Annotated in this window: 57 protein-coding genes and 3 tRNA genes (2 of these 60 running past the window's edge); 27 read left to right on the forward strand and 33 right to left on the reverse strand. The window is 59.7% G+C overall.

The genetic code is table 11. The features are described from left to right. From speB to N5D22_RS12990, 3 genes are all read left to right on the forward strand, one after another. Positions 1-731, forward strand: partial view of an agmatinase gene (speB, locus tag N5D22_RS12980; RefSeq protein WP_279655364.1) — the 3' portion only. Its footprint begins 223 nt before the window's first position; the window shows 731 of its 954 coding nt (coding positions 224-954); its start codon lies off the left edge, out of view; it ends in the stop codon at positions 729-731. A 70-nt stretch (positions 732-801) separates the two neighbouring features. Further along, positions 802-1,734, forward strand: coding sequence for an N-acetyl-gamma-glutamyl-phosphate reductase (argC, locus tag N5D22_RS12985; RefSeq protein WP_279655365.1), 933 nt, complete (start codon positions 802-804; stop codon positions 1,732-1,734). Continuing rightward, on the forward strand, positions 1,731-2,576 hold the full coding sequence (locus N5D22_RS12990) for an aminoglycoside phosphotransferase family protein (RefSeq protein ID WP_279655366.1): 846 nt from the start codon (positions 1,731-1,733) through the stop codon (positions 2,574-2,576). Before argC ends, N5D22_RS12990 begins: the two co-directional genes overlap by 4 nt. A 6-nt stretch (positions 2,577-2,582) precedes the next feature. Here N5D22_RS12990 and N5D22_RS12995 read toward each other — a convergent pair whose 3' ends face one another. Then, positions 2,583-3,686: a COX15/CtaA family protein gene (locus tag N5D22_RS12995; RefSeq protein WP_279655522.1), complete on the reverse strand. Its 1,104-nt coding sequence runs from the start codon at positions 3,684-3,686 to the stop codon at positions 2,583-2,585. A gap of 142 nt (positions 3,687-3,828) precedes the next feature. Between N5D22_RS12995 and N5D22_RS13000 the strand changes: the two genes are divergently transcribed. Then, positions 3,829-4,041: a DUF2842 domain-containing protein gene (locus N5D22_RS13000; RefSeq protein WP_279655367.1), complete on the forward strand. Its 213-nt coding sequence runs from the start codon at positions 3,829-3,831 to the stop codon at positions 4,039-4,041. A 98-nt stretch (positions 4,042-4,139) separates the two neighbouring features. After that, positions 4,140-5,372, forward strand: coding sequence for a polysaccharide biosynthesis GNAT family N-acetyltransferase UppA (uppA, locus tag N5D22_RS13005; protein ID WP_279655368.1), 1,233 nt, complete (start codon positions 4,140-4,142; stop codon positions 5,370-5,372). Positions 5,373-5,388: 16 nt separating this feature from the next. Here uppA and uppB read toward each other — a convergent pair whose 3' ends face one another. Beyond that, positions 5,389-7,653: a polysaccharide biosynthesis protein UppB gene (gene uppB, locus N5D22_RS13010; RefSeq protein ID WP_279655369.1), complete on the reverse strand. Its 2,265-nt coding sequence runs from the start codon at positions 7,651-7,653 to the stop codon at positions 5,389-5,391. A gap of 210 nt (positions 7,654-7,863) precedes the next feature. Between uppB and uppC the strand changes: the two genes are divergently transcribed. The 6 genes from uppC to N5D22_RS13040 all read left to right on the forward strand — a co-directional run bounded on the left by uppC (position 7,864) and on the right by N5D22_RS13040 (position 13,554). After that, entirely contained in the window at positions 7,864-8,436 is a 573-nt protein-coding gene (gene uppC, locus N5D22_RS13015) for a polysaccharide export protein UppC (protein ID WP_279655370.1), read from the forward strand. Positions 8,437-8,452: 16 nt separating this feature from the next. Next, the gene (uppD, locus tag N5D22_RS13020; RefSeq protein WP_279655371.1) at positions 8,453-9,595 is read left to right on the forward strand and encodes a polysaccharide biosynthesis type 4 glycosyltransferase UppD; all 1,143 of its coding nucleotides are present in this window, start codon (positions 8,453-8,455) and stop codon (positions 9,593-9,595) included. A 119-nt stretch (positions 9,596-9,714) separates the two neighbouring features. Continuing rightward, positions 9,715-11,268 (forward strand): polysaccharide biosynthesis glycosyltransferase UppE, encoded by a 1,554-nt coding sequence (uppE, locus tag N5D22_RS13025; protein ID WP_279655372.1) that lies wholly within the window; start codon positions 9,715-9,717, stop codon positions 11,266-11,268. Further along, positions 11,265-12,506 carry a polysaccharide biosynthesis O-antigen ligase family protein UppF gene (gene uppF, locus N5D22_RS13030; RefSeq protein ID WP_279655373.1) on the forward strand — a complete coding sequence of 414 codons (1,242 nt, stop codon included), beginning with the start codon at positions 11,265-11,267 and terminating at the stop codon, positions 12,504-12,506. The genes uppE and uppF overlap by 4 nt, the downstream gene beginning before the upstream one ends. A gap of 78 nt (positions 12,507-12,584) precedes the next feature. Continuing rightward, positions 12,585-12,734, forward strand: coding sequence for a hypothetical protein (locus N5D22_RS13035; RefSeq protein ID WP_279655374.1), 150 nt, complete (start codon positions 12,585-12,587; stop codon positions 12,732-12,734). A gap of 172 nt (positions 12,735-12,906) precedes the next feature. Then, entirely contained in the window at positions 12,907-13,554 is a 648-nt protein-coding gene (locus N5D22_RS13040) for a hypothetical protein (protein ID WP_279655375.1), read from the forward strand. 71 nt (positions 13,555-13,625) lie between these two features. On the opposite strand, the gene N5D22_RS13045 is transcribed toward N5D22_RS13040, so the two are convergent. After that, positions 13,626-14,162 carry a DUF1269 domain-containing protein gene (locus tag N5D22_RS13045; protein WP_279655376.1) on the reverse strand — a complete coding sequence of 179 codons (537 nt, stop codon included), beginning with the start codon at positions 14,160-14,162 and terminating at the stop codon, positions 13,626-13,628. 230 nt (positions 14,163-14,392) lie between these two features. On the opposite strand from N5D22_RS13045, the gene N5D22_RS13050 reads away from it, so the two are divergent. The 3 genes from N5D22_RS13050 to N5D22_RS13060 all read left to right on the forward strand — a co-directional run bounded on the left by N5D22_RS13050 (position 14,393) and on the right by N5D22_RS13060 (position 15,299). Further along, positions 14,393-14,469 (forward strand) — tRNA-Pro (locus tag N5D22_RS13050). Positions 14,470-14,607: 138 nt separating this feature from the next. Continuing rightward, complete coding sequence (locus N5D22_RS13055; protein ID WP_279655377.1) at positions 14,608-14,868, forward strand: hypothetical protein; 261 nt, start codon at positions 14,608-14,610, stop codon at positions 14,866-14,868. A 227-nt stretch (positions 14,869-15,095) separates the two neighbouring features. Further along, complete coding sequence (locus tag N5D22_RS13060; protein WP_279655378.1) at positions 15,096-15,299, forward strand: hypothetical protein; 204 nt, start codon at positions 15,096-15,098, stop codon at positions 15,297-15,299. A gap of 199 nt (positions 15,300-15,498) precedes the next feature. On the opposite strand, the gene N5D22_RS13065 is transcribed toward N5D22_RS13060, so the two are convergent. Together N5D22_RS13065 and N5D22_RS13070 are read right to left on the reverse strand one after the other, a co-directional pair. Further along, positions 15,499-16,053, reverse strand: coding sequence for a dual specificity protein phosphatase family protein (locus N5D22_RS13065; protein WP_279655379.1), 555 nt, complete (start codon positions 16,051-16,053; stop codon positions 15,499-15,501). A gap of 138 nt (positions 16,054-16,191) precedes the next feature. Continuing rightward, a complete protein-coding gene (locus N5D22_RS13070; protein ID WP_077982480.1) occupies positions 16,192-16,779 on the reverse strand; it encodes a YqaA family protein in 588 nt (195 codons plus the stop codon). Between the two features lie 513 nt (positions 16,780-17,292). Here N5D22_RS13070 and N5D22_RS13075 point away from each other — a divergent pair. Further along, on the forward strand, positions 17,293-17,937 hold the full coding sequence (locus N5D22_RS13075; RefSeq protein WP_279655381.1) for an exopolysaccharide biosynthesis protein: 645 nt from the start codon (positions 17,293-17,295) through the stop codon (positions 17,935-17,937). 5 nt (positions 17,938-17,942) lie between these two features. Here N5D22_RS13075 and N5D22_RS13080 read toward each other — a convergent pair whose 3' ends face one another. Further along, the gene (locus tag N5D22_RS13080) at positions 17,943-18,218 is read right to left on the reverse strand and encodes a hypothetical protein (protein WP_279655523.1); all 276 of its coding nucleotides are present in this window, start codon (positions 18,216-18,218) and stop codon (positions 17,943-17,945) included. A 176-nt stretch (positions 18,219-18,394) separates the two neighbouring features. On the opposite strand from N5D22_RS13080, the gene N5D22_RS13085 reads away from it, so the two are divergent. Continuing rightward, positions 18,395-18,469 (forward strand) — tRNA-Asn (locus N5D22_RS13085). Positions 18,470-18,569: 100 nt separating this feature from the next. Here the strand turns inward: N5D22_RS13085 and N5D22_RS13090 are convergent. Then, complete coding sequence (locus tag N5D22_RS13090; protein WP_279655382.1) at positions 18,570-18,974, reverse strand: DUF2934 domain-containing protein; 405 nt, start codon at positions 18,972-18,974, stop codon at positions 18,570-18,572. Positions 18,975-19,144: 170 nt separating this feature from the next. On the opposite strand from N5D22_RS13090, the gene N5D22_RS13095 reads away from it, so the two are divergent. Then, the gene (locus N5D22_RS13095; RefSeq protein ID WP_279655383.1) at positions 19,145-19,384 is read left to right on the forward strand and encodes a hypothetical protein; all 240 of its coding nucleotides are present in this window, start codon (positions 19,145-19,147) and stop codon (positions 19,382-19,384) included. 58 nt (positions 19,385-19,442) lie between these two features. Here N5D22_RS13095 and N5D22_RS13100 read toward each other — a convergent pair whose 3' ends face one another. The 3 genes from N5D22_RS13100 to N5D22_RS13110 all read right to left on the reverse strand — a co-directional run bounded on the left by N5D22_RS13100 (position 19,443) and on the right by N5D22_RS13110 (position 20,974). Next, positions 19,443-19,886: a TIGR02594 family protein gene (locus N5D22_RS13100; protein ID WP_003521571.1), complete on the reverse strand. Its 444-nt coding sequence runs from the start codon at positions 19,884-19,886 to the stop codon at positions 19,443-19,445. Positions 19,887-19,999: 113 nt separating this feature from the next. Beyond that, positions 20,000-20,557, reverse strand: coding sequence for a methylated-DNA--[protein]-cysteine S-methyltransferase (locus N5D22_RS13105; RefSeq protein WP_279655384.1), 558 nt, complete (start codon positions 20,555-20,557; stop codon positions 20,000-20,002). A 135-nt stretch (positions 20,558-20,692) separates the two neighbouring features. After that, a complete protein-coding gene (locus N5D22_RS13110; RefSeq protein ID WP_279655385.1) occupies positions 20,693-20,974 on the reverse strand; it encodes a DUF982 domain-containing protein in 282 nt (93 codons plus the stop codon). A 188-nt stretch (positions 20,975-21,162) separates the two neighbouring features. On the opposite strand from N5D22_RS13110, the gene N5D22_RS13115 reads away from it, so the two are divergent. The 4 genes from N5D22_RS13115 to sseA all read left to right on the forward strand — a co-directional run bounded on the left by N5D22_RS13115 (position 21,163) and on the right by sseA (position 25,950). Beyond that, on the forward strand, positions 21,163-22,602 hold the full coding sequence (locus tag N5D22_RS13115; RefSeq protein WP_279655386.1) for a deoxyribodipyrimidine photo-lyase: 1,440 nt from the start codon (positions 21,163-21,165) through the stop codon (positions 22,600-22,602). 122 nt (positions 22,603-22,724) lie between these two features. After that, positions 22,725-23,762, forward strand: coding sequence for a cysteine synthase A (locus N5D22_RS13120; protein ID WP_279655387.1), 1,038 nt, complete (start codon positions 22,725-22,727; stop codon positions 23,760-23,762). Positions 23,763-23,774: 12 nt separating this feature from the next. Further along, entirely contained in the window at positions 23,775-24,512 is a 738-nt protein-coding gene (locus N5D22_RS13125) for an alanyl-tRNA editing protein (RefSeq protein WP_279655388.1), read from the forward strand. A 16-nt stretch (positions 24,513-24,528) separates the two neighbouring features. Next, on the forward strand, positions 24,529-25,950 hold the full coding sequence (gene sseA, locus N5D22_RS13130; RefSeq protein WP_279655389.1) for a 3-mercaptopyruvate sulfurtransferase: 1,422 nt from the start codon (positions 24,529-24,531) through the stop codon (positions 25,948-25,950). A gap of 132 nt (positions 25,951-26,082) precedes the next feature. Here sseA and N5D22_RS13135 read toward each other — a convergent pair whose 3' ends face one another. Continuing rightward, positions 26,083-26,970: a DUF4344 domain-containing metallopeptidase gene (locus N5D22_RS13135; RefSeq protein WP_279655390.1), complete on the reverse strand. Its 888-nt coding sequence runs from the start codon at positions 26,968-26,970 to the stop codon at positions 26,083-26,085. A 354-nt stretch (positions 26,971-27,324) separates the two neighbouring features. Between N5D22_RS13135 and N5D22_RS13140 the strand changes: the two genes are divergently transcribed. Both N5D22_RS13140 and N5D22_RS13145 read left to right on the forward strand, forming a co-directional pair. Next, entirely contained in the window at positions 27,325-27,660 is a 336-nt protein-coding gene (locus N5D22_RS13140) for a PilZ domain-containing protein (protein WP_065116183.1), read from the forward strand. A gap of 209 nt (positions 27,661-27,869) precedes the next feature. Beyond that, positions 27,870-29,858, forward strand: a complete 1,989-nt coding sequence (locus N5D22_RS13145) for a bifunctional 2',3'-cyclic-nucleotide 2'-phosphodiesterase/3'-nucleotidase (RefSeq protein WP_279655391.1) — start codon at positions 27,870-27,872, stop codon at positions 29,856-29,858. 172 nt (positions 29,859-30,030) lie between these two features. Here the strand turns inward: N5D22_RS13145 and N5D22_RS13150 are convergent, their stop codons facing one another. Then, positions 30,031-30,573, reverse strand: coding sequence for a DUF2087 domain-containing protein (locus tag N5D22_RS13150; protein ID WP_279655392.1), 543 nt, complete (start codon positions 30,571-30,573; stop codon positions 30,031-30,033). 292 nt (positions 30,574-30,865) lie between these two features. Beyond that, positions 30,866-31,834, reverse strand: a complete 969-nt coding sequence (locus tag N5D22_RS13155; protein WP_279655393.1) for a LysR family transcriptional regulator — start codon at positions 31,832-31,834, stop codon at positions 30,866-30,868. Positions 31,835-31,983: 149 nt separating this feature from the next. On the opposite strand from N5D22_RS13155, the gene N5D22_RS13160 reads away from it, so the two are divergent. Then, positions 31,984-32,601 carry an FMN-dependent NADH-azoreductase gene (locus N5D22_RS13160; RefSeq protein ID WP_279655394.1) on the forward strand — a complete coding sequence of 206 codons (618 nt, stop codon included), beginning with the start codon at positions 31,984-31,986 and terminating at the stop codon, positions 32,599-32,601. 40 nt (positions 32,602-32,641) lie between these two features. Here N5D22_RS13160 and N5D22_RS13165 read toward each other — a convergent pair whose 3' ends face one another. From N5D22_RS13165 to ilvA, 3 genes are all read right to left on the reverse strand, one after another. Continuing rightward, positions 32,642-33,907, reverse strand: a complete 1,266-nt coding sequence (locus N5D22_RS13165; RefSeq protein WP_279655395.1) for a GGDEF domain-containing protein — start codon at positions 33,905-33,907, stop codon at positions 32,642-32,644. A 117-nt stretch (positions 33,908-34,024) separates the two neighbouring features. Further along, entirely contained in the window at positions 34,025-34,336 is a 312-nt protein-coding gene (locus N5D22_RS13170; RefSeq protein WP_279655396.1) for an HlyU family transcriptional regulator, read from the reverse strand. Positions 34,337-34,410: 74 nt separating this feature from the next. Continuing rightward, positions 34,411-35,685, reverse strand: a complete 1,275-nt coding sequence (gene ilvA / locus N5D22_RS13175; protein ID WP_279655397.1) for a threonine ammonia-lyase — start codon at positions 35,683-35,685, stop codon at positions 34,411-34,413. Between the two features lie 80 nt (positions 35,686-35,765). Here ilvA and N5D22_RS13180 point away from each other — a divergent pair, with 80 nt between their 5' ends. Then, a complete protein-coding gene (locus N5D22_RS13180; RefSeq protein ID WP_279655398.1) occupies positions 35,766-37,223 on the forward strand; it encodes a TrkH family potassium uptake protein in 1,458 nt (485 codons plus the stop codon). Positions 37,224-37,319: 96 nt separating this feature from the next. Then, on the forward strand, positions 37,320-37,574 hold the full coding sequence (locus N5D22_RS13185) for a heavy-metal-associated domain-containing protein (protein WP_279655399.1): 255 nt from the start codon (positions 37,320-37,322) through the stop codon (positions 37,572-37,574). 309 nt (positions 37,575-37,883) lie between these two features. On the opposite strand, the gene N5D22_RS13190 is transcribed toward N5D22_RS13185, so the two are convergent. The 16 genes from N5D22_RS13190 to N5D22_RS13265 form a co-directional block, all read right to left on the reverse strand. Beyond that, positions 37,884-39,377, reverse strand: a complete 1,494-nt coding sequence (locus N5D22_RS13190) for an ABC transporter substrate-binding protein (protein WP_279655400.1) — start codon at positions 39,375-39,377, stop codon at positions 37,884-37,886. Between the two features lie 229 nt (positions 39,378-39,606). Beyond that, a complete protein-coding gene (locus N5D22_RS13195) occupies positions 39,607-40,617 on the reverse strand; it encodes an ABC transporter ATP-binding protein (protein WP_279655401.1) in 1,011 nt (336 codons plus the stop codon). 12 nt (positions 40,618-40,629) lie between these two features. Further along, positions 40,630-41,682: an ABC transporter ATP-binding protein gene (locus N5D22_RS13200; RefSeq protein ID WP_279655402.1), complete on the reverse strand. Its 1,053-nt coding sequence runs from the start codon at positions 41,680-41,682 to the stop codon at positions 40,630-40,632. 138 nt (positions 41,683-41,820) lie between these two features. Continuing rightward, a complete protein-coding gene (locus N5D22_RS13205) occupies positions 41,821-42,726 on the reverse strand; it encodes an ABC transporter permease (RefSeq protein ID WP_279655403.1) in 906 nt (301 codons plus the stop codon). Next, positions 42,716-43,660 (reverse strand): ABC transporter permease, encoded by a 945-nt coding sequence (locus N5D22_RS13210; RefSeq protein ID WP_279655404.1) that lies wholly within the window; start codon positions 43,658-43,660, stop codon positions 42,716-42,718. Before N5D22_RS13210 ends, N5D22_RS13205 begins: the two co-directional genes overlap by 11 nt. Positions 43,661-43,732: 72 nt before the next feature. Further along, on the reverse strand, positions 43,733-44,221 hold the full coding sequence (gene cueR, locus N5D22_RS13215; RefSeq protein ID WP_279655405.1) for a Cu(I)-responsive transcriptional regulator: 489 nt from the start codon (positions 44,219-44,221) through the stop codon (positions 43,733-43,735). Between the two features lie 11 nt (positions 44,222-44,232). Further along, positions 44,233-45,243, reverse strand: coding sequence for a 2Fe-2S iron-sulfur cluster-binding protein (locus N5D22_RS13220; RefSeq protein ID WP_279655524.1), 1,011 nt, complete (start codon positions 45,241-45,243; stop codon positions 44,233-44,235). A gap of 12 nt (positions 45,244-45,255) precedes the next feature. Further along, on the reverse strand, positions 45,256-47,760 hold the full coding sequence (locus tag N5D22_RS13225) for a heavy metal translocating P-type ATPase (protein WP_279655406.1): 2,505 nt from the start codon (positions 47,758-47,760) through the stop codon (positions 45,256-45,258). A gap of 242 nt (positions 47,761-48,002) precedes the next feature. Next, positions 48,003-48,088 (reverse strand) — tRNA-Leu (locus tag N5D22_RS13230). A gap of 133 nt (positions 48,089-48,221) precedes the next feature. Further along, on the reverse strand, positions 48,222-48,941 hold the full coding sequence (locus tag N5D22_RS13235) for a nuclease (protein WP_279655407.1): 720 nt from the start codon (positions 48,939-48,941) through the stop codon (positions 48,222-48,224). Positions 48,942-49,104: 163 nt separating this feature from the next. Continuing rightward, positions 49,105-49,638: a MerR family transcriptional regulator gene (locus tag N5D22_RS13240; RefSeq protein ID WP_279655408.1), complete on the reverse strand. Its 534-nt coding sequence runs from the start codon at positions 49,636-49,638 to the stop codon at positions 49,105-49,107. A gap of 274 nt (positions 49,639-49,912) precedes the next feature. Then, positions 49,913-50,251, reverse strand: coding sequence for an integration host factor subunit alpha (locus N5D22_RS13245; protein WP_003502236.1), 339 nt, complete (start codon positions 50,249-50,251; stop codon positions 49,913-49,915). 244 nt (positions 50,252-50,495) lie between these two features. Continuing rightward, the gene (locus tag N5D22_RS13250; RefSeq protein ID WP_003520812.1) at positions 50,496-51,467 is read right to left on the reverse strand and encodes a beta-ketoacyl-ACP synthase III; all 972 of its coding nucleotides are present in this window, start codon (positions 51,465-51,467) and stop codon (positions 50,496-50,498) included. A gap of 4 nt (positions 51,468-51,471) precedes the next feature. After that, on the reverse strand, positions 51,472-52,533 hold the full coding sequence (gene plsX / locus N5D22_RS13255; RefSeq protein ID WP_279655409.1) for a phosphate acyltransferase PlsX: 1,062 nt from the start codon (positions 52,531-52,533) through the stop codon (positions 51,472-51,474). A 100-nt stretch (positions 52,534-52,633) separates the two neighbouring features. Further along, positions 52,634-53,197 carry a DUF177 domain-containing protein gene (locus N5D22_RS13260; RefSeq protein WP_279655410.1) on the reverse strand — a complete coding sequence of 188 codons (564 nt, stop codon included), beginning with the start codon at positions 53,195-53,197 and terminating at the stop codon, positions 52,634-52,636. 8 nt (positions 53,198-53,205) lie between these two features. Beyond that, entirely contained in the window at positions 53,206-53,745 is a 540-nt protein-coding gene (locus N5D22_RS13265) for a ubiquinol-cytochrome C chaperone family protein (protein ID WP_279655411.1), read from the reverse strand. A 271-nt stretch (positions 53,746-54,016) separates the two neighbouring features. Here N5D22_RS13265 and N5D22_RS13270 point away from each other — a divergent pair, with 271 nt between their 5' ends. Further along, positions 54,017-54,547, forward strand: a complete 531-nt coding sequence (locus N5D22_RS13270) for an outer membrane protein assembly factor BamE (RefSeq protein WP_279655412.1) — start codon at positions 54,017-54,019, stop codon at positions 54,545-54,547. A 76-nt stretch (positions 54,548-54,623) separates the two neighbouring features. Here N5D22_RS13270 and N5D22_RS13275 read toward each other — a convergent pair whose 3' ends face one another. Beyond that, on the reverse strand, positions 54,624-55,968 hold the 3' portion of the coding sequence (locus tag N5D22_RS13275; protein WP_279655413.1) for a sodium-translocating pyrophosphatase. The gene runs 794 nt beyond the window's last position; the window shows 1,345 of its 2,139 coding nt (coding positions 795-2,139); its start codon lies beyond the right edge, outside the window — the gene reads right to left on this strand; its stop codon occupies positions 54,624-54,626.

Below are 55,968 nucleotides of genomic sequence, written 5' to 3' on the forward strand. Positions count from 1 at the left end.
TCGACAATGACCCGCAATATCCCTTCGCGCGCGATCTTTTCGCCCATATGCCGACCATCGACTATGGTGACTGTCTGCTCGACTATGGCAACCACTGGAAAACGCCTGATACGATTGAAAAGGAAGCGCGCCGGATCATTTCCAAGACGGATTACCTGCTGACGCTCGGCGGCGACCACTTCATTACCTGGCCGCTCCTGAAGGCGCATGTGGCCAAACATGGACCGCTGGCGCTGGTGCAGTTCGATGCGCATCAGGACACCTGGTTCGACGACGGCAAGCGCATCGACCACGGCTCCTTCGTGGCGCGCGCCGTGCGCGATGGCCTGATTGATCCTGATCGGTCGATCCAGATCGGCATCCGCACCCATGCGCCTGACGATTTCGGCATTCGCATTCTCCACGGTTACGAGGTGGAGGAAATGCGGGCGAGCGATATCGCCTCGCTGATCGTCAAGCATACGGCCGGCATGCCCGCTTATCTGACCTTCGATATCGATTGCCTCGACCCAGCCTTCGCGCCGGGAACCGGAACGCCGGTGGCCGGCGGGCCGACCAGCGCTAAAATTCTCTCCGTTCTGCGCGGGCTTGGCCAGCTCGATATTCGCGGCTCGGACGTGGTGGAAGTCGCGCCCGCATACGACCATGCTGACATTACCGCCATTGCCGGAGCCACCGTTGCAATGTATATGCTTGGCCTGCGCGCCGAACGGCTGGCCAAGGCCGGCTGATAAAGAAAACGGCGCTTGCCAAACTGATTCCGATTACCCTCGCAACCCTTTGAAAAGTCAGGACAAGGACATGACAGCGAAGATCTTCATCGATGGCGAACACGGCACCACGGGTCTGCAGATCCGCACGCGCCTTGCCGGTCGCCGCGATATTGAGCTGCTGTCCATACCCGAGGCCGAGCGCCGCAATGCGGCGATGCGCGAGGATATGCTCAACAATGCCGACATTTCGATCCTCTGCCTGCCTGATGATGCTTCCCGGGAAGCCGTCTCGATGGTGGCCGGTAATAACAATGTCCGCATCATCGATACCTCGACCGCCTATCGTGTCCACCAGGACTGGGCCTATGGCTTTGCCGAAATGGATAAGGAACAGGGCGAGAAGGTTCGTTCCGCCCGTCTCGTCGCCAATCCGGGCTGCTACCCGACCGGCGCAATCGCGCTTCTGCGCCCGCTGCGCGCCGCAGGCCTGCTGCCGGACGGTTATCCGGTCAGCGTCAATGCGGTTTCCGGTTATACCGGCGGTGGCAAGCAGATGATCGCCCAGATGGAAGACCAGAGCCGCGATGACGCGATCAGCGCCAATAATTTCCTCTATGGCCTGACGCTCAAGCACAAGCACGTGCCGGAAATGACCATTCATGGCCAGCTCGACCGCGCACCGCTGTTTTCGCCCTCCGTCGGTCGTTTCCCGCAGGGCATGATCGTGCAGGTGCCGCTGTTTGCCGCCGACCTGAAGGAAGGCGCGACCGTCGAAACGATCCATGCGGCGCTGAGCGCCCACTATGCGGGACAGGACATCGTCAATGTGGTGCCGCTTGCAGAAAGCAAGGGGCTCGCACGCATTGACGCCGAGGAACTGGCAGGCAAGGACACGATGAAACTGTTCGTCTTCGGTACGCCTGGCGGCGAGCACATCAACCTCGTCGCGCTGCTCGACAATCTCGGCAAGGGCGCCTCCGGTGCTGCCGTGCAGAACATGGAGCTGATGCTCTCCGCATGAACCGCACCACGCCCTCTTTTCCGGCCTCGTGGAATATCGAGGCCGCGAAGCGTATTGCCGATACGCCGGCCGGGGTGGTTTACGAGCTTACGCGCGGCGACGGTTCCCTTGCCGTCGCCAAGCTTCTGAAAAAGAAAGTATTGAAGGACAGCCTTCGCGGCGCGGATTTCATCGAATGGCGCGCCGGCATCGGCTGCGTGGAACTGCTCGACCGCACCGACGATATTCTGCTGATGGAACATGCCGGCACGGAGACCCTGCGCGACGTGCTGTTTCGCGACGGCAACGACGACGCCACGACGGAAATCGCCGCCGACGTCCTGCTCAGATATCACCAGCCATCGCAGCAGACGCCGCCGTCAAGCCTGCTGACGCTGCCGCTCTATTTCGAGAGCCTGTTCCGCAAGGCCGAACAGCACCGTATCGACGGCGTGGACAGCCCCTATATCGACGCGGCCACGCTGGCGCAGGAACTGATCGACCGGCAGCGGGATGTGAAGCCACTGCACGGCGATCTGCATCACGAGAACATCATGCGCAGTGACCGCGGCTGGATCATCATCGACCCGGCCGGCCTGATCGGCGATGCGGCGCTCGATGTCGCCAACATGTTCTCCAATCCGCTCGACCGTTTCGACCTTACCCGCAGCGAGGCGCGCATCGCCTCCATGGCGGCGATTTTTGCGAAGGCGCTGCAACGGGACGAGCGGCTCCTGCTGCAATATGCCTTTGCTTATGGCTGCCTTTCCGCCGCGTGGCATGAAGAGGACGGCAATGCGGAGGAACGCGACAACGAACTCGCCGTCGCGGCCACCGTCAGAACGGTGCTCGGGCAGTCCTAAGCCGCTTCAATCCCTGACTTCGACCGCAACGGGCGTCGGATATTTACCGATGAAACCGCGCCAGTGGGCGACGGCAAGGCCAAGCACGATCAACGCCATGCCCTGATGGGCGAGCGCGACGTGAATATCCACATGCATCAAAAGCGTGGTGATGCCGAGCGCCGCCTGAATGGAGACAAGCACGAAGAACAGCACCGCGCGGCGGGCGTGTGGCGTGCCGGGCAAGGCACGCGCCATAGACACCATATGCCACAGGGTGGCGGCAAACAGCGTGTAGGCGCCGAGGCGGTGGACGAATTGCACCGTCTTGGGGTTCTCGAAGAGGTTGATCCACCAGGGCTGTTGCAGGAACAGATCGCCCGGCACCAGCGAGCCGTCCATCAGCGGCCATGTATTATAGGAAAGGCCGGCATTAAGCCCCGCCACCAATGCGCCGAGATAGATCTGGAAGAGACAGAGCACCGTCAGCAGCGCGGCAAAACCCCTGCCCGTCTTTTCGTCGGCGGCCTCGGGGGAATGATGCGACAGCCCGCGCAAAATCCACATGCAGCCCGCAAAGATGAGGCAGGCGACGGTCAGATGCGTGGCAAGGCGATATTGCGAGACATCGGTGCGGTTGACGAGGCCTGACGATACCATCCACCAGCCGATAAAGCCCTGAAAGCCGCCGAGCGCCAGAAGGCCGATGAGCGGCAGCCGCAGGCGCTTTTCGATGCGGCCCGTCAACCAGAAGAAGGCAAGCGGCAGAGCGAAGATGAGACCGATGGCGCGGGCAAGCAGGCGATGCGCCCATTCCCACCAGAAAATCGTCTTGAACTCATCGAGCGACATGCCCTTGTTGATTTCCTGATATTGGGGAATACGCTTGTAGAGTTGGAACTCCTCTTCCCATTCGGCAACGGAAAGCGGCGGAATGGCGCCGTGGATCGGCTTCCATTCGGTAATCGACAGGCCGGATTCGGTGAGCCGCGTGGCGCCGCCGACGAGGACCAGACAGAAGAGCGTGAAAAGCACGACACGCAGCCAGATGCGCAGCAGGCGGCGGTCCTTCTCCTGTTTCTGCAGGGCAGCCTCCACCACCATTTCCGCAGAACCATTTGCCATCGTCATGCCGCTCGAACGCATCTTTCAGGTCTCCCTCATACAGTCATGTTGATTAGCCCCAACCGGCACCACAAAACAAGGCCTCAGGGTTTGCGGCATGCGGTCGCGGCGGTATAGTCCCAGCACACATTCAATCACGGAAGATTTCATGCAGCCTCGCTTCAGATCGTTCATCGGCACCATCGTCATCATCTGCCTCGTCGTCGTTTACGCCGTGGTGGCGACGGCCATTGCATCGGCGGCGCTGGCGCAATCGCCCTGGTGGGTGCATCTCGCCTATTTCGTGCTGACCGGAATTTTGTGGGTTTTGCCGGCGATGCTGATCATCAAATGGATGGCCGGACCTAAAAAACAGGGATAAGCGCCGATCATTTGCGCAACACCCTGAGGTCGCAATTTTATAAACCGATTGTTTGCCGCTCAGCGATATAGTCCGACCGAAACAACCGGAGAGAGTGGATGGCGGCTGAGGGGCCGGTCTTTATCAGCGACAAACAAGCGCCGACCGCCGTGCAAAACGAGCGGCGGGCTGCTGATCGTCTGGTGATAGATCTCGTCGATGACGCCTCGACCATCCGCTCCGACTGGGAACGGATGGAGAGCGACCCGCTCAATTCGCTGCATCAGACTTTCGGCTGGTGTTCCATCTGGGCGCAAACACAGCAAAGCACTCTCCTGACGCTGCGCGGCCGGCAGGGCGGAAAGACGATCTTCCTGCTTCCGCTCGAAATCGTGAAGGAAGGCGGCATCCGCAAGGCGCGGTTTCCCGGCAGCCGGTTCAACAATATCAATACCGGGCTTTTCGAGCCGGGCTTTGCCGAACGGGCGGGACAGGAAATCGCGGCAGCGATCGCCCGCGAGGCGCGCAAGCTGCTGCATGGCCGGGCCGATATTCTGGCCCTGCAGAACATACCGCTCAGCTGGCGCGGCAGGACCAATCCACTCTCGCATCTGGCTTCCGTCGAAAACCAGAACCCGGCTTTCCAGCTCCCGCTCTTTGAAAGTTTTGAGGCCACGCTTCGGCAGGTCAACGCCAAGAGACGCCGGAAGAAATTCCGCATCCAGAGCCGGAGAGCCGACGAAATGGGCGGTTACAGCCATGTGATCGCCCGGACGCCCCAGGAAAAATGCGAATTGCTGCAAGCATTTTTTCGGCAAAAGGCCGCCCGTTTCGCCTCACAGGGCATTCCCGATGTGTTTCGCGATCAATCGGTGAAAGACTTCTTCTACGATCTCGCCAATTTCCCTGAAGCGGGCACGGACAGTCTGCTGGAGCTGCACGCCATCCGCCTGCATGGCGAAAACGAAGGCGTCATTGCCGCCATCGCCGGCCTTTCACGCAAGCAGGATCACATCATCTGCCAGTTCGGGTCGATCGATGAATCGGTGTCGGAACTCAGCCCCGGCGAATTGTTGTTCTGGCTGATGATCGAAAGGGCATGTCGCGAAAAGGCGGCGCTCTTCGACTTCGGCGTCGGCGACCAGCTCTACAAGCGCAGTTGGTGCCCGCTTTTCACCGTGCAGCACGATATATTCCTGCCGGTGACGCTGAAGGGCCGTGCGGCCGCTTCCGCCTATGTCGCCATCGCCCGGACAAAAAGCCTGATCAAATCCAATCCGGCGCTCTATGCGCTGATTCAGCGTTTTCGCGCCGGCAGACCAAAGGCAGACACCACGGCTGCCACCGACTGAGCGGTATTCGCCGCCCTCAGGCGGCGCTCAGGTGGTCCGGCTTACGCATTCCGGTCATCGGCAACGCCTGTTCATAACCCTGCGCCACCAGCTCTCCGAGCGTCCTTTCCAGCATCTCCCCATCCTTGCCGGGGACGGAAACGATGATTTCTGCGGGCAGATTGCGCAGCATTTTCTCAAGGCTCGAAATCTGCACCGCACCACATTCGACGAGAACGGTGTCATAGGCGTCGGAGAGCGCGCCGAGGATCATGGTCAGGCGGTCAATGGCACGCATGGCCTCACGCGGCTGCGCATTGCCGCGCGGCACGATATGGGCATCGGACAGGCGGTCGCCGTGAATGGTTTCACCGAAGGCGGCGGCACCCGCCAGAAGGTCCATGACGCCGGGAAGCCCGGCCTCCGGCGCCATCAGCCGTGTCGGACAGCCAGAGGCCGTCATATCGACGAGAACGACCGACCGGCCCATTTCAGACAAAGCGCGCGCCAGCATCACGGTCGTGGTGGAGCCGCTATCACCGGCCGGAGACACGACAGCGGCGACCGGCTTGGCAAGACGGGTGGCGAGGAAGCCCGCGACGGCGTCAATCGAGAAGTCGTCAGAGATATCGACCTCTTCTTCCGCCGCCGCCTTTTCCTCGGCAGCCGCGTCGTCGTTCGGCAAGGCCGGTCTCGCGGCCGCGGCTACGACGGGCATCTGGCTCGCCTCCTCGGCGACGGGATGGTGTGCCGCAGCCGGCATGGCCTGGGCAGCCGGTTGTATCGTCTGCTGGCGCTCGGCAGCCGGCTGTTCCGGCATATCCTCAGCCTCATCCGCGTCGACCCGTGCGCGCGCAGGCGGAGGCGGATCGGAAAGGGGCGGAACCTGGTTTCTGCCCATCGGCTTCAAAGCCCGGCCGGTGAAGAGTTCAACCAGCATGACGACGATGCAGGAGAGCAGAAAGGCCGCCAGCGTCACAACGATGGTAATGGCGCCGGTCTTCGGGAAATAGGGCTCGCGCGGCTCCACCGCCGTCGAGATGACGCGTGCATCGGCCGGGGTGGAATCCACCGAGCCGGCGCGCGACGTCGCTTCGCGGTAACGGGCAAGATAGGTTTCCAGAAGCTGCCTTTGCGCCGAAGCTTCCCGCTCCAGATCGTTGAGGCCGACCTGCTGTTCGCCCGCACGCACGCTTTCCGATTTCAGCATGTTCAACTGCTGGACCAGTTGCCGTTCCCGCAGACGCGAAACATTGGCCTCATTTTCGAGACTCGCCAGCACCTTGCGGGTTTCTTCCTGAATCTGCCGCTGTATGCCGTCGAGCTGGTTACGCAGCGCGCGGATGCGCGGGTGGCCTTCCAGCATCGAAGACGAGAGATCGGAAATCTGGCTGCGGATCGTGGTTTCGTTTTCCTTCAGCCTCTGGATCGTCGGGGAACCGACGACATCGGGGAAAGTATCGAGCGGGCGGCCGGTGGCAAGCGCGTTGCGCACGCCTTCCGCCCGCGCCTCCGCATTGGCGCGCTCACCGCGAATACGGCCGAGTTCGGTCGAGATGTCGCTGAGCTGGCGGGTAGCGAGCGTTTCGCCCTGCCCCGCCGAGAGGAGATCGGAGGAGGCACGGTAATCCGCGACCTTCCTGTCGGCCTCACGCACCTTTTCGCGCAGATTGGCAATTTCCGGCTCCAGCCAGCGCGCCGCTTCCGTGCTTGTATCCAGCTTCGCACCGCTTTGCAGCGCGATATAGGCCTTCATCATCTCATTGGGGATGGCGGCGGCGAGTTTCGGATCCTGCGAGGAAAATTCGACCGTGATGACGCGCGAGCTTTCGACCTGATAGACCTGCAGCTTTTCCCGGAAGGCCTTCAGCACCCGCTCTTCGGGCAGCACCTGAAGCGGGTCCTTCTTGACGCCGACGGCGACCAGGAGCTGCGAGATGAGCGAAGGATGGGCCTCCGGATCGAACTCATCCAGCTCGTAAAGCTTCATGTCTTTGGCGACCTGCTTGATGAGGTCGACCGATTGCAGGATCTGCACCTGGCTGGAAACGGTCAATTCATCGAGCACGGGTTCGGCAGGCGCATTGGACTGCTGCGAGGCGCCGAAGGAGGCCGCGCGAGATTCGATCAGCACGCGCGCCTCGCCCTTGTAGGCGGGCGACATCATGCTTGAGATCACGAAGGCGGCGCCCCCGGCCAGAAGCGTGATCGCCGCGATCCGGCCCTTGCGCTGCCATATGGCTGCGACAAGCTGCGCAAGATCGATATCCACATCCCTGTCGTCAATGCGATCGCCGTTCATGCGGGCTCCGTAACCGAGACAAACCTCGGGCGCTCAAATATAGATGGTCAATTTTCGCGAAGTTTAAGTCTTGCGGGTAACACAACAGTTAATCCCGGCGAATCCGACGAAATAAAACCGATATTACCATCGCTCGCGCTGCTCGTTTACCGCACATTAACCCTAACAGAACGATAAGAATGATCAAAGATCGACTCGGAGCCAGATCAGATGCCGCTCGCCGGATCACGACATGTCACCGCACTGACGCTCGCCGTTTTGACGGCCCTTTCCGGCTGCGCGGCATATCAACCCGCGCCGAGGTCCTTCAATGAGGCTGCTCTGCAACCCTATCACGTCGATAGCGGCGACAGGCTGCGTATCAACGTATTCGAACAGGTGGGGCTGACCAATACCTATACGGTCGATCAGGCCGGTTATGTCGCCTTCCCGCTCGTCGGCCAGGTTCCGGCCCGCGGCAAGACCCTGCCGCAGCTCGAAGCCGCCATCGCCGCCAAGCTGCGCCAGGGTTATCTGCGCGATCCAGACGTGACGATCGAGATTGACCGTTATCGCCCCGTCTTCATCATGGGTGAGGTCGGCCGTCCCGGCCAATATTCCTATGTGCCCGGTATGACGGTGCAGAACGCCATCGCTATTGCCGGCGGCTTCACCCCGCGCGCCAATCAGGCCGATGTCGACATCACCCGCAAGATCAATGCGGAGGTGATGACCGGCCGGATCGGGATCACCGCCCCCATCCTGGCCGGCGATACCGTCTACGTACGCGAACGCTTCTTCTGAAAACGGAGCGGCGAACGTGTCGGATGACGGCCCTCCCCTGCGCATCATTCACTGCTTCCGCTCCCCGGTGGGCGGTGTCTTCCGCCATGTGCGCGACCTTATCGAAGAACATGTCAAACAGGGCCACAAGGTCGGCATCGTCTGCGACAGCTCCACCGGCGGCGCGCATGAGGAGCGGCTTTTCGCACAGATCACCCCGATGCTGGAGCTTGGCCTCACCCGCCTGCCCATCCGGCGGTCCATCAGTCCCGGCGACCTCATGGCGCTGTGGAAATCCTACAAGCACATCAAAAGTTTGCGGCCGGACATTCTGCACGGGCACAGCGCCAAGGGCGGCGCTCTTGCCCGGCTGATCGGCTCACTCCTGCGGGCAAACAGGTATCGCGTAGCCCGCCTCTATTCACCGCATGGCGGCAGCCTGCATTACGCCAGAAACAGCCTCAAAGGGCAGCTTTTCCTGCGGCTGGAGCGGTTTCAGGAGCATTTCACCGATGCGCTCTGTTTCGTCTGCAATTTCGAGCAGGCGACTTACGAGGCCAAGATCGGCAGGCCCCGCACCCGAACGGCGATGATCTATAATGGCGTGCAGGAAAGCGAGTTCGAAACCGTCGCCGCCCGCGACGATGCCGCCCGTTTCCTCTACATCGGCATGCTGCGCGACCTCAAGGGACCCGACGTCTTCATCAGGGCATTCGCCAAAATGGAACGCAGCATCGGCCAGCCGATGACCGGCGTGATCGTCGGCGATGGACCGGACCGGGACAAATATGCGGCCATGATCGACAAGGCCGGGCTTTCCCAGCGGATTTCCATGCATGCGGCCATGCCCGCCAGACAGGCCTTCGAACTGGCGACGACAGTGGTCGTGCCGTCGCGCGCCGAAGCCATGCCCTATATCGTGCTCGAAGCGCTTGCGGCGGGAAAAACCGTGATCGCCTCACATGTCGGCGGCATTCCCGAAGTCCTTGGAGAAGACAGTGAAGCGCTGGTGCCGGCAGGCGATGCGGATGCGCTGGCGCGGATCATGGTCAAGGATGCGGAGGATGTGGACTGGGCGCAGCGGGTCATGCCCCGCCCCGACAGCTTCAAGGCGAAATTTTCAACCCCGGTCATGGCCAAAGAGATGATGAAGCTCTATCGCGACCTGCTATCGGCCTAAACTCATTTCAAAAACACGATTTTTAATTGTATATTCCCGCCGTCCTGTAGAAATTCATCATAAACGTTTCTTAGCATGTTTCGGCTAGTTTCCTGCTCGTAGAGGGGCGAACCAAAGCAATGACCAAGGCTGACAAGGAAAGACTGCAATTCGATCTGGCATCGTTGCGCAAAAAAATCTCCGACCACGAAGCGGGAGAACCTTCGGCATCCGGAACCGTCGTCCTTAATCCGCTTGCACGGCAGATCGCCAACCAGCTGCGCGCCGGCAACCATTCGCCGAATATGGTGATCGGGCAATTGCGGCTTCTCGAATTCACGACGCTCGTGGTCATCGCCGGCATCGTCAACGGCATTGCCGCCGATCGCGGCCTGGAAACCTTTCTGGCAGTTTTCGGCGGCGGCGTGCTGGGCGCCGCGCTCTGCGTCTTTCTTCTGCAGGCGGGTGATTGTTATCAGCTGCCGACGCTGCGCACGCCGCTCAAGATGTTCGCCCGCATTCAGGGTGCGGTCTGCCTGTCCTTTGTCGGCACGGCCTGTTTCCTCCTTCTCTTTTTTCCCGATGCGCTGCATTCCTGGCCAGCCTTCGGCATATGGTATGCGATAAGCGCCATCGCTATTTTCACCGGGAGGCTGATCCTCGGCTTCGCCATTCGCCACTGGGCGCGCAATGGCGTGATGGAGCGCCGCGCCGTCATCGTCGGCGGCGGCGATACCGCCAAGGATCTTATCCGCTCGCTGGAGCAGCAGTCCGATAACGATATCCGCATCTGCGGCATCTTCGACGATCGGAAAAGCGCACGCTCGCCCGACGTTGTCGCCGGTTATCCGAAGCTCGGCACCTTTGCGGAACTGGTGGAATTCGCCCGCCTGACGAAGCTCGACATGCTGATCATCGCCCTGCCGCTCAGCGCCGAAGCGCGCATTCTCCAGCTTCTGCGCAAGCTGTGGGTGCTGCCGGTCGATATCCGTATCGCGGCGCATGCCAATAAACTGCGTTTTCGCCCCCGCGCCTATTCCCATGTGGGCAAGGTGCCGATGCTCGACGTGTTCGACAAGCCGATCCGCGACTGGGATTCGGTGGCGAAACGGGTGTTCGACATCACCTTCAGCCTCATCGGCATCGCCCTTTTGTGGCCGGTGATGCTGGGGGCGGGAATTGCCGTGAAGACGACCTCGAAAGGTCCTGTCCTTTTCAAGCAGAAGCGCCACGGCTTCAACAATGAAACGATCAATGTCTGGAAGTTCCGCTCCATGTATACGGAACTCAGCGATCCCACGGCGAAAAAGGCCGTCACCAAGAACGATCCGCGTGTCACGCCGGTCGGCCGCTTCCTGCGCAAATCCTCGATGGATGAACTGCCGCAGCTCTTCAACGTTCTTTACGGCGACCTTTCTCTGGTCGGGCCGCGCCCGCATGCCGTTCATGCCCAGACTGGCGATCTGAAATATACCGAGGTGGTGGAGCACTATTTCGCCCGCCACAAGGTCAAGCCCGGCGTCACCGGCTGGGCGCAGATCAACGGCTGGCGCGGCGAGATCGACCATGGCGACAAGATCAAGTTCCGCACCGAATACGACCTTTATTACATCGAGAACTGGTCACTGCTATTCGATCTCAAGATCCTGTTCCTGACGCCGATACGGCTGCTCAAATCGGAAAACGCCTATTGACCCACGTCGGTTACCAGCACGCACCGGGTTTCGACGCACCGCTTGCCACGATGCGGCTCATCGGCTCGTTCTTCATCGCCTTCGGCGTGTTCCTGTCGGGCTTCGTCATTTCCGAGCCGGCGCCCTATGAGCTGATGATGGTCGGACAGGTGGCCATCTGGTTCCTGCTCGGCCTTCGCCTTTCGCGCACCGTCGTCCTGCTCCTGTGCCTGCTGCTCGCTTTTAATATCGGCGGTTATCTTTCGCTCACCACCATGGCCGATCTGGATGAGGGGCCGCTTTATCTCGCCGTCTCGACCTTTCTGGCGCTGACCTCGGTTTTTTATGCGGCGATCGTGGAAGACAAGCACCAGCGGCTGCTCTTGATTTTCCGGGCCTGGCTTGCGGCCGCGCTCATCACCTCGCTGCTCGGCATCATCGGATATTTCCACGCCCTCCCCGGTTTCGAGGTCTTCACCCTCTACGACCGCGCCAAGGGCGCTTTTCAGGACCCGAACGTCTTCGGTCCCTTTCTGGTGACACCCTCGCTCTATCTCATCTATGGCCTTCTTACCGGCAAGGCCATGCATGCGCCCTGGCGGATCGTCGGGTTGCTCATCCTGTCGCTTGGCGTGTTCCTGTCGTTCTCACGCGCGGCCTGGGGCCTGTTCCTGTTCGCCACCATCCTCCTCGTCTTCGTCATGCTTTTGAAGGAACGCACGGCCGCATTTCGCCTGAAAATCCTCGTGCTGTTTCTTGTCGCCGCCGGGCTGATGGTCGCGGCGGTCATCATCGCGCTACAGTTCAAGCAGGTGGCGGATCTGTTCTCCAGCCGCGCCTCGGCGGTGCAATCCTATGATGGCGGCCATCTCGGGCGTTTTGCCCGCCACTATCTCGGCTTCCTGCTGGCCATGGAACATCCGCTCGGCATCGGTCCCCTGGTGTTCGACGACATCTTTCCCGCCGCCGAGCACAATATCTGGCTGAAGAGCCTGACCACGCATGGCTGGTTCGGCTTCATCATCTATCTGGTGCTGATCTGCTGGACCATCGCCGCCGGTTTCCGGCATCTGCTGCGTCCGCGGCCATGGCAGCCTTTCCTCATCATTTCCTGGGTGACCTTCGTCGGCCATGTGATGATCGGCGCCGTCATCGATACCGATCACTGGCGACATTTCTTCCTGCTGCTCGGCATATTGTGGGGCTGCATGGCGCTGGAAAAACGCGAAGCCCTGCGCCGTCGCGCACGTGCCGCCTGAAACGCTTACCCTTACGGAACCTTATGCCATTTCATGCGTTTAGCCCCCGATTCCGATTGTCAAACGGGGAGACACCTTATGACGCAGACCAGCAATCTCTATCTCATCATCGGCGCCCTCATCGTGGTCATCGCAGGCCTTGGCATCTATGTCTGGCACGAGGAAAGCAAACCGAAGGGGATCGAGATGAATATCGGTCCGAACGGCGTTTCCGTTCAGGAAAATTAAACCGCAAGCGTCGCGCAAAGTCCGGCCATTAAGACCGGGTGCATCCCAAGCCAAAAATGGCCGGGATGCACCCGGTCTTCTTATGAGAGGAGACGAAAGGCGGGATCGATGCCCGCCGCGCCGGTTCGGTACGAATGATCCGTATCGCCCGATCAAGGAAACAGCTAGCGCAATGGTCTCCTCCATCGACCTCTCCACCCGCCTCACCGCCACCAGACTGGCCCTCAAGGCCATCAAGGAGCAGGAAGACAATTCCACCGCCGTATCCTCCTCGACGCGGACGTCTCTCCTCGATTCCTACGGGCTCGACACCTCTTCGTCGTCTTCCACCAATACGCGGCTGACGCAGCTTCTGGCGCAATATGCCCAGACCTCCAGCGACGACACGCAGACCGACGATACGGATACGCAGCTTTCTTCCGGTGACATTACCAAGGCCGATTTCATGAAGGAGCTGAAGGAGATGCTGGAAGAGCTGCGCAAGGATCCGGGCAAGGCTTCACAGGCCAATGCGATGCTGGAGGCTTTGACAACGGGCACGCTGACCGTCTCCGATCCCGCCGAGGGTGCGCAAATCAAGGCCTGGGATGTGGCCTCCGACACGGAAACCACCTCCGGGACGGCCACGGAGATCACAGTGACGGGATGGAGCGACTTTCTGAAAGACCATCTGAAACGCGACGGCTCGACCTATGCCAAGAGCACCAGCGGCGCCTATATCGACGCTGTTTCCGGCGACAATGCATTTTTCGGCAGCGTCGGCAGCCGCTATTATTATCTCACCTGGCCACAGGCGAAAAACGGCACTCTGACCGTCTAGCCAGCAGACGGCCCATGCCTGAACGGATTGCTGCGACATGAAACATGCCGCAGCATTGCTGTGTCAGCCATTCAGACGGCGGGTGCGGCAGCCGGCTCCGCGCCGCCGGACAGCGCCTTTTGCAGCTGCGCTTCCTGTGCCGGCGATAGCGAGGTCTTGATGACCCGCCCACGCAGGCCTTCGAATTCCGCCAGCACCTTTTCCGGCTGCACCTTGCGGATCAGCACGAACAGCGCCGAAGAACCATTGGGAATGGTCTCGCCGAGCGACTTGATGAAATCGTCATCGATGCCGAAATCCGTGAGCGACCCCGCAAGGGCGCCCGTGCCGGCGCCGATCGCGCCGCCAATGGCAAACCCCGCCAGCGGATTGAGGAACAGCAGGCCGACGAGGCCGCCCCACAGACCGCCGGACAGGAAACCGGAGCTTGCGCCGATTGCCGTCAGATTGACGCTCTGCTTCAGATGCACCTTGCCGCTTTCATCGCGCACGACAACCACGGCGTCTTCCAGATCGACCAGATATTCCTTTTTCAGACCGGCAAGCTTCAGAAGGACCCGGTCGGCCTCTTCCGTTCCGTCAAAACCAACAACGACGAGTTCGGACATGGTTGTCTCCCTGAGTTTCAATTCCGTTGCGCTTGAACGCCCACAGAGGGCGGCTTGTTCCTGCCATGATGGAAAGAGCATGTGTCATACGTTTGACGGCCCTCAAACAGGACAAGCATCACCCCGCTTCCCGCCCCTCCCCACCGTCCACACCCTTTGTTCCTTTTTTTATGAAAAGACCATTTTCCGCTTGCGCCCTAACAGGCTTATATATAAACGGCTTTCAGGTTCGGAGCGTAGCGCAGCCCGGTAGCGCACTTGACTGGGGGTCAAGGGGTCGTGGGTTCGAATCCCGCCGCTCCGACCAGTAAAAACAGATAGATAGCCAGTTCCCCCAGAGCTGGCTATATTTGTTTCTGCTATCCTGCAGCCAGCGTTATGTGCGAATTCAAAAGACCGGGCTCGGATGTGCGCTTATCCCGGGCTGACAACGAGGGGTGCTGAGATGGCCAAAAAACCGAAAATAGAACACTCAGAATTCTCGGGCGAGTTTGAAGACGACGGTATCACCGTGCTTGTCGACATCTACCGGCCCGCTGGCACGCAGCAGGACTGGACGCTGGAGGTCATCAGCGAGCACGACGATGTCACCACCTGGGATGAACCTTTCGTTACCGACAAAGACGCCTGGGAAGAGTTCCTGGCGACTTGCGAGAAAGACGGGATTCGCAGCTTCCTCGACGGCGACGATCCGTCCGTTCATTAACGCCTGATTGCGCGGCATTAGCCCGTGAGGGTCTTGGTCTGGAACCCCGTACTCCGGCAATTTTCCTGTCGATCCCCTCATTTTTGATCGAGAGCATTCTCCGGTTGAATTCCCTGGAATATGCGCCCCATCGTAAAGCTGCCGGCCATTGAAGGACGGCATGCATTGCCTTGTTGACTCTCCGCTAAAATTAGAACATTTAGTGAACAAAAGAGAGGCGACACGACATGTACGACGCTGAAAAAATCACCCCTATACGGCCCGACGACATTGCCGGATACGTCATCCAGTGTCACGATGGCGATGCGAAGGCCGCCGTCGAAGCGCTTCTTGGTGAGATCGAGCATCTGCAGGAGCAGCTTTCCCTTGCGGTTGCCATCATGGGAAATGGATATACGCGCGGGTGGAAACCCGGCGCAGGGCGGGACTAGAATCGTTTCCGCCACCGTCTTTCAAGGCGTCGTGACGCATATCGGCAAAGCTGGTGAGACGATGGAGCGCACATGCCAGAAACCCTGCCCGCCCGGCAGGGCGAAGGGATAATTCCATGACGCGAGACGGATCGCTGAACCCACCGGAAAGGACGGCGTCGGCATTCCTTGCTGACGCCGCCTGCCCCCGGAGCAGCATTCAATATTCGTTGGAGGCGATGGCGAAATCGTCGACGATAGGCATCTTTTCCGCGTTTTCCCAAGTCCGGTCCATCGCATAGGTTTCCGACAGATAGGGAATGCCGATATGGCCAAAGCGGAAGGAAAGCTGGCTTTCCGCCTGCTCTTCATCGAGCCGGGCGACACGGCTGAGATAAAGCGCGGTGGCGAGGCCTGTTCTATCCGCACCGGCCTTGCAATGGATGAGGATCGGCTTCGGCGCATCGCGCATGATCGCGACCAGCTCGTTGACCCTGTTCATGTCAAGCTCCTGGCTTGCCGACATGCCAAAATCGATGTGCTTCAATCCGAGTTGGCGGGAGGTTTCGACCTCATCCCGGTACCAGGCCTTGGATTCATTGGGTCCGCGCAGGTTGATAACCGTCCTGATACCATACTCCTTGGTATAGTGGACAAGCTGCTCGTTGCTCGGCTGGTTGGAGCGATAAAGCTGGCCCGCAACGACCTCGTGAAAATTGCCCAGAAGCTGAATGGCGTAGAGATAACCGCCTGTGGCAAGCACAGCAAAACCCATGCCCCAAAAGGAGCACTTCCAGAATCTTCGCATAATAAAACGGTTCCCTTATTCGACGAGAGAACCGATACAGGTGGATTCTGACAGTAGGCTGAAAGTTATGCGACAGTATTGTGAGAGTAGAAAATCTGCGCTTGGTCAACGCACGAAAACGTAGACCGCATAGACCGCGATGAGCGCGGCGGCGGCAGCCGCGGTGATGGCGCCGAGGCGCTTTTCGATGAAATGGCGCACCGATTCCCCGTATTTCTGCAGCAATCCGGCAAGGATGAAAAAGCGTGCGCCACGCGTGACGACCGCCGAAAGAATGAAGAGGCCAAGGCTGATATTGGCGGCGCCGGAAAGAATCGTCACGACCTTGATCGGCGGCAGATGCGCGAGCCCGGATGTCACCAGCAGGAGAACAATGGTTTCGTAGTCCACCGAGTTCTTCAGGTGCTCGAAGCTGTCGAGCTTGCCGTAAAATTCGAGAATGGGCCGCGCGATGCTCTCAAACGCATAGTGGCCGAGGAACCAGCCGGCGATACCGCCGAGAACCGAGGCGACGGTTGCCACGAGCGCATAAAACATCGCCTTTTTCGGCTTGGCGAGCACCATCGGCAGAAACAGCACGTCCGCAGGCACCACAAAGACGGAGCTTTCAACGAAAGCCACGATCGCCAGCCACCAGACGGCGGTTTTGCGCGCGGCGAGCGCCATCGTCCAGGCATAGATGTTTTTCAGCATTTCATGTCCCCGGGAAGAGTGTTGCGGAGCAAAGGCAGGCGGGAGCCAAAGGCATATCGACGGTCATTCATGCGCTTCGCACAGGCCGAAACGACCGTCCTGCCAATGCAGGATTAGAGACAACGCAAGACAATGGCAAATGTTGGAAGAATTATTTTTGCATCGCAAAAAATCGGAAACACAAGCATTTCCCGCCCACATCGGGGGCCGGTTGCTGCGATGCGAAATTTCACCCTGTGATAGATACACTCGCCTTTTTGCTGTAGAATGAAGCTGGAGGAAAGAGGAGGAAGTTACCATGGAATATGTCAACTTCGTTACATCGATCAATCCGGTCATACTTGTCATTCTGCTGGTGGTTCTTCTTGCCGGCGCTTACAGCAGCTGGGTTTCGCACTGACCAAAGTGAAACCAGTCGACCAAATGTGAAGAGGCTCCGTTTCTATCGGCGATAGGCATCGGGCCGGATGAATGTTATCAAGCCCGGAGTTAAAACAACTCCCGGGAAGCGGCATGACGAACGAATTCGCATTCACTGATACGTCTGAAAAGCTCAGCACGACGCTTGAGAAGCTGATAGGAAAATTACAGGGCCAGACGATCACGTTGCGCGAGTTGATGGAAGCGATCGGCGAACAGGGCCTGTTGCTGATCTGCGCGATCGCCTCTTTACCCTTTCTCATTCCGGTTTCCATTCCCGGCGTCAGCACCGTTTTCGGTGCGGCGATCATCCTTGTCAGCCTGGCCATCACGCTGAACCGCCTGCCGTGGCTGCCGGCAAAAATCCTCGACCGACAGATGGAAACGGCAAAGCTCGTTCCAGCGCTTCAAAAAGGTGTCGCCATCGTTTCCAAGCTCGACGGCTTCATCCGCCCGCGCATTCCCGCGCTGACGACGGGCATCATCGCCAACCGGATAAACGGACTTGCCCTGATGACCGCGGGTGTTCTGCTGATGATGCCGCTCGGCTTCATTCCGTTTTCCAATACGCTTCCGGGTGTCGCGATCCTGCTGCTTTCGGCCGGGATGATTCAGAGGGATGGCGTCACCGTGCTCGGCGGTTACCTGTTTCTGGGTCTGACGACGATTTATTTCGCAGCCCTTGCCTATGCCGCCTTCTGGGCCGGCCAGGGCATCAGCAGCTCCATCGGCGGCTGAGCCGGTCAACGGTCTCTGTTTCGAGCCTCGCGGCGGTTTTGCCGCGAGGCCCACCACACCGCAAATCGCCGTCGCCTGCGGCGCACGGCCGGCAGATCGTGGGAAAGCACGATTAGACCAAGCGGAATCATCCAAAAACCGAGGATGGGCAAGAAGCCCAGCGTTCCGCCCACCACCAGCGCCGAGCCCGCTGCGATCCTGCCGACGCGCGAACGCGGCATGGCGAGGCTCCATTTTCCGAGATTGAGGCGACCCGTTCTGTGGTCGATACCGAATTTCATTCCATCCTGCCCTTTTGCATCTGGCCTGTGGATAATTTTTTCACCGCCGATAAGCCCGGAAAATCGGGACTCCGGCGAGATAAAACAAGATGAATGCGTTTTTTTTGAAAAAACCGCTTGGCAAATCGGAAAAGCATTTGTATTACCCCGCTCACACCGCGCCAAGCAGCGCACGTTCCCTGGTAGCTCAGCGGTAGAGCATTCGACTGTTAATCGACAGGTCGCCGGTTCGAATCCGGCCCGGGGAGCCATTTCTTTCAAAACATGTTTTGAAGAGCGAAGTGCAGCTGCATTCGCCCTATACGGCTTGGGGCATTTTCATTCTTGCCCGGTTGGCGGGCTACAAGACCGTCAGGTCTTTTTGACCGCGCGCTTCGTCGCCTTAACGGCGTTGCTGAGTGCCGGCGGATCGCTTGCAGGGAAGCTTTCTTCAAGGCTCTCGGTCAGATCGTCTTCCTTGTTCTTGCTCGCGGATTTCTGCTCCTTCTCAAGCGATTTTACCGCCGGGGATTTGGCCTTTGCAGGGGTTGCCTTTTTTGCTGGCGCCTTCTTCGCAGGCGCCTTTGCAGCTGACGCCTTCGCGGCAGCGGATTTCTTCACCCCACTTCCGCTTTTGGGCTTTACCGCTTCCGCATCTGCGGAAAGTTCCCGCTCCGCCTCGATCCAGTGTCTTTCATGATGCCCGTCGGGTCTGCCTTCCCTCTCCCATATTGCGCGCGCTTTTTCACGGATTGCGGCTTCGCGGTCATGGCTCATAACGGGCCTCCCTGTCTGTGTTGCACCGGATTTGATTGTGCCACTGAAAAAACAGAAAAAGCCAGCGTTAGTTCCGCACGGACCCGTTACGAATGTGCATTTCCTCGTGAAAGGGAACCGTCATCGACCACGGATCGTTTGTCCTGCACGAACCCGCAGGAGAAACATCCATGACCACCCCGCAAAAGCCGAAAACCGAACCGCTCGACATTCGCGACGAGGATGTGGCGCGTTTCGAAACTGACAGCGAACTCAAGGGTAAGGACGGTGAGATTTATCCGGATGAGAGCATGAGCCTGCGCGCCCGCCGGCAGGCCGCGCGCCAGCATGAGGACGCCTTCATCGTGGCTGCCGATCTGGAAGACGACGATCAGCGCGAGGCGACGCCCGGCACCCGCGAGCAGCCATAGGCCAAAAATGGAAAAGGCGGGTCAAAGCCCGCCTTTATCAAAATAATGTCCGGAGATTTTATCGACGGACCGACACGATGGCCTTGCGATTGAAGTTCGACACCTGCACCCGGCCGGACTGATTGCCGCCGAGAATCTGGGCGGTCTTGCCGCTCATGCTCTTTAAAATGCCGGCATGATAACCGCGGCCGTTGCGAATGACGACGACATCGCCCGGTTTGGCCTGGCTGACCGGAACGGCATAACCGAAGGATGTCCAGGACTTGGCAAATCCATAGGATTTGGGAGACTGCCGGCCGGCCTTGCTGGCGACCGCATGCAGGAAGAGGCCGCACCAGGGGGTGCTGCGCGGATTTGCCCCAAGGATATTCTTGAGGCTCTTGTTGTTCTTGGACTCATGCAGCCCGGTGTATTTTTCTGCCTGGTTCAGCATGCCGGCGGAAGCCGATGCCGCAACTGTAAAAGACAAGGCAACCGATAGAATTAACGCGGATACTCTCAAACGTCTCGCCCTTATGTTAGAGGGCGTCCGTGTATTGTGACAATTTAGCGACAATTTGACGAGAAATGGGCAGAAATCAGACGCCTATTCATGCGCACTGATCTGTCATTGCTTTAAAACAGGCTGCCCTGCGCCTCGTCAGTGCGGCTGCGGCCGGCATTTTCGAGATCCAGCATGCGCAATTTGGTGGTGGTTCCGCCCGGTGCGGAAAAGCCGCCGAGCCTGCCGCCGGCGGCGAGAACCCGGTGGCAGGGAATGATCAGCGGCACCGGATTTTTCGCCATGGCCTGGCCGACATCGCGGGCCTTTTCCATGCCGAGGCCAAGATCTTTTACGATGCCGCCATAGGTCGTCGTACGGCCCCAGCCGATCCGCCGCGCAACCGCGTAGACATCGAGAAAAAACCGCTCCTGCCCGGCAAGATCGAGCTCGACGGTGGTGAAATCGATCTCCTCGCCCCCGAAATAACGGGTGATCATTGCGATCACCTCACGCGTGCGTGTTTCCGGAACGGCGATGGAAGCGGATGGCAGGCGCTTCTGGAGAAGTTTTTCGGTCTCGCCGGCATCAGAGCCGGGCAATTGCAGACGCACAATGCCCCGCCCCGCCCATGCGACGCCGCAATGGCCGAGGGCCGTGGGAAAAACAATATAGCCGTAGTGGTTGCTCATTGCCGTCGCTCATCTGCCTTTTCGCATGCACGATGCCATATCCCGCATTCGAAACAACCCGTTTCATGCCCTGGAACAAACAAGGCCACCCGTTTTTGGCGGGTGGCCTTTTACACGTCACGCCTGAAGCAGCGCTCAGGATGCGATTTTATTCTGCTCCTCCGCCTTGTCCTCCATCAGGCATTGCGCCTGCCGGCTTGCCGCAACGAAGGCGGTACGGGCGATTTCTCCCGCCACGTCACCCATCAGCGAGGCGCGGCACAGGCGAAGCGCCTGTTCATGCACCTTGTCGCCGCGCTCCGGCCATTCGTGCTGCAGAAAATCGAAGGCTTCGTAAACGCCGTTGAAAATCCGGGGGGCACCGTTTTCAAGCGATATGGTAACGGGCTTTTCCCACTTAACGTCATTCAGCAACATTGATTGCACTTCCATGCTCTATTAACCGGCGACAAACGTCGGCTCCTCCAGTTGGTTCCCTTCACCTGCGGTTTCAAGGGCGAAAAAATAACCCTCGAGAAACCATGTGCCCCATCTTTCCATTCTAGCCGATTTGCGGAACAAAGCGTTTCAACACTCGTTCAAGCGGAAGTGAACCGGGTCCTTTCATGCCGACAGCAGCCTCCCCCGCCATCGTCTGGTTCCGCAAGGACCTGCGCCTTTCGGACAATCTCGCTTTGCTTGCCGCCGTGGACCATGGCGGTCCTGTCATCCCCGTCTATATCAGGGAAAAATCATGCGGCCGGCTGGGCGGCGCACAGGAATGGTGGCTTCACCATTCGCTCGCTTCGCTTTCCGCCGCGCTGGAAAAAATCGGCGGCCGCCTTCTGCTTTTAAGCGGCGGGGCGGAAGAAACGCTGCGACAACTGATATCCGAAACCGGTGCAGACGCCGTGTTCTGGAACCGCCGTTATGATCCCGCCGGCATGGCCACCGACAAGACACTCAAACGGAAGCTGCGTGATGACGGCCTGACCGTCCGCAGCTTTTCCGGCCAGCTGCTGCATGAGCCATCACGGCTGCAGACGAAATCGGGAGGGCCTTACCGCGTCTATACGCCCTTCTGGCGGGCGCTGGAGGGTGGCGAGGAACCGCATGCGCCGGTGAATGCTCCAGAGAAACTGAAGGCGCCGAAGACATGGCCGAAATCGGAAAATCTCGATGGCTGGAAGCTGCTGCCGGTCAAACCTGATTGGGCGAAGCACTTCCGCGATATCTGGGCTCCCGGCGAAGACGGCGGGCGGGAGAAACTCGATGATTTCATCGATAGCGCTCTGAAAGGCTATGAAGAAGGACGCGATTTCCCGGCGAAGGACGCGACTTCCTTGCTCTCGCCGCATCTCGCCCTGGGTGAAATATCGCCGGCCACCGTCTGGCACGCGACAAAGGGCCTTTCGCCACATGTCGCCTCAAACGATATCAGCCGTTTCCGCAAGGAAATCGTCTGGCGGGAATTCTGCTATCACCTGCTGTTTCATTTCCCTGAGCTGGACGAAAAGAACTGGAACGACGGTTTCGACGCCTTCCGCTGGCGGGACGATGAAAAATCCTTCGGGGCGTGGACCTGCGGCATGACGGGATATCCCATTGTGGATGCCGGCATGCGGCAATTGTGGAAACACGGCACCATGCACAACCGGGTGCGCATGATCGTGGCTTCCTTCCTCATCAAACATCTGCTGATCGACTGGCGGAAGGGCGAAAAATGGTTCCGCGACACGCTTGTCGATGCGGACCCGGCCTCCAACGCCGCCAACTGGCAATGGGTGGCAGGTTCGGGCGCGGATGCCTCGCCATTCTTCCGCATCTTCAATCCCATCCTGCAGGGTGAGAAATTTGACGGCGATGGGGATTATGTGCGCCGTTTTGTGCCGGAGCTCGGAAAGCTTGAGCGGAAATACATTCACAAGCCGTTCGAAGCGCCGAAGGAGGTGCTGAAAAAGGCGGGCATCACGCTTGGCGAAACCTATCCCGAACCGATTGTCGACCATGGAAAAGCGCGGGAAAGAGCGCTTGCCGCCTATGCCGACGTGAAGAAGAACGCATAAAATTGGGTATCGGCAAAATTTTGCGTGGCTAAGCCAAAGCCGGGAAGATAATTTCTTGCCTTGAAGCGGTTGTAACGGGACATAACGGCACCTAATTTCCGCTCAGACAAGAAGGCTCAATCATGACCATTCATCCCTCTGCGCTCAGTGCCATCGGCAACACGCCGCTCATCCGTCTGAAAGCCGCTTCTGAAGCCACGGGGTGCGAAATCCTCGGCAAGGCGGAATTCCTCAATCCCGGCCAGTCGGTGAAGGATCGCGCCGCGCTCTATATCATTCGCGATGCCGAACGGCGCGGGCAGCTTCGCCCGGGCGGAACCATCGTGGAAGGTACGGCAGGCAATACCGGCATCGGCCTGTCGCTGGTCGCCAATGCGCTGGGCTACAGGACGGTCATCGTCATTCCCGAGACGCAGAGCCAGGAAAAGAAGGACGCGCTGAAGCTTCTCGGCGCAAAGCTGGTCGAGGTTCCGGCAGCCCCCTATTCCAACCCGAACAATTACGTGAAGGTCTCCGGCCGGCTGGCAAAACAGCTTGCCGCGACGGATGAAAACGGCGCGGTCTGGGCCAACCAGTTCGATAATATCGCCAATCGGCAGGCCCATATCGAAACCACGGCCCCTGAAATCTGGGACCAGACGGACGGCAAGGTGGATGGCTTCATCTGCTCGGTCGGTTCCGGCGGAACGCTTGCGGGCGTGGCCGACGGCCTGCGCGATTTCAACCCCGACATCAAGATCGGCCTTGCCGATCCCGAGGGTGCGGCTCTCTATGAATTTTACAAGCACGGCGTGCTGAAATCCGAAGGCTCGTCCATCACCGAGGGCATCGGACAGGGGCGGATCACCGCCAATCTGGAAGGTTTTACGCCAGACTTCTCCTATCGCATTTCGGATGCGGAGGCGCTGCCGGTACTGTTCGACCTGGTCACGAAAGAGGGCCTTTGCCTTGGCGGATCCTCCGGTATCAACATTGCCGGCGCAATCCGTCTTGCCCGCGAGCTCGGTCCGGGGCATACCATCGTGACGATACTGTGCGACTACGGCAATCGTTATCAGTCGAAGCTGTTCAACCCGGATTTCCTGCGTTCCAAGGGTCTTCCGGTTCCGCAGTGGCTGGCGACGAAAAGCGAGATTGCGGTTCCGTACGAAACCGTTTGAGGACATGCCGAAATGCCTGTGAATGCCCTGTTCCGTGACGATTTTTATCTTTCCACCGCAGAAGCGATCGTCACGGCGGTGCATGAGGATGGCGGCATTGAGCTGGACCAGACCTGCTTTTATGCGACGTCCGGCGGCCAGCCGGGCGATAGCGGTTTTCTGGAGCGGGCCGATGGTTCTCGCATCGAACTCGGCATCACCAGAAACGGCGCCGACAAGAGCGTGATCGTCCATCTGCCGCTCGAAGGCCAGCCTTCCCCTGATATCGGCGAAAAACTCACCCTGCATGTGGACTGGCCGCGTCGTTACAAGCTGATGCGGATGCACACCGCCTGCCATCTGCTCTCCGTCGTCTGCCAATGGCCGATTACCGGCGCGGCGGTCGGCGAGGACGAATCGCGTGTCGATTTCGACATGTCGGAAACCATCGACAAGGACGAGGTGACGGCAAAGCTGATGGAGCTGGTGAAAGCCAACCATCCCGTCTTCCTGCAATGGATCACCGACGAGGAGCTGCAGGCCAATCCCGGCATCGTCAAATCCAAGAATGTGCGGCCACCGATGGGCCTCGGCCGGGTCAGCCTCGTCTGCATCGGCGAAAATTCCAGCATCGACAGCCAGCCCTGCGGCGGCACCCATGTTTCCGAAACGCAGGAAGTGGGCGATATTCACATTGCCAAGATAGAAAAGAAGGGCAAGGAGAACAGGCGGTTCCGCATTCGTTTCGGCGCGCCTGAAGCTGTTGCCTGAGATCGGGAGAGATATCGTGAGCACGGATAAGAGCCGTTTCGTCGTTTCGGCGGACTGGGTGGAAAAGCAGCTCGGCACGGCCGGGTTTCGTGTCGTTGACGCCTCCTGGTATCTGCCGGCGCACAAGCGCAACGGCGCGGAAGAATTCGCAGCCGGCCATTTGCCCGGTGCGGTATTCTTCGATCAGGACAAGATCGCCGATCATACCACCGGCCTGCCGCATTCCCTGCCCTCGCCGGAATTCTTCGCGGAACAGGCCGGCGCGCTCGGCCTTAGCGATAGCGATACGATTGTGGTCTATGACGGCCCCGGCTTCTTTTCCGCGCCGCGCGTGTGGTGGATGCTGCGGGTGATGGGCGTGCGCAAGGCCTATGTACTGGATGGCGGCTTCGACGGCTGGAAACGCGAAGGCCGGCCGCTTGAAACCGGTACGCCGGAGATCGAACCGGCAACCTTCACGCCTGATTTCAACGAGAAGCGGGTGACCTCGCTTGGCGCCATGCGCGGCATCGTCGACAGCGGCGAAAAACAGATTGCCGATGCCCGTGGCGCCGGACGCTTTACCGGCGACGAGGCCGAGCCGCGTGCCGGCATGCGTTCGGGCCACATGCCCGGCGCGCGCAGCCTGCCCGCGACGGCCTTTTCCGAAAACGGCCACTTCAAGGACCTCACCGCCATCCGCAAGATGGTGACCGATGCCGGTATCGATCTTTCGAAGCCCGTCGTCACCAGTTGCGGCTCGGGCGTCACCGCCGCCGTCATTACGCTGGCGCTGGAATCGCTCGGCCACAAGGATAATTCGCTTTACGACGGCTCATGGTCGGAATGGGGCGGCTTGCAGGATACGCCGGTGGTTACCGGTCCGGCGGATGCAATCCCCACATTGTCGCACGGACCGCTGAAGGCGCATGTGACGCAGCTGGAAATGACCGCACCGCCCAAGGTCAGCCTGCCGATCCCCGTCAACATCCAGACCGCGCTGATGCGGGTCAATAATATTCCCCTGCATTTTTACCGCTATCTCTACTGGCGCGTGGGAAAACGCTGGCACTGGCAAAAGCGCATGCGCATGAGCGATGCCGAGCTTTCCGCCATCCTGCGCGATCCGAAAAACAGCGTCACGGTTCTTTATATGAACGGTGCACCCGCCGGTTTCTTCGAACTGAACAAGGCTAACGACGAGGTGACCGAGCTTTCTTATTTCGGACTGCTCGAAGAGGCGATCGGCGCAGGCGTCGGCAAGTGGTTCCTGTTGCAGGCGCTTTACGCCGCCTGGCAGGATAATCCGCAGCGGGTGACGGTGACCACCAATACGCTCGACCATCCGCGCGCGCTGCAGCTTTACCAGATGATGGGCTTTTCGCCCGTCGGCACCTATGAGGCCTGGGTGGAGCCGCTTGCCGATACCGAGCTTCTGGAGATATCGCTGCGTAACTGAGGGTCAACCGACCGGGAGCAACGAAGGCCATTCTCCGATAGGGAGCCTGCACAGAAAACCGCTGTGCAATGTTGGTGGGGATACCCTCAACGACTGAGCACGCGCGCTCAATCAGCGTCCGGCAATCTGGCTTCAGATTTCCCGTTCCAGATTGACGGCAGCCGTCGGGATTTGCCCGCCGGCGGCGCCCTTGTCTTCCGTAACGGTGTTCAGCAGGTGATCGGCAATCAGCTCCGCCTGGAACTTGCCGAGTTCGTAGCAATAGGTGATCTCGCGCTTTTCCGCCGACCAGTAGACATCGGGACGGCCGCAGGATTTGGCCGTCAGCCTGACATCGCCCTTCAGGGCATAAGCGTTAAAACTGCGGCTGATGAGATCGAGGACCTTCGATTCTCTGACCATGATGGCATAGGGTTCAAGTTCAGGATCGCGCGGCGGCACGTAGCTGATGGTGAATTTGGACGACGCCTGGCTGCGATAGGGAGCGAGAAATTTCTCCCAGGCCGAAGCAACGCCCGGATAGGCGGCGGCGCATTTGTCGAACTCGGCATTGGCGAGCCCCATCATGGCGGCCAGATCGCCATAACCGTCCTTGTCGCGGCCGACCATCAGGCAGGCCATGTTGCGGTCACGGCTCCTGTCGGGCACGAGCGCGGAAAAGATTGGCGCCTCGTGTTCCGGCAAGGTCTCCGCCTCACGCGCCAGATACCAGCTGTCGGTGGCGTTGACGAGCGCGGTGTCGAGCCATTCTTCGTTCGCCTGGAGGATGAGCGTACCCGCCAGCTGATCCGCCGGCGCCTGGACACTTGCCGTATCCGCCGTCCCGAAATCCGAGATCAGCATGCGTGCGCCTTCGTGATAAAGCGAGAAGATCGCGTTGCCGATAACGAAATTGACGGCCTGCTGAAGCTGATCGTCGGACAGGCCGTCGAGACCGGAGGCGACCTGCGCCTCGGCCTCCATCGGAGCCGTCAACGAAACGAAAGCCAGCGGAACGGCGGCCAGAAAACGACGGAACATAAAATCAGACCTTCCGGAAACGAGGAGCGTCACTGATTCCCGAAGCTAACGAGTCACGCAATGGGCTGGTTGCATCGCCTGTCAAGAATCGGGTGGATAGTGATCTGTTTCGGGATCATAGCTGCAAAGAAGCAACGCCGATCCGAGCTTCAGGAAGTCCGCCATGGGCGGCACCCTGTGGAGAGCGCGGATATTGGCCATGTGCGTGCACGCCCGCCTGCAACAATTGTTATCAGTGCCGTATCGATACAGCATAATCGGCAATTGCCTGCAATTTTAACTGAAGAACTAAACGGCTCTCAAGCTTTCCGCGTCATGATGCAGGCATCGGAAACAATTTATTTGAGCAGCAAAATGACAAACAACCTCAATATGGCGACCCGCAGCGCACCCCGCAGCAAGACGAGGATCTTCGCGACCGTGCATTATTTCAGCCAGTCGACCAGAGGCCGTGTGGTCGATCTTTCCGCCACCGGAATGGCGCTCGAACTGGACGGGCCTTTCGCCGCCGCCAAGGGCAGCCGGGTCAAGGTGCAGAGCGAGGATCTGGGCTTCATCGAAGGTGTCGTGCAATGGCAGCACCAGAACCGCCTCGGCCTGCAGCTGAAGCTTTCCACCAACACGCTGGCGCAGCTTTCCTCCTATTTCCGCTTCTTCCACGAAGAAGTGAAACCGACGCTTGCCCGCTGATCCGCGGGTCAGGAATGCGCAGGACCAAAGACGCACATTCTCCGATACGGTGGCACGCCCCCCGCGCCTTCAAATGACAAAAAATTTATCAAACGGTTGAAAACAGGCCCGTCCGTCACGGGCCTGTCATTTAGATGATGGACTCCTCGGCGATTGCTTCTACCTTGTCGTTTTCCATGACAGAGCAAGCTTCATCCGAAGGAGTTCCCATGTCGTCGCTTCTCGCTCTCCACCCCATTACCCGTCGTTCGCTTCTCGGCGGCATTGCGGCCTCCTCGGCGCTGGTGATGCTGCACCCTTTTGCTGCGCGTGCGGCGGCCAACCAGGCGCATCTGCGCATCATGGAAACGACTGACATCCATGTTCATGTCTTTCCCTATGATTATTACGCCGACAAGCCGAACGACACGATGGGGCTTTCGCGCACGGCATCGATCATCGACACCATCCGCGCCGAGGCGGGAAATTCGATGCTGGTGGACAATGGCGACTTCCTGCAGGGTAACCCGCTCGGCGACTATATCGCCTATGAGCGCGGCATGAAGGCGGGCGACAAGCATCCCGTCATCAACGCCATGAACGTGCTGGGTTACGATTGCGGCACGCTCGGCAACCACGAATTCAACTACGGTCTCGACTATATGTCGAACACGCTGGCGGGCGCCGGTTTCCCTTACGTCTGCGCCAATCTCACCAAGGGCCAGCTTGCTTCCGATCCGAAAAACGACGAGCTGTTCTTCAAGCCCTATGTCATTCTGGAAAAGCAGATCCGCGACGGCGGCGGCGTGACGAGCCCGGTCAAGGTCGGCATCATCGGCTTCGTGCCGCCGCAGATCATGATGTGGGATTCCAAGAACCTCGAGGGCAAGGCGCAGACGCGCGACATCGTCGAGGCGGCGAAAGCCTGGGTGCCTGTGATGAAGGAGGAAGGCGCCGATATCGTCATCGCCCTTTCCCATTCCGGTATCGACGGCAAGGGCCAGACCGAGCGCATGGAAAACGCCTCGCTTTATCTGGCTGCCGTCGAAGGCATCGACGCGATCTTCACCGGCCACCAGCATCTCGTCTTCCCCGGTCCGAAGACCTGGGACGGCATCGAGGGCGCGGATGCGGTCAAGGGCACGCTGATGGGCAAGCCGGCGGTGATGGCGGGTTTCTGGGGCTCGCATATGGGCCTCATCGACCTGCTGCTCGAAAAGGACGGCAAGAGCTGGAAGATCGTTGACTTCACCTCCGAAGCCCGGCCGATCTACCACCGCGATGACAGTCGCAAGATCGTTGCGGATTACACCGACAAGGCAGAGGTTCTCGCCGCCGCCAAGGCCGATCACGAGGCAGCCCTTGCCTATGTGCGCCGTCCCGTCGGCAAGACCTCCGCGCCGCTCTATTCCTATTTCGCGCTGGTGGCCGACGATCCTTCCGTGCAGATCGTCTCCAATGCCCAGACCTGGTACATCAAGGACATGCTGAAGGACGGGCAATACAAGGATCTGCCGGTGCTTTCAGCGGCAGCGCCCTTCAAGTCCGGCGGCCGCGGCGGCGCGGATTATTATACCGATGTCCCCGCCGGTGATATCGCCATCAAGAATGTCGCCGATCTCTATCTTTATCCCAATACGGTGCAGGCGGTGCTGGTCAACGGCGCGCAGGTGAAGAACTGGCTGGAAATGTCGGCCGGCATGTTCAACACAGTCGAGGCCGGCGCGAAGGATGCGCCGCTGCTGAATGCGGATTTCCCGTCCTATAATTTCGATGTCATCGACGGTGTCACCTACCAGATCGATATTTCCAAGCCGGCGAAATTCGACAAGGATGGCAAGGCGGTCAACCCGGACAGCAACCGCATCGTCAACCTTCAGTTCAACGGCAAACCGATCGATCCCGAGCAGAAATTCGTGGTGGCCACCAATAATTACCGCGCCGGCGGCGGCGGCAAGTTCCCCGACATCGCTGCAGACAAGGTGATCTTCGTGGCGCCCGATACCAATCGCGACGTGATCGTGCGCTATATCATCGATCAGGGCACCATCAACCCGTCCGCGGACGCCAACTGGTCTTTCGCGCCGGTGGCCAATACCACCGCTGTCTTCGAAACCGGCCCCAAGGGCCGCCACTATGCGGCTGATATCAAGGGCGCAAAGATCGAGGATGCCGGCGACGGCGCGGAAGGTTTCGCAAAGTTCCGTCTGGTTCTTTGAGGGTTGCGGCCTTTCGGTTGTTGGCGGCAGGGTGAAACTCTGCCGTCATCCCTGGGCTTGTCCCAAGGATCCAGCCACGTCAACGAAATTGATCCGTAGCAGACCCTCGGAACAGGCCCGGGGATGATGCCGAGTTTGATGGAGACTATCGGCAATACCGAGGACTATCCCCTCAATCGCGTCCACCGAGCGCTCGCAGCAGAAGCGGCAGTTCCAATGGCGGTTTCTGCTCGATACGCCGGTAATCGCTGCCGTCCCGATTGCGGCGTATAAGCCTCAGGCCGACCATGTCGCGCCTCAGTATCGCCGCGTCGCCAAACAGATGCAGGCCATCCAGAAAGCTGCTGAATTCCCGCTCGGAGAAGCTCCGCCCAGCCGGTATTTTCGACCAAAGATACCAGAGGCACAGTTCCTGCTGGGAGCGGCGGGCGGGCCATTGCGTCAGCCGGCCGGCGGCATCGAAAAGCCGCGCGGTCTTCAGCACCCTGCCCTCTCTGGCGACAGGCGCCGCTTGCGGTAACGGTGGGTCGCTTTCAGTGGATGGGATGCGCGACTGACGCAGATGCTGGAAATTCCGGAACCCTGCGGCCCGGCTGAGAAGATTGAGCATCTCCACATGGCTCGGCTGGCGGTCCAGCCTGCCGATCTGTTCGCGCAGCGATTTGGCAAAGGTCGACAGGTCGGCGATATCAATGGACAGGATTGAACGTGGCATGACTTATCCTCACGTGCCATTCCGAAAGGGTGTCGCTGACCGCCGGCTTCCGACAAGGCACGGGATAAGTGCTGTCAAGTTTTCAAATGCAGGTTTAGCTTCCCTCGCGGGACGGCGGTGCCTCGGTGAACTGCTGACCGTGTTTCCTGTATAGGCAGGCCGTTCGCCGCCGTCAATTGGCCGCGCCTAAGGCGAAGCACCGAGGCTGCCGCGTGTTTCTTCTCCCCGGCGGAGAGAAGAAGCAAGTGGCATGCGCTTGGTCCACATGCAATTCGCATTGCTCCAACCTATGTCACTCAGCGGCGACAGGAATATCCCTTCGCTTGTTCGCTTCCAGCATCCCGTTGAAATCCTTGTGGTTCGGACAGGCCGACAGGCGCTGCTGAAATGCTTCGGCGAGCCATTGGCCGGCGGGGCCAGCGGGCGAATCGACACGCCGCAGTGCAAAGAGCGGATATTCACCCTGCTCATAGGCCTCGAGATCGAGCGCTCTCAGGCTGCCATTGGCGAGGTCGTTGCGGACGATCGAGGCGGGCAGACCGCCCCAGCCCAGACCGCCCTTGATAAGCTGGTATTTCGTGGCGATGTCGCTGACCCGCCATGTCTTGTAGGAGAGGACATTAAAATCGCGTCCCTTGGTCAGGCCCGAGGCGTCAGTCACGACAAGCTGAACCTCCTCACGCACGTCCGCAAGTACCAGCGGCCGCTCGATCTGCGCCAGCGGGTGATCGGACGCTGCGACCGGCAGCATGAAGGAATGGCCGACCTTTTCAAACACGAGTTCATCATCCTGGCGCAATATGGCCCCGCCGATGCCGATACCCGCCTTTCGCGAGAGCACCATATCCATGACCATGCCGAGTTCGCCGACATTCAGGCTGAGCGTGACGGTTGGGAATTGCTGGCGAAAATCCCGCAGCACGGCCACGACGGCCTCCGCCGGCACCATGGTGCTGATGGCGACCGAGAGTTCCGCCTCAAGCCCCTGCTTCAGCCCCTTGGCGCGGGCGCGCATCTCCTGCAGGCCGGCGACGATGCGCCTTGCATCCTCCAGCATGGCGCGGCCTTCATCCGTCAGTTTCGGCTGGCGCACGCCGCTGCGCTCGAACAGCGTGACTTCAAGCTGCGCCTCGAGATTGGCGATGGTGTAGCTGACCACCGACTGGGCACGGTTGAGCGCCCGCGACGCGGCGGAAAAACTGCCGGTCTCGGCAACCGTCAAAAACACCTGCAATTGGTCGAGCGTCGGGTTCGCGTCCATGTTCCATCCATTTCATCGATAGATTACTTCCACATTATCACAGTTTTCTTGATGGCAGTAATTTTTCATATAGAGCGCAAAGGAAGGGCATCGTGCTCTCCCGCCCTCCCAAGGCGCCCGTCAATTCATCGCTTATGCAAGGAAAGACCATGTCCAACATTCTTCTCATCACCTCCAGCCCGCGTGGCGACGAATCGGTTTCCAACAAGTTTTCGGGTGAGCTCGCGAACAAGCTGAAGGCCAAATCGGCTTCCAATACCCTCGTCCACCGCGATCTCGCTGCCGATCCGATCCCGCATCTCGACACTGTCAAGACGGCTGCCATCCGCAAGCCGGCTGACCAGCGCACCGCCGAAGAAGCGGTTGCCGCCGAATATTCCGACAAGCTCGTTACCGAGCTTCTGGCCGCCGATACGGTCGTCATCGGCACCGGCCTCATCAACTTCAACATCTATTCCGGCCTGAAGTCGTGGATCGACAACGTCGCCCGCGCCGGCCAGACCTTCAAATACACCGAAACCGGCCCGGTCGGCCTTGCCACCGGCAAGAAGGTCTACATCGTGCTGGCCGCCGCCGGCGTTTATTCCGAAGGCCCTGCCGTATCGATGAACCACGCCGTTCCCTACCTGAAGACCGTTCTCGGTTTCATGGGCATGACGGATGTGGAAGTGATCTATGTCGAAGGCCTGGCATTCGGTCCGGAAGCGGTTGAAAAGGCCGTTGCCGCCGCCGAAGCCAAGGTTGCCGAGCTGGCGCTGGCCGCCTGAGGCACCTCGCATGAAGGGGATGCCGGCGGGATGGCCGGTATCAGCCGACCCACATTCCGTAACGGCCGTGGACCTGGTCCCGGCCGTTATTTTTTGCCGCATAGAGCCGCGAGTCGGCTTCCGACAGAAGTTCAAGAAATACCCTCCCGTCCTCCAGGCCGGTGGCGACACCGATGCTGACGGTCAGCGGCGTTCCGTCCGGCCGGCGCAAACCCGTCAGCACGGCGGCACGCAGACCTGCGGAAAAGACAAGCGCTGACTCGTGTGTCATTGCCGGAAGCAGGGCCACGAATTCCTCGCCGCCGAAACGATAGAGATGCCCGTGCGGCTGCACCGACCGCTTGAGGACGGCGGCAAACTCCCGAAGGATTTCATCGCCCTGCAGATGGCCGAACGTATCGTTGACGGTCTTGAAATGGTCGATATCGACGATAAGCACGCTGACTGCCCGTCTCCTTTCGGCACAGTCGAGCACGATGGAGGGGGCATCGAGCTCCATGCGGGCGCGGTCCGAAACACCCGTCAGCATGTCGCGTCCGGAGCGGGATAACAGCTCTTCGTAACGTTCCCGGAAAGTCAGGTCGTTGAAGACATCGGCAATGCTGCGGCGTGTCAGAAAACGGCCCTTTGCCGATGTCAGCCAGAGATAGATGGCAAAGAGCAGCGAATAGATCGCGACGGCCGCCATCTTTGCTTTCCAGCCATCGTAAAACACATCGACCGGGGCATTGAACAGCAGTCGCAGCGCACCGTAAAAGCCCGCCTGATCAAGGCTGAGGACGACGACGCCGCAGATTGCGAAGCGCAGCACGATATGGCGCTGCAGATATCGCCCGAGCTTTTCGTAAAACAGGATGATGGCGATGGCGTCGATGTAAAGCAGGCTGGTTCCCCAGACCATCAGCATACCCATCTCGTCGAGAAAGCCGACGCTGGCCGACTGTCCGGGAACGATCGCCACCGTCTGATGAAAATGGATGATCTGCGCCATGATGACGGTCAATATATTGCCGAGAAACAGGCCGTAGATCGGCTGGCGCACCACCGCGGCATCCTCGCGCATATAAAGCATGAGGATCATCATCAGTTTGCCGGCGAAAAGGATGGAGGAGCCGGGCGAGGCCGCGCCGAAGGGCAGCTGCACATAAAAGACGGCCGCCAGATAGGTTTCCATGAAATGCATGACACCCAGCGCGGTGAGAAAAACACCGATGCCGAGAATATGCCGATAATGAAGGAATGCCGTCATTACCGAAAAATAGACGATGGCCTCCGTCAGAAAGAGGGCCAGATTTGCCCATTGCATCGGCACATGCCCTATCGATCCATATCGCGCGGGTTGATTGGCGCGACTCCATGCCCTCTAGAGACGATAGGCCGAAGCAACCAACGGAATCTTAATATCCGCAGCAAGAAAACGTCATCATTTTCCTGGGAAAAGCGATGCACCGTTCTGGTCGATGATGAGCTTCGCCTTGCGGATCGTGAATTCCACCGCATCGTCCAGGCTGGTGAAGACATCGGCGCGCACGAATTCATGCACCAGAACTTCCTCGCCAGCCTTTTTCTCGATACGGCCCGCCAGGCGGAACTGGCCGCCCTCCTTGATTGGTGTCGCATAGATCAGATAGTCGCCATGCGCATGCGGCTCCGCCTGGGCGACCTTCTGCGGCGCGTCGGCGGATGGCTGGCCGGAGCCGAAGGCCGAGAGGATTTTGGAAAAAAACGATGCCATGGCTTTCACTCCCTCAATCTGGTCACGTTTGAAGGGCGGAGGTGAGCCGCCCTTCCCCGTCTTTAACGTCCCGATCAGATGATCAGGTTCGACAGGATGTCATTTTCGGTGATGTCCTCATAACCGAGACCCGCAGCCTCGAAGCGTTCCAGCAGGCCGGCGAAATTCTCCTTGGCGCTGGTTTCGATGCCGATCAGGATCGAGCCGAAATTGCGGGCCGATTTCTTCAGATATTCGAAACGGGCGATATCGTCGTCAGGGCCGAGCAGGTTGAGGAAATCGCGCAGCGCGCCGGGGCGCTGCGGCAGGCGCAGGATGAAGTATTTCTTCACGCCGGTGTAACGCATGGCGCGTTCCTTCACATCCGGCAGGCGCTCGAAATCGAAATTGCCGCCGGAGACCACGGCGATCACCGTCTTGCCTTCCAGCCGCTCGCGGCCGAGCTTTTCCAGCGCGGCAATCGCCAGCGCGCCCGCCGGCTCCAGCACCACGCCTTCGAGGTTCAGCATCTCGATGATCGTCACGCAGATGGCGTTTTCCGGGATGAGCATGACCTGATCGGCCGGGAAATCCTTCAGCGCCTTGAAGTTCAGGTCGCCGATGCGGGCGACGGCGGCGCCGTCGACGAAATTGTCGACCTTGGTGAGCGTTACCGGCTCGCCGCGTTCGAGGCTTTTCTTCAGGCTCGGCGCGCCTTCCGGCTCGCAGAACACGAAGTTTTCCTTCTTCACCGTGCCGGCCAGAAAGCCTGAAAGACCAGCAGAAAGGCCGCCGCCACCGACGGGCATGACGACGATATCAGGCTTCGTGCCTTCCGGAAGCTGGTCCATGATCTCGGCGGCGACCGTCGCCTGACCTTCGATGATATCCTCATGGTCGAAAGGCGGCACCATGTAACCGTCATTATCCTGCACATGCTGGCGCGCAGCGGCGTAACACTGGTCGAATATATCGCCCACCAGGCGGATGCTGATGAATTCGCCGCCGAAGATGCGGGTCTTTTCGATCTTCTGCTGCGGTGTCGTCACCGGCATGAAAACAACGCCGTGAACGCCGAAATGGCGGCAGGCGAAAGCAAAGCCCTGCGCATGGTTGCCGGCCGAAGCACAGACGAAAACCTTGCCCTTGCCGGCCTTGGCCACCGCCTTGCGCAGGAAGTTGAATGCGCCTCTAATCTTGTAGGAACGAACCGGGGACAGATCCTCACGCTTCAGCCAAATCGACGCGCCATAGCGACGGCTGAGATGTTCATTCAACTGCAACGGCGTTTCCGGGAATATCTCCCGCACTTCCCGCCGCGCTGCTTCCACAAGCTGCTTGTCCACGATAGTCAATCCATTGAAATTCATAATGGCACCCGCTATGCCATAGGAAGGCGTCGGAGACAAAGACTCATTTCAGCGCGGCCACGAACTACGGGTTTCATTTCTTGAACAGCAACCTTCTGCGCTCGGTCATCTATGTGGCGTCCATCTTCGGGCTTTACATGGCGACGGCCATGTTTCTACCGGCGCTCACCGATCTTTATTACGGTAATGACGACTGGATGGTGTTTGCGCTGTCCGGTTTCATGTGCGGCGGCTTTGCGCTCGCCTGTGCGCTGGCGACGCGCGGGCCGATTGCGGCCTTCAACAAACGTTTCGGCTTTCTGCTCGTCAATATTCTCTGGCTGGTCTTTTCCATCGTCGGCGCCGTGCCGCTTTATCTGTCCGAACTCAACCTGACGCCTGCCCAGGCCCTTTTCGAATCCATTTCCGCCATCACGACGACGGGATCGACCGTCATTGCCGGCCTCGACAATGCGCCGCAGGGCATCCTTCTCTGGCGTTCGCTGCTATGCTGGCTGGGCGGTATCGGTATCGTGGCACTCGGCCTCTTCATCCTGCCGCTCCTGCGCGTCGGCGGCATGACCTTTTTCCGCATGGAATCGTCCGATACCGGCAACGACAGGCCTTTCGCCCGTCTGGCGAGCTTTACCCGGGCTTTCGTGGCCATTTACATCATCATGACGCTCGCCTGTACGGTCGCTTACGATTTTGCCGGCATGTCGCATTTCGATGCGCTGAACCATGCCATGTCAACGGTCGCGACCGGTGGTTTCTCCACCCATGACGCCTCTTTCGCCTATTTCAACAATACCGCCCTGCTGTGGATCGCCACCGTCTTCCTGATCTTCGGCAGCCTGCCTTTTTCGGTCATGATCCTGCTTGCGGTACGTCGCCGACTGGAGACACTGCGCGATCCGCAGATCGCCGTCTTCCTGGGCTATCTCTGCGCAATTTCCATCGCCGTCGGTGTCTATCATCACCTGAGGAACGGCGTACCGCTGGATGATGCGCTCAGCCACTCCTTCTTTAACATGACCTCCATCCTCTCGACCGGCGGTTTCGCCAGTGACGACTACACGCTCTGGGGGCCTTTCGTCGTCGTTGTCGCTTTCTTCGCGACCTTCATGGGCGGCTGTTCCGGCTCGACGGCGGGCGGCATCAAGGCCTATCGTTTTCTCATCATGTTCAATGTGGTGCGCGCCGGGCTGAAGAAGCTGATCTATCCGAATGCTGTCTATTCGGTGCGTTATGGCCAGCAGGTGGTCGATCCCGATACGATCCGCACGGTCTTCCTGTTTGTCAGCTGTTTCATCGCCCTGTGGATCGCCGGCAGCCTCGCCATGAGCATGATGGGTTATGATTTACTCACCGCCACCTCGGCCGTGGCGACCTCGCTCGCCAATGTCGGTCCCGGCATCGGTCCGATCATCGGTCCGGCGGGCAATTTCTCCACCATCAGCGACCCCGCGCTTTATGTCCTGTCGGTGATGATGCTGCTCGGGCGTCTGGAAATCCTGACGGTGCTCGTGCTGCTGATGCCGATTTTCTGGAAGAGCTGAGATCGCCGCATCCCGGCAAATAAAGAGCTTGACCTTCCCACGTTGGAATAGCCCAGGCTCCATGCTGTTAGAATTCCAAACCATGGAGAACCGCTCATGTGCACCGCTCACCAGCATCACGCCGAAACCACCACGGCACCCGATGATGCAGACCTTTCTTTTCACGTTGAAGACATGACCTGCGGTCATTGCGCCGGAGTGATCAAGGGCGCGATCGAAAAGACCGTTCCCGGCGCTGCCGTGCATGCGGATCCGGCAAGCCGCACGGTCTTGGTTGGCGGCGTCTCCGATGCGGCCCGTATCGCTGAAATCATCACCGCCGCCGGTTATACGCCCGAAGCGCGCAGCTGATCCGAAGAGATACCGGCGGCGCTGCACCCCTGCGACCGCCGGATCGCCCCAGCTGCCCCGCTTCACGCTGAATTATGTGACGGGTTTTGGACGGCATCCGTCCCTCTTTCCTCCCCGATGGCGAACGCCCTCTCCCTTTCAATCAGGGATGACGCAGGAGGTTTTTCCCGATTTTAACCAAGCACATCATCTGCGGATGGTCGCGCCGCGCTGGACGCCGGGCTCAGGGGCAGGTTTTCCAGCCTTCTCACAAAAAGACCCGGCTCTTCCGAGCCGGGTCCCTCTCAATCGGAGCACCATCACACCAACTTACTTCGTCGCCAGATCCTTGGTCATGACAAAATAGTTCAGCGGATGCGGCTTGTAGTTTTCGAGCTTGGCCGAATAGGCATCAAACACGGTTTCGTGGATGAGGAAGACGGAGACGGCTTCGTCATAGATCTTCTTCGCCGCTTCGCCGTAAATGGCGTAACGCTTGACGGGTTCATTGGCCGAATAGGCGGATTTGATCAGCTTATCCGTCTCCGCATTGCAATAATGCGAGATGTTGTAGCTGCCGCCGCAGGTGTAGTCGGCATTCAGGAAACCGGCCGGTTCGGCGACATCGGTGGCGTAACCGCGAGACAGCAGCGCCATGTCGAAATTGCCGGCCAGAAGATCGGGCTCGATGGCGCTGTAATCGGCAACGCGGACATCGACCTTGATGCCGAGTTCCTGCAACTGCGCCTGGATGATCGCCGCAACGTCCTTGAGTTCGGTCTTCGCCGTATAGGCAAGAAGCGTCACCTTCAGGCTGCCGGGCGCAACGCCCGCCTCTTTCAGCAGGTCCTTGGCTTTTTCCACGTCATAGGCGGATTTGGTTTCTTTTGCAGCCCATGGTTCACCGGCCGCAAAGGGCATGGTCGCGCCCTTGACCACGCCCTCATAGATGCTGTCGGCGATACCGCCGGTATCGATGGCGGCCTGGATCGCCTGGCGTATCTTGATATTGTTGAAGGGCGGCTTGGCGTTGTTCAGCAACAGCTCGGTGATACGCGGCGACGGGACTGGTGCGACCTTGACGCCATCGGTCGCTTGGATGGTCTTGACCGTCCATGGCGGCACGAGGCGCGAAACCTGCGCTTCACCGGTTCGGGCCTGGGTGGCGCGTGTGTCGGCATCGGGCACGAAATTGACACGGCCGCCGGAAAGTTTCGGCATACCGCCCCAATAATCGTGGTTGGCCGTCAGGACCAAATGCTGGCTGGGATCGACCTCGGTGATCTTGAAAGGTCCTGTGCAGGTTCCGATCGGATCGACCTTACCGTCCTTATAGGCGGATGGAGCGAGGATGGAGGTGGCGGGGCTTGCCATCTGCGCCGGCAGCAGCACCGATGGTTCGATCGTCGTGATCTTCACCACATCGTCGCCGCCGGCTTCAACGGCGGCGATCAGCTTCGGTGAAAAGGCGCGGGCCGGAACGGGCGCTTTCAGAAGATTGCCGAGCGCATTGATCGCCGCCCTTGCGTCGAGCGGCTCGCCGTTCTGGAACTTGACGCCCTTGCGCAGCTTGAATTCCCAAACCTTGGGTTCGGTCTGCTTCCAGGATTCGGCGAGGCTCGGCTCCAGCTTCATATCGTAACCGACACGGACCAGGCTTTCGAAACAGCCCGCACGCGAGCCGAGATAAGCGTCATCGGACGCCATCTGCCAGCCGGTCTTCACACCGAAATTATCGTCATAGGTAATCGTGGCGGCCTTTACCGCATGCGCTCCAAACGAGGCAACAATGGCGCATGACGCCAAAAGTGCGTGCTTCATCATAGAAGATTCCCCTTTTATTTTTGATGACAACGCTCACAATTCGTATATTTTCACGAAATTTCACTCAATCATTACATAGGCAATAATAATACCCTATGGATACCTCTCGATTATCCATTCGAATATTATCTATTTTACGTTTTGTACTCGGAATTTTATTCCGATATTAATCCGCAAACACACAATTCATCTGTTTTACGGCAACAGAAAACTGTAACTGCGTTGTCCGTCAGCCCAATTCCCGCCAGCGGTGGCAGCGGGCGAAATGCTCCCCGGAAACGCCTTCCAGAACGGGTTCCACCTCGCCGCATATCTCGGTCGCATACTTACAGCGGGTATGGAATTTACAGCCGTTGGGTGGATTAAGCGGGCTCGGCAGATCGCCGTCCAGAAGCATTTCCGGTGCATATAACCCCGTCTCGTCCAGCATCGACGAGGCAATGAGCGCCTTGGTGTAGGGATGTTTCGGTGCCCGGAAAAGCTCCTCCCGGTCGGCTATTTCAACGACACGCCCGAGATACATCACCGCGATGCGATCGCAGAGATAACGCACCACACGCAGATCGTGGGAAATCATCAGAACCGTCAAACCGTGACGGCGCTTCATATCCATCAGGAGGTTCAGGATCTGCGTGCGCATCGAGGCGTCGAGCGCCGATGTCGGTTCGTCGCAGACGAGGAAGCTCGGATTGAGAAGCAGTGCGCGACCTATGACGACGCGCTGCAACTGGCCGCCGGAACACTGGCTCGGATACCGATCATAAAAAGAACCGTCGAGACCAACCTCTTCCAGCATCTGGAAAACCCGCGCCGTGCGTTCCTCGCGCGTGCCGATGCCATGCTGGGCAAGCGGTGCTTCCATGCTCTGGCCGATACGCATGCGTGGATCGAGTGCGGAATAAGGGTCCTGAAACACCAATTGCACAACCCGGCGCATACGCCGAAGCGCCTCGCCCTGCATGTGCAGCATATCGTTCTGCCCGATGCTGACCTCGCCTTTCGTTGCGTGGGTCAGCCGCGTAATCAGCCCGGCAACCGTGCTTTTGCCGCATCCGGATTCACCGACGAGACCAAGCACTTCCCCCTCGCCGATCGTCAGGGAAACATCGTCGACGGATTTCACCACACGGTGACCGAAGCCCGATATGGGATAATATTTGCAGAGGTTCTTCGCGACCACGAAGGGCCGCTTGCCGTTTTCCGCCGATGGCGGGGTCTGTGTCGTTGCTGTCGCTAGCATCGTCGCCCTCCCTCAGCAGACCGTGTGGCTGGCATGATCGTGACCGACCGCCCAGCACCGCGCCTTGCGCCCTTCGGGCAAGGCATTCAGATCCGGTTCCGAGGCCATGCAGCGGCCGCTCATGCCTGCCGAATTGGCAAGCGCGCAGCGCGGATGAAACCGGCAGCCGCAGGACATGTCATGGGCCTGCGCACTGGAGCCGGGGATCGTCAGCAACTGCCCCTCGCTGTCGGTGGTCAACAGCGAACAGCTGATGAGCGCCTTGGTATAGGGGTGCTGCGGCGCCTTGAGGATCGCCTGGGTCGGCCCCTCCTCGACGATGCGGCCGGCATACATGACCGCGATCCGATCCGCGAAAGCGGCGACGACCGAGAGATCATGGGTGATGAGCAGCGTGGCAAGCCGGCGCTTGCGGCGTTCGTCGTCGAGCAGGCGCAGGATTTGTGCCTGAACGGTGACATCGAGCGCCGTCGTCGGTTCATCGGCGATCAGCAACTGCGGATTGCCGGAGAGTGCGGCCGCAATCATCACACGTTGCGCCATGCCGCCGGAAAGCTCATGCGCGAAACATTGCGCCCGCGCCGACGGATCGGGAATGCCGACGTCCGACAAGAGACCGACGACCCGGTTAAGTGCGGCGTGCCGGCTCATTTTACGGTGAATCCAGAGCGGCTCCGCCACCTGCGTCCTCACCCGACTGGTCGGGTCAAGCATGGCCTGCGGCTGCTGGAACAGCATGCTGATATCGGCGCCGCGCAGCGCATCGAGCTCGGAAGATGAAAGAGCGAGAATGTCGCGCCCGGCAAAGGAAATACGGCCGGAATTGATTTCAGCACCCTGCGGCAAAAGCCGCATCAGCGACAGCGCCGTCATGCTCTTGCCCGACCCGGATTCGCCGACGAGAGCGACGACTTCTCCGGCGTTGACGGAAAGCGTCAGGCCCGAAATAACAAACTTGCGGCCATTTTGCGCCGGCACGGAAACGTGCAGGTCCTCTATCTCCAGAAGCGGTGCGCATTCGGGAGACATGGCCGTTTTTGCAAGCGTTTGTCCTTCGATATTCATAAGAGTTCCCCTTATTTTTATTGAATCGGAGGCATTGCGTATTCTTCATGCGGCTTCAGACGATAATACTCTCCTTCCTGTTCCGTTGCGTCATCTATGTTTGACGATCGTCAGATCGACCATTGCCGTTCGCGGGCATCAATGACCGTTGGTTTTCTTAGTTTCCAGGTTCAGGCCATGGCCGATCCACGTCACGCTGAGCGCCGACAGGAAGATCGCCAGACCCGGTGCGATGACGAGAACAGGCATTCGCTCCGCATAGGCCTGCGCATCGGCCAGCATCAGCGCCCAGTCGGCGGCCGGCGGCTGTACGCCGAGACCCAGAAACGACAATCCGCCCACCGTGATCAGCTTGTGGCCAAAGCGCAGGAAAGCCACGGCCGCAATGGGCCAGATCGTGTTGGGAATGATATGCCGGAAGATGATGAAGCGGCGCGTGCAGCCAAGCACCTCTGCCGCGCGGATATATTCGCGGGAATTGATCGAGAGCGTCAGCGCCCGCGCCAGCCGTGCAAAGGGTGTCCAGCCGACGATGGTGAGCGAGGCGATCAGCGTTCCATATCCCGGACCGAAGATGGCGACGAGGAAAATCGCGATCACGACATCGGGTATGGCGATGAGCAGGTCCACGATGCGCATCAACACATCATCCAAGATACCGCGGCTGCGGCCGCTGATGATACCGATGAAGGTTCCGATCACCACCGACAGAATGACGGTGATGGCGGCAATCGTGACCGTGAAGCGGCCGCCGATCAACAGCCGGCTCAAGACATCGCGACCCAGATGGTCGGTTCCCAGCCAGTAGAGGGCGCTTGGCGCGCTCAACCGCAGACGGAGGTTCTGCTTGGCCGGATCATAGGGCGAAATCCACGGCGCGATCACCAGCAGCAGGATGATGACGAGAAAAATCGCCGATCCCGCATAGAAGGTCCAGTGCCGACGGCGGATAAAATCCGTGAACCGGGCGAGGTTCGAGGGGCGCTTGGGCATGATCATCGGCATGGCGGCGGCAGGCGCGCTCGGAAAGTGGCTAATGGTCATGGTGACCTCGCATTGCTGGATTGATCAGGACATAGAGGCTGTCGGCCAGGGTATTGACCAGGATGGAGAGCGCCACGATGCAGATGAAACCACCCTGCAGCATCGGTATGTCGCGATTGACCACGGCGTCGTAGAGAAGCCGGCCCATGCCGGGAATGGCGAAGATCACTTCCACGACCACCGATCCGCCTAGCAGGCCGGCAAGCCACAGGGCGAAGAAGGTGACCACCGGCAGCGAGCCGTTGCGGATGCCGTGGCGCATGACCGTGCCATGCATGCCGAGACCGCGGCTGCGGGCCGCCGTGATATAGGGCGCGCGCAGCACCTCGGCCATGGCCGCGCGCGTCACCTGGGTGAAATAGGCAAGCGGCCGCAGCGTGAGCGTCAGCGCGGGAAGCACCAGCGAACGCCAGCTATCCCATCCGGCTGACGGCAACCAGCCGAGATAGAGCGCGAAGACCAGCGCCGACATGGGCGCAAACCAGTATTCGGGCGTCGCAACGAAGGTCTGGATCATCAGCGTCGCGAAATTATCGAGCCGTCCACCCGGACGCATCGCCGCCAGCGTGCCAAGCGGCAGGGCGACAGCGACCGCGACCGCCAGCGCCGTCAAGGCCAGCGTCACCGACACCCAGAGCGACCGCATGAGCTCGGCTGCGACCGGCTGGCTGCTGGTGAAGGAAAATCCAAGGTCGCCACGCAGCGCGCCCGACAACCATGCGAAATATTGCACATAGAGCGGCCGGTCGAGCCCGAGACTGAGCCTGAGCGCCTCGACCGCGTGAGGATCGAGCGCCGTATCGCGCATGCGCGACATGAGAATGGTGCGAGCCGGATCGCCGCCCGCCATATAAGGCAAAAGAAACGCGATGACGGACACGATCGCCAGCATCAGGCACAGAATAAGGAAGCGCTGTATTATCTGTATCCACATGGCTTGGTCTCCTTCATCGCAATTGGCATCTGCATTGCAACCGGCGCGCGGCTCCCAAAAAGGAACAGCCGCTTATTTCGCCACGCGCTGTAAATCCATAACCGGCCCGGACGTGCCCTTCAGCATGCCGGTGCGTTTGGCTGCAACTGCCACCGGCGCAAAATCGATATCCTCGGCATGGGCGAGATCCTGAATGATCGGGCAATCCGGCTCACCATTGTCGGGGCAATAGGTAGCAAGGTTTCGAAGCGTCTCCGCCATTTCGCGAAGCGTATGCATCTTCGCTTCCAGATCGATGACATGTTCCATGACGATGCGTTTGACATCGCAGGAGGCGCCGCCCGGATCGCGCCAGAGCGTCATCAGCTGTCTGATCTTTTCGATGGAAAAACCGAGATCGCGTCCGCGCCGGATGAAGCGCAGCGTTTCCAGATCATTGGCCGTATAGACCCTGTATCCGGACTCCGTGCGGTTTGCCGACTTGATCAGGCCGATTGTCTCGTAATGCCTGATCATCTTCGCAGAAACACCGGATGCGGTGGCGGCTGTGCCAATATTCATCGATCCTGCTCCTATCTTTCCGGGGTGAAAAACACGTCTGCATGAATGTCGGCGGTGCGCATGCCGCGCGCCAGAAGCTGCGGCACCGTCGCCTCGATCATGGCCGGCGGGCCTGCAATATAGGCTTTCCAGCCATCGAGATCGTCGAAATCATCCGCCACGGCCGCACCGACATAACCGCACCGGATATCGGCATGTTCCTCATGCGAGAGCACCGGAACGAAACTCAGATTGCCATGCCGCGCGGCAAGATCACCGAAACGGTCAAGCATATAGAGATCACGCTCGGCGCGCGCGCCGAAATAGACATGAACCGGTCGTTCGCGACCCGTTGCGAGCGCCGCCTCGACAACCGCCTTGACGGGAGCGAGCCCCGAACCGCCGGCAATGCCGAGGATCGGCCCGCAATGTTTTTCCCGCAGGAACGAAGAGCCGAAAGGCCCGACTATCGTGACGGGGTCACCCGCGCTGGCGAGCGAGAAGATGCGGCCGCTCGTCATGCCGCCGGGAACATGCCGGATGTGGAATTCGATCAGTTCCTCATCCACCCTGCTGGCAATGGAATAATCGCGCGGCGAACAGTCGGGATAAAGCAGGCGCACATATTGTCCGGGCCTGAAGGTAAACTGCCCGCGATCGTCAAGCCGGATGCGGATGAGCTTGATGTCGTGCGTCGCATCCACCGCCTCCGCAACCACGCCTTCAAAGCGGCCGGTCGGAATATCGGCGATCTCATCCGCCCCGGCGAGCCAGCTGATCGTCATGTCGCTCAACGGCACGGCCCGGCAGGCGAGCGTCAGGCCTTCGGCTTTTTCCTCTTCGGTCAAGGAGAAGGGCGTATGCTTGAGAAGATCGATTTCGCCGGAAATGAGATGCGACTTGCAGGCGCCGCAGCGGCCCATGCGACAGCCATGCGGATAAGTAACCCCCGCCGCCAGTGCGGCCTGAAGCACGGTCTCGCCCTCAGCCGCCCTGATGCTGCGTCCGATCTGCGGCAGATAGATTGTGTTGCCAGGCGTCATCATGTCCGCCTCCTATTCGGCCGCTGCGAGCTGCATGCCGGACGATCTGTCCACCAGCGGCGCGCGGAAGCTTTTCAGGCGCAGCGCGTTCGTCAATACAAAGACGCTGGAAAGCGCCATGGCTCCGGCGGCAAGGACAGGCGACAGCAGAACGCCGTTGACAGGATACAATATTCCGGCCGCCACGGGAACGAGAGCGGCATTGTAAGCGAAGGCCCAGAACAGATTCTGGCCGATATTGCGGATCGTGGCCTTGGAGAGCGCGATGGCGTTGGCCACACCGCGCAGATCGCCGGACATCAGCACCACATCGGCGCTTTCAATGGCGACATCCGTGCCCGTGCCGATGGCGAGCCCGACATCGGCTGCCGCAAGCGCTGGCGCATCGTTGATGCCATCGCCGACAAAGGCGACACGTCGCCCGCCGGCGGCAAGCCTCTTGACGGCCTCCACCTTGCCGTCGGGCAGCACTTCCGCCACCACCTCGTCAATGCCGAGCCGACGGGCAATGGCTTCAGCGGTGCGGCGATTGTCACCGGTGATCATCGTGACCTTGAGGCCAAGCGCATGCAGCGCCGCAATCGCCTCCGGGGTCGTCTGCTTGACCGGATCGGCAACCGCGATGATCGCGGCCAGCCTGCCATCGACGGCGGCATAAAGCGGCGACTGCCCTTCCCTGCCCAGCCGTTCGGCATCGTTAGCGAACATCGCGACATCGTAACCGAGCTTGGCCATGAACCGGTCCGCGCCCGCTTCCACCCTGCGGCCGTCAACCATGGCTGCAACACCAAAACCGGGGGTCGCCTCGAAGCCTTCCGCATCGGCAAGTGTCAGGCCGCCATGTTTCGCAGCCTCGACGACTGCTTCGGCAATCGGATGTTCAGAATGGTTCTCCAGCGAGGCGACGAGGCGCAACACCTCATCCGCATCGGAGCCGTCTGTCGTGGTAAAATGCACCAGTTTCGGCTTGCCGAGCGTCAGCGTGCCGGTCTTGTCGACGGCGATCACATCGGCATCGCGGAGCGTCTGGAGCGCATCGCCACGGCGGAACAGCACGCCCATTTCGGCGGCGCGGCCGGTGCCGACCATGATCGAGGTCGGCGTAGCAAGGCCCATGGCGCAGGGACAGGCGATGATGAGCACCGCAACCGCATTGACGAGCGCGAAGGTCAAGGCCGGATCGGGCCCGAACATGAACCAGACGATGAAGGTAGCGAGCGCTGCCAGCATCACCGCCGGCACGAACCAGTTAGTCACCTTGTCCACCAGCGCCTGAATGGGCAGCTTGTCGGCCTGCGCCTCCTCGACCATGCGGATGATCTGGGCGATCAGCGTATCGGCGCCGACCTTGGTGGCGCGGAAGGTGAAAGAACCGTTGCGGTTGACCGTGCCGCCGACGACTTCGGAACCCGCCGCCTTGGTGACCGGCACCGGTTCGCCCGTGATCATCGATTCATCGACATAGGAAGAGCCGCTGAGAACCTGCCCATCGACCGGCACTTTTTCGCCGGGGCGAACGACGATCACATCGCCGGTGCGCACATCCTGCAACGGCACATCGATGGTTTCGCCATCGCGCAGCACGCGGGCGGACTTGGCCTGCAGGCCGACGAGCCGCTTTATCGCCTCGCTGGTGCGGCCTTTGGCGCGCGCTTCCAGAAAACGTCCGAGAAGGATGAGCGTGACGATGACCGCCGCCGCCTCGTAATAGACATTGGCCGTGCCGCTCGGCAGGATTTTGGGCATGAAGGTTGCGACAACCGAAAATCCCCAGGCGGCGGCGGTGCCCAGCACGACGAGCGAATTCATGTCCGGCGCCAGCCGCAGAAGTGCGGGTATGCCCTTTTTGAAGAAGCGCAGGCCGGGCCCGAACAGAACCAGCGTCGTCAGCGCAAATTGCAGATACCAGCTTTCCTGCATGCCGACCGTTTCCATCACGAAATCATGGATGGCGGGCACCAGATGCGATCCCATTTCCAGCACGAAAACCGGTAGCGTCAGAACAACGGCGACGGCGAGGCTGATTTTGAGGCTGCGCAGTTCCGCCTCGCGCTTGTCCTGCTCTCCATCCCTGGCTTTGTCGGCGACAACCTCATTCGCCTTATAGCCCGCCCGTTTGATGGCATCCGAAAGGTTGGCCGCAGAGGCGGCGTTGCCGGCAACGCGGACGGTGGCGCGCTCCGTCGCCAGATTGACGCTTGCACCGGAAACACCGGAAACGGCCTTCAACGCCTTTTCGACACGTCCGACGCAGGAGGCGCAGGTCATGCCCTCAATATCGAGTTCGATGGTTTTCTCTTCGACGCCGTAACCGGCCTGCCGCACAGCCTCGATAACGGCCGGCACATCCGGCGGCCCGGAAAAGGAAATGTCGGCACGTTCCGTTGCCAGATTGACCGAAGCTTTCAGAACGCCCGGTACCCTGGCAATTGCCTTTTCCACGCGGCCGACACAGGAGGCGCATGTCATGCCATCGATCGCAATCTGATGGCTCGCCCGGATCTCCATTTGTGACATGCGCATGATCCCTCTTTTCTTGTGTTAAAAAAAAGATAGGGCTTCCCATCGTGGCAAGGTCAATAGGGTCTTTCGGGTGATTTTCACGGAAAAGTGCCGCCTGCGTGGTCAAGCTCATTTTTTAGGCGACCCTGCGGGTGTCAGCGCGATCTATGCTGAAAAACCAGAAAATCCGGCATAAAATCCCTTTAAATGCCGGGAAACCGCAGGGAAGCGAAAAAGAAAATTTTAATCAGGAGGTATGGTACGGACGGCGGGACTTGAACCCGCAAGACCAATGGTCGGCAGATTTTAAGTCTGCTGCGTCTACCGATTTCGCCACGTCCGCATTGCCGCGCCCTGCACCGTTGCAGTCAAGTCGCAGTAAAAAACCGTCATCGTTCAGGTGGCCGGCACAAAGCCGATCCCAAACACGACCGCGCCTCATCTACACAGGCCGGGCCGTTTCGGTCAACGGGGCCTCAGCCACACCAGGACTGATTTTTTGCCGATGCCGGATGGGCGAGCCCTTCCCGCACGAGTTGATCGGCGAAGGAGACGCCTGAACGTGAAAGCCGTTTGCGTTCCGTGGCTTGCCCAGCCGCATCGCCGGAAGACGCCACATCGAAGGCGCCGGCATTCAGCATCTCGCGAAGCCTGACCTTCGCAACGAAGCCACGCTGGCGCTCTTCCATGCAGCGCGCCCGGTCGATCTGCGGTACCTCGATGCCGGCGAGCTGGGTCTTCACGCCTTTCATCCAGAAGGTATTGCCGTCTGCCACGCAATTATTGAGGCCGGAGCGGCCGCAGAAGGCGAAGGCGCCGCTTTTTTCGCCGAGTGAGATTTTTTCGACCGAAGGGCGGGTTTCCGGCAGGATAGCTGCGACCTGGCTCGGCTGCGAGGCGGATGGCATGGCGATCGGGCGCGGCGGCACTGGCCCGTTGCCGGGCAGAGCCGGCGATGCGGGGCGGATGGATGCGACTTTCTCTGCCGTTACAGCATCGCGTTTGGCGGCTGTCGCAACTTTCGGGGAATTCGTGGTCGCCTTCGCAACTTGCCGCTGTGGCATAAGGCTGTCACGATGTTCGTAGGCCTGAATGCCGCCGGCAACGACGCCCAGCATCAGCACCCAGGGCCAAACGCTGCCGCCACCCGATTTCTTCGCCGTGCGGCGTCGTGCTGTCGATTTTCGATTGCTCACGATCGAACTCCTTTTTACGGAGCCGCATTATCGGCCAAAGGAGTTTCCGAAAGGTTGGCATTGCCGGGCGTTTTCGTTTTTCAGAGAAGCGGGAAAACGCCCTAACCCCTTGTTTTCTCGATTTCCCGAATGGAGAGCAGGCAAATGAGCTGTGGATAAACGCTCAGCGAACCTGATCGAGAAGGCGCTTGCATTCGAGGAGATCGAACAGGGCTTCCTGCAACAATGCCTGATCGTCCTTGCCGATGCTCGACTTGCCGACCGATATTTCGGCGTCGCTGCCGCCGCCGCCGAAGCCGAAAAAACGGCCGCTCGGCTTGGCTTTCGGACGGCCGACCACCTCGTCGCCATCGGTATCGATGACGCGCGGTTCGGCGACTTCCTTTTCACCGCTCGCCGCCATGATGGCTTCCATGGTCGCGAGATCGCCGGAGGCGATTGCCGCCACGAAGCGGTTGCCATTGGCTTTCAAAAGCTTCTGCACGCCCTTGATGGTGTATCCATGGTCATAAAGAAGGTGACGAATGCCCTTCAGGAGATCGATATCGTCAGGACGGTAATAACGGCGGCCCCCGCCCCGTTTCATCGGCTTGATCTGCGGAAAGCGTGTTTCCCAGAAACGCAGCACATGCTGCGGCAGGTTCAGCTCATCCGCCACTTCACTGATCGTCCGAAACGCGTCGGGGCTTTTGTCCAAATTTCCACTCCCATCCGAACCGGAGCGCCATGCATCCGGCCGGACACTGAACGAGAACGCTTTTCACTCGCTGGTCAAACACCACGCAAAGTCAGTTCCGACCCCGCGCCGATGCCGTTACGGCGAGATACAAATCACTAAAATTGATTATGATGTGAGTCGACCGGATTTCAACGGCTTGCACGTTGAAATTCAAGTATGTTCACAAGAAGAATGGGGAAAAAGGCTTGCGATATGGCAAAAAAGGCGTATCGCCTGGGCCTTGAGAGCAGGATTATGCCCCGGCCTTCTGGCCCTTCTGCTTGGCCTTGCGGGCCGTATGGGCCTTCAGAATGCGCTGTTTCAGCACGTTAGAGGCCTTGAAGGTCATGACGCGACGTGGGGAAATCGGAACTTCCTCCCCCGTCTTCGGGTTGCGGCCGATACGCTCGTTTTTTTCCCGGATCTGGAATGTCGCGAAGGACGAAAGCTTGACGACTTCACCGCGGGTGATCGCGTTGCATATTTCGTCGATGATCGTTTCGACCAGTTCGGCGGATTCGGTGCGGGACAGCCCGACTTTACGAAACACAGATTCTGCAAGATCTGCGCGTGTCACTGTCTTCCCGGCCATTTTTCCCCACAAACCGTGTCTGAACTCTTCTCTAGGAGCCGCCGAGATTATTTCCCTTGTGGCGACCGGTCAAGGGATTGTTCCAGATTCATTTGAGGCTTTCGGCAATCAGTGCAAGGGCTTAGAGCGACTGATACGGTTTTGACACAGGGTCGGGTCGCTCCGGCGCGTCTGATCGGGGCATGAGCGCGAAAATTACAACCGATTTCGCGCCATCGCCCCGGCAAATGCGGAAATCACGCCTTTACCAGCGCAGCAGCACCGCGCCCCAGGTAAAGCCGCCGCCCATGGCTTCCAGCATGACCAGATCGCCCTTCTTGATACGTCCGTCACCGGCGGCAACGGCGAGCGCCAGCGGAATGGAGGCGGCCGAGGTATTGCCGTGCTGATCGACGGTGATCACGACCTTTTCCGGGTCGATGTTGAGCTTCTTTGCCGAACCGTCGATGATGCGCTTGTTCGCCTGATGCGGCACAAGCCAGTCGAGATCGTCGGACGTCGTCCCCGTCGCCTCGAAGGCCTGTTCGATGACGTCGGTGATCATGCCGACGGCGTGCTTGAACACTTCCCGGCCTTCCATGCGCAGATGGCCGACCGTGCCTGTGGTGGAAGGTCCGCCATCGACATAGAGCTTTTCCTTGTGCGAACCGTCGGAGCGAAGCTGCGCCGTCAGGATGCCGCGATCGGCAGAGGTGCCCTCGCCTTCGCCAGCCTCCAGAACCAGCGCGCCGGCGCCGTCGCCGAACAGAACGCAGGTGGTGCGGTCCTTCCAGTCGAGAATGCGCGAGAATGTTTCAGAGCCGATGACCAGAACGCGTTTGGCCATGCCGCCGCGAATATAGAGATCGGCGGTAGAGACGGCATAAACGAAGCCGGAACAGACGGCCTGCATGTCGAAGGCAAAACCATGGGTCATGCCGAGACGATTCTGGATATTCACTGCCGTTGCCGGAAAGGTGTTGTCCGGAGTGGATGTCGCCAGAATGATGAGGTCGATATCATCGGGGGTCAGGCCGGCATTGTCGAGTGCAGCACGGGCCGCAGCTTCGCCGAGCGAAGCGGTCGTTTCGCCTTCGCCGGCGATATAGCGCTGCCGGATGCCGGTGCGCTGCACGATCCATTCGTCGGATGTTTCGACGACACCTTCGATTTCGCTGTTGGTCATGACACGCTTCGGAAGCGCTGCCCCGAAACCACGGACTATAGAGCGGATCATTCCCTTATTCCTCGTCAGCCACGAGAGCTTCGGGCGCCGGGGGCGGAAGCCGTCTTGCGTGGTAAATTTTCAGATCGTTTTCAATCTTGGCCGTCAGGCCATTGTGAACCATGTCGTAGCCGACATCGACGGCGGAGGCAAAACCGACTGCATCCGTGCCGCCATGGCTCTTGATGACAATGCCGTTCAGGCCGAGAAACACGCCGCCATTGACCTTGCGCGGGTCCATCTTTTCCCTGAGCACATCGAAGGCGCTTTTCGCCAGGATATAACCGATCTTGGCGAAGAAGCTGCGGGAGATCGCTTCGCGCAGCAGCGTGGTGATCTGGCGGGCGGTGCCTTCGGCGGCCTTGAGTGCGATGTTGCCGGTGAAACCTTCGGTCACCACCACATCCACCGTGCCCTTGCCGATATCGTCGCCTTCGACGAAACCGCGATAATCGATGGTGGCGAGATCGGCCTCGCGGATCAGACGTCCGGCCTCACGCACCTCTTCCTGGCCCTTGACCTCCTCGACGCCGACATTCAGCAGGCCGACGGTGGGACGGTCGATATCGAAAAGCGCGCGCGCCATGGCGCCGCCCATCAGGGCGAAATCCAGCAGCTGCTGGGAATCGGCGCCGATGGTCGCGCCGATGTCGAGCACGATGCTTTCACCCTTCAGCGTCGGCCAGATGCCGGCGATTGCCGGGCGTTCCACCCGCGCCATGGTGCGCAAACAGAATTTCGCCATGGCCATCAGCGCACCGGTATTGCCGGCGGAAACCGCGACATCGGCTTCGCCGAGCTTCACGGCTTCGATGGCGCGCCACATGCTGGAGACGTAGCGGCCACGGCGCAGCGCCTGGCTCGGCTTCTCGTCCATGCTGACCGAGACTTCACAATCGTGGAAGACCGACTTTTCCCGAAGTGCGGGATATTGTGCCAGAATGGGGTCGCATTTGCTCTTCTGCCCGTAGAGCAGAAAAGTTACATCGTTGTGCCGTTCAAGCGCCTTGGCAGCACCGGGTATGGCAACATCTGGGCCGAAATCGCCACCCATGACGTCAATTGCAATTCTGATCACTCGTCCCTTATCCTTCTTGCCGCCACTCAAGCGGATTTCGCGCGAAAATACCTTTTCCGGCTTTTGTTACAATAAAATTATTTCAGCCCGGCCGGGCCATTCAGTCTTTTTTCCAATCTTTCAGCACGGCAAAAGGCGACGGACGCTTCTCTTCCCCGGGCTCCCTGTCGGCCGCTTCGGGAAATTCCGCATCCGGTTTGCGCGGATAGGGATCGATCGCGAGCGCTGCAAATTCAGCAACCACGGCGCCGACATCGATGCTGTCGCCGGTGAACTGGTCGGGAATGTCAGGGCCATCGGGATCGAGCACGATCTCACCTTCCTCGTTGGTCACCATCCGCGCCAGTTTCGAACCTTCCGGAACGAAAATCTGTTCGACGGGCTCGTCGATCTTGCTTGAGATCGGCTCCAGCGTGACGACGCAGGATTGCGTTACCGCCGCATGCACTTCGCCCTTGATCTTCACGCCATCCTTCTTCCAGCGGGAAACCTGCAGCTCCGCTTTCAGATATTCGACGGAAACCACATTCCAGAATTTCGCCAGCGCCTTCAGTTCCTCGGCACTGGCCTCGAGACCAATCCTGACCGGATTGGCGGAAATATGGCCTACCTTTACGGGATAGGAAAAAGGCAGGTCGTCATTTGCAGGGTGTCGCGCGTTCATCGTGAACCTCATCGTCCAGGCAGGGGCAGCGTCAGGCTTCCGGTTGCGATTGTTTCTTCGGACTGGGCGGCAAGTTGCGTGGATGCGTCCATCATCCAACCTGCCAGCCCCTCCATCTCGGGGGCCTTCTCGTCTACCTGCGGATATATATTGCGCCGGAGCGCCGCGGCAAGGGCAATGGGGTCGGCAGCATCCAGCGCCGCCGCATAGGATTCAAGCCGCCCATAGAACATGCCGGCGAATTTCTTCATGCGTTTCGGCACGCCCTGATCGCCGATTCCCAGTTCGCGGATGGAATGATCGAGGTCCTGAAAAAAGGCGTCGACGATCTCCTGGGCAATTTCCTGTCCGCTGACATCGGAGGATTTGGTGCGGCGAAAATAGAGAATCATGATGACCGACAGCATCTCGAAGCGGCCCATGACGGTATCGGGAACGCCAAGGTCGAGATAAAAGGCGGGCGTACGGGCAGCGGCCGTCAAAGTCGCATATTGCCGGTCGACAATGGCGCGATTGTTGTTTTTCTTCTTGAACAGCCCGAATATCATCGTTTTTTTTCCGAACCGGACGGGTGAATTCGCTTACCGCCCATCGCACTTGTTGCATGATCGTCAAAGCTGGTTTACCGAAGCATCCACGAATTGCAATGCTGTCGCGGTCACGTTCGTCTTTCGCCTGAAACAGTCGAAGAGAACCGGAGGAGTTCCAAAAGACCGGGAAAGCATTGAATTTGGGGAGTGACCGGGATTTTCCGTCCCCGGATTGACACAATCATGTGCACAGACACTGTGCACCACGCAATGCCGGAAGGTGCCATTCATGATCGCAGTCGGGGAAAAGCAGTTGAGCAAGCAGAAATCCGCAAGTCACGGCAAAATTCTGAGCAAGACCGCCATCGCAATCGTGCTCGCATCCGGCCTGCTTTCCGCCTGCACCAGCACCACCGATGTGTTCCATAACGGCTACGTCATGGACGAGCAGGCGCTGCAGCTGATCCCGGAGGGCTCCAGCCGCGAGCAGGTGCTGCTGACCATGGGCACACCTTCCACCACCGCGACTTTCGGCAACGAGGTGTTCTATTACATCTCGCAGAAGCGCGTGCGCCGCGCGGCCTTCCTGAAGCCGGCGCTGGTCGAGCAGAACATTCTCGCGATCTATTTCAACAAGGACGGCGTGATCGAGCGCAAGGCCAACTATACGCTGCAGGACGGCAAGGTCTTCGACACGATTTCGCGCACCACGCCGACGGGCGGCAAGGACCTCACTTTCCTTCAGCAGCTGCTCTCCGGCGGCACCTCGGGCGCCAATATCGCCAAGAGCATTCTCGGTCAGGGCAACAGCACCCCCTGATCGGAAGAAAGACAGTAAATTCAAAGGCCCGGGGATCGCTCCCCGGGCCTTTTTCATTCGTCGGAACCTTAAGCCCTCAGTGGGCAAGAACCGCCAGCAGCAGCAGCGCCACGATATTGGTGATCTTGATCGCCGGGTTGACGGCAGGACCGGCGGTATCCTTGTAGGGATCGCCGACCGTATCGCCCGTCACCGACGCTTTGTGGGCGTCCGAACCCTTGACGTGGCGCACGCCGTCCTTGTCGATGAAACCGTCTTCGAAGCTCTTCTTGGCATTGTCCCATGCACCGCCGCCTGACGTCATGGAAATCGCCACGAACAGGCCGTTGATGATGACGCCGAGCAGCGATGCGCCAAGTGCTGCGAAAGCCGACGCCTTGGAGCCGGAAATGGCCAGCACGCCGAAATAAACGACGAGCGGCGCCAGAACCGGCAGGAGCGACGGGATGACCATTTCCTTGATCGCCGCCCGTGTCAGCAGGTCCACGGCCTTGCCGTAATCAGGCTTTTCCGTTCCGGCCATGATGCCGGGCTTCTCGCGGAACTGGCGGCGCACTTCCTCGACGATCGAGCTTGCCGCCTTGCCCACCGCCGTCATGGCGATGCCGCCGAAGAGATAGGGAATGAGGCCGCCGAACAGCAGGCCGGCAACCACGTAAGGATTGGCGAGGCTGAAGGAAATCTCGCCAATATCCTTGAAGTAGGGATAAGTATCGCCATTGGCGGCGAAATAGGAGAGGTCATTGGCATAGGCGGCGAACAGCACCAATGCGCCGAGGCCGGCAGAGCCGATGGCATAACCCTTGGTGACGGCCTTGGTGGTGTTGCCGACGGCGTCGAGCGCATCGGTCGCCTTGCGCACGTCAGGATCGAGACCGGCCATTTCAGCGATACCACCGGCATTATCAGTGACCGGGCCGAAGGCGTCGAGCGCCACGATCATGCCGGCAAGACCAAGCATGGCGGTGACCGCGATGCCGGTGCCGAACAGGCCGCCGAGCTGGTAGGTGCCGATGATGCCGCCGACGATGACGATGGCCGGCAGCGCCGTCGATTCCAGCGAGACCGCAAGGCCCTGGATGACGTTGGTGCCGTGCCCCGTGACCGAAGCCTGGGCGATGGAATTGACCGGCCGCTTGTTGGTGCCGGTATAATATTCGGTGATGACGACGATCAGCGCCGTCACGACAAGGCCGACAAGACCGCAGAAGAAGAGGTTGGTGCCGGTGATTTCCATGCCGGCCACCGTGCCTACCACTCCCCAGCCGACCGTCGCATGAGTGGCAACCGCAAGGCCGACGACCGAGAAGACGCCGGTGGCGATGAGCCCCTTGTAGAGCGCGCCCATGATGGAGTTGTTGGTGCCGAGCTTCACGAAGAAGGTGCCGGCAATCGAGGTCAGGATGCACGCGCCGCAGATC

It is taken from the genome of Agrobacterium sp. GD03872, from assembly GCF_029840625.1.
Lineage (GTDB): Bacteria > Pseudomonadota > Alphaproteobacteria > Rhizobiales > Rhizobiaceae > Agrobacterium > Agrobacterium fabrum_A.

Excerpts from the sequence above, each read along its gene's own strand:
- N5D22_RS13140 (WP_065116183.1), top strand. The coding sequence starts at position 27,325 with ATGACAAACAACCTCAATATGGCGACCCGCAGCGCACCCCGCAGCAAG.
- N5D22_RS13170 (WP_279655396.1), bottom strand. The coding sequence starts at position 34,336 with ATGGCATCGTTTTTTTCCAAAATCCTCTCGGCCTTCGGCTCCGGCCAG.
- N5D22_RS13110 (WP_279655385.1), bottom strand. The coding sequence starts at position 20,974 with ATGTTGCTGAATGACGTTAAGTGGGAAAAGCCCGTTACCATATCGCTT.
- N5D22_RS13060 (WP_279655378.1), top strand. The coding sequence starts at position 15,096 with ATGTACGACGCTGAAAAAATCACCCCTATACGGCCCGACGACATTGCC.
- argC (WP_279655365.1), top strand. The coding sequence starts at position 802 with ATGACAGCGAAGATCTTCATCGATGGCGAACACGGCACCACGGGTCTG.
- N5D22_RS13185 (WP_279655399.1), top strand. The coding sequence starts at position 37,320 with ATGTGCACCGCTCACCAGCATCACGCCGAAACCACCACGGCACCCGAT.
- N5D22_RS13135 (WP_279655390.1), bottom strand. The coding sequence starts at position 26,970 with ATGTTCCGTCGTTTTCTGGCCGCCGTTCCGCTGGCTTTCGTTTCGTTG.
- N5D22_RS13045 (WP_279655376.1), bottom strand. The coding sequence starts at position 14,162 with ATGTCCGAACTCGTCGTTGTTGGTTTTGACGGAACGGAAGAGGCCGAC.
- uppC (WP_279655370.1), top strand. The coding sequence starts at position 7,864 with ATGCCGCTCGCCGGATCACGACATGTCACCGCACTGACGCTCGCCGTT.
- N5D22_RS13090 (WP_279655382.1), bottom strand. The coding sequence starts at position 18,974 with ATGAGCCATGACCGCGAAGCCGCAATCCGTGAAAAAGCGCGCGCAATA.
- uppA (WP_279655368.1), top strand. The coding sequence starts at position 4,140 with ATGGCGGCTGAGGGGCCGGTCTTTATCAGCGACAAACAAGCGCCGACC.
- N5D22_RS13115 (WP_279655386.1), top strand. The coding sequence starts at position 21,163 with ATGCCGACAGCAGCCTCCCCCGCCATCGTCTGGTTCCGCAAGGACCTG.
- uppB (WP_279655369.1), bottom strand. The coding sequence starts at position 7,653 with ATGAACGGCGATCGCATTGACGACAGGGATGTGGATATCGATCTTGCG.
- N5D22_RS13265 (WP_279655411.1), bottom strand. The coding sequence starts at position 53,745 with ATGATATTCGGGCTGTTCAAGAAGAAAAACAACAATCGCGCCATTGTC.
- N5D22_RS13210 (WP_279655404.1), bottom strand. The coding sequence starts at position 43,660 with ATGTGGATACAGATAATACAGCGCTTCCTTATTCTGTGCCTGATGCTG.
- N5D22_RS13165 (WP_279655395.1), bottom strand. The coding sequence starts at position 33,907 with ATGCAATGGGCAAATCTGGCCCTCTTTCTGACGGAGGCCATCGTCTAT.
- N5D22_RS13205 (WP_279655403.1), bottom strand. The coding sequence starts at position 42,726 with ATGACCATTAGCCACTTTCCGAGCGCGCCTGCCGCCGCCATGCCGATG.
- N5D22_RS12990 (WP_279655366.1), top strand. The coding sequence starts at position 1,731 with ATGAACCGCACCACGCCCTCTTTTCCGGCCTCGTGGAATATCGAGGCC.
- N5D22_RS13000 (WP_279655367.1), top strand. The coding sequence starts at position 3,829 with ATGCAGCCTCGCTTCAGATCGTTCATCGGCACCATCGTCATCATCTGC.
- N5D22_RS13160 (WP_279655394.1), top strand. The coding sequence starts at position 31,984 with ATGTCCAACATTCTTCTCATCACCTCCAGCCCGCGTGGCGACGAATCG.
- N5D22_RS13040 (WP_279655375.1), top strand. The coding sequence starts at position 12,907 with ATGGTCTCCTCCATCGACCTCTCCACCCGCCTCACCGCCACCAGACTG.
- N5D22_RS13250 (WP_003520812.1), bottom strand. The coding sequence starts at position 51,467 with ATGATCCGCTCTATAGTCCGTGGTTTCGGGGCAGCGCTTCCGAAGCGT.
- N5D22_RS12995 (WP_279655522.1), bottom strand. The coding sequence starts at position 3,686 with ATGACGATGGCAAATGGTTCTGCGGAAATGGTGGTGGAGGCTGCCCTG.
- N5D22_RS13195 (WP_279655401.1), bottom strand. The coding sequence starts at position 40,617 with ATGCTAGCGACAGCAACGACACAGACCCCGCCATCGGCGGAAAACGGC.
- N5D22_RS13095 (WP_279655383.1), top strand. The coding sequence starts at position 19,145 with ATGACCACCCCGCAAAAGCCGAAAACCGAACCGCTCGACATTCGCGAC.
- ilvA (WP_279655397.1), bottom strand. The coding sequence starts at position 35,685 with ATGAATTTCAATGGATTGACTATCGTGGACAAGCAGCTTGTGGAAGCA.
- N5D22_RS13120 (WP_279655387.1), top strand. The coding sequence starts at position 22,725 with ATGACCATTCATCCCTCTGCGCTCAGTGCCATCGGCAACACGCCGCTC.
- N5D22_RS13150 (WP_279655392.1), bottom strand. The coding sequence starts at position 30,573 with ATGCCACGTTCAATCCTGTCCATTGATATCGCCGACCTGTCGACCTTT.
- N5D22_RS13075 (WP_279655381.1), top strand. The coding sequence starts at position 17,293 with ATGACGAACGAATTCGCATTCACTGATACGTCTGAAAAGCTCAGCACG.
- N5D22_RS13200 (WP_279655402.1), bottom strand. The coding sequence starts at position 41,682 with ATGAATATCGAAGGACAAACGCTTGCAAAAACGGCCATGTCTCCCGAA.
- uppE (WP_279655372.1), top strand. The coding sequence starts at position 9,715 with ATGACCAAGGCTGACAAGGAAAGACTGCAATTCGATCTGGCATCGTTG.
- N5D22_RS13035 (WP_279655374.1), top strand. The coding sequence starts at position 12,585 with ATGACGCAGACCAGCAATCTCTATCTCATCATCGGCGCCCTCATCGTG.
- N5D22_RS13190 (WP_279655400.1), bottom strand. The coding sequence starts at position 39,377 with ATGATGAAGCACGCACTTTTGGCGTCATGCGCCATTGTTGCCTCGTTT.
- N5D22_RS13055 (WP_279655377.1), top strand. The coding sequence starts at position 14,608 with ATGGCCAAAAAACCGAAAATAGAACACTCAGAATTCTCGGGCGAGTTT.
- N5D22_RS13065 (WP_279655379.1), bottom strand. The coding sequence starts at position 16,053 with ATGGGTTTTGCTGTGCTTGCCACAGGCGGTTATCTCTACGCCATTCAG.
- N5D22_RS13260 (WP_279655410.1), bottom strand. The coding sequence starts at position 53,197 with ATGAACGCGCGACACCCTGCAAATGACGACCTGCCTTTTTCCTATCCC.
- N5D22_RS13125 (WP_279655388.1), top strand. The coding sequence starts at position 23,775 with ATGCCTGTGAATGCCCTGTTCCGTGACGATTTTTATCTTTCCACCGCA.
- N5D22_RS13145 (WP_279655391.1), top strand. The coding sequence starts at position 27,870 with ATGTCGTCGCTTCTCGCTCTCCACCCCATTACCCGTCGTTCGCTTCTC.
- N5D22_RS13245 (WP_003502236.1), bottom strand. The coding sequence starts at position 50,251 with ATGGCCGGGAAGACAGTGACACGCGCAGATCTTGCAGAATCTGTGTTT.
- N5D22_RS13080 (WP_279655523.1), bottom strand. The coding sequence starts at position 18,218 with ATGAAATTCGGTATCGACCACAGAACGGGTCGCCTCAATCTCGGAAAA.
- N5D22_RS13155 (WP_279655393.1), bottom strand. The coding sequence starts at position 31,834 with ATGGACGCGAACCCGACGCTCGACCAATTGCAGGTGTTTTTGACGGTT.
- N5D22_RS13220 (WP_279655524.1), bottom strand. The coding sequence starts at position 45,243 with ATGACGCCTGGCAACACAATCTATCTGCCGCAGATCGGACGCAGCATC.
- cueR (WP_279655405.1), bottom strand. The coding sequence starts at position 44,221 with ATGAATATTGGCACAGCCGCCACCGCATCCGGTGTTTCTGCGAAGATG.
- N5D22_RS13225 (WP_279655406.1), bottom strand. The coding sequence starts at position 47,760 with ATGTCACAAATGGAGATCCGGGCGAGCCATCAGATTGCGATCGATGGC.
- N5D22_RS13270 (WP_279655412.1), top strand. The coding sequence starts at position 54,017 with ATGATCGCAGTCGGGGAAAAGCAGTTGAGCAAGCAGAAATCCGCAAGT.
- N5D22_RS13105 (WP_279655384.1), bottom strand. The coding sequence starts at position 20,557 with ATGAGCAACCACTACGGCTATATTGTTTTTCCCACGGCCCTCGGCCAT.
- N5D22_RS13070 (WP_077982480.1), bottom strand. The coding sequence starts at position 16,779 with ATGCTGAAAAACATCTATGCCTGGACGATGGCGCTCGCCGCGCGCAAA.